Source organism: Kribbella sp. VKM Ac-2566, from assembly GCF_004366005.1.
GTDB classification, from domain to species: Bacteria; Actinomycetota; Actinomycetes; order Propionibacteriales; family Kribbellaceae; genus Kribbella; species Kribbella pratensis.
In genome coordinates this window covers 361800-419470 of the sequence record NZ_SODT01000016.1, presented here as the reverse complement: position 1 = coordinate 419470, position 57671 = coordinate 361800, and the positions used below count along the sequence as shown (strand labels likewise).

General features: G+C 67.2%; 46 protein-coding genes (2 of these 46 cut by a window edge). 28 read left to right on the top strand and 18 right to left on the bottom strand.

Features of this window, described 5'->3' with window-relative positions:
* The 4 genes from EV647_RS41760 to EV647_RS41745 all read right to left on the bottom strand — a co-directional run.
* Positions 1-924 carry the 5' portion of a DUF3502 domain-containing protein gene (locus tag EV647_RS41760; protein WP_134013240.1) on the bottom strand. The gene continues 636 nt to the left of window position 1, outside the view, so 924 of the gene's 1560 nt are visible here — the first part of the coding sequence; its start codon is at positions 922-924; its stop codon lies beyond the left edge, outside the window.
* A gap of 30 nt (positions 925-954) precedes the next feature.
* Positions 955-1866 carry a carbohydrate ABC transporter permease gene (locus EV647_RS41755; RefSeq protein WP_238177658.1) on the bottom strand — a complete coding sequence of 304 codons (912 nt, stop codon included), beginning with the start codon at positions 1864-1866 and terminating at the stop codon, positions 955-957.
* A 5-nt stretch (positions 1867-1871) separates the two neighbouring features.
* Complete coding sequence (locus tag EV647_RS41750) at positions 1872-2792, bottom strand: sugar ABC transporter permease (protein WP_134013236.1); 921 nt, start codon at positions 2790-2792, stop codon at positions 1872-1874.
* 104 nt (positions 2793-2896) lie between these two features.
* Positions 2897-3898, bottom strand: coding sequence for a hydroxyacid dehydrogenase (locus EV647_RS41745; RefSeq protein ID WP_202876505.1), 1002 nt, complete (start codon positions 3896-3898; stop codon positions 2897-2899).
* A 138-nt stretch (positions 3899-4036) separates the two neighbouring features.
* On the opposite strand from EV647_RS41745, the gene EV647_RS41740 reads away from it, so the two are divergent.
* The 7 genes from EV647_RS41740 (at position 4037) to EV647_RS41710 (ending at position 13927) form a co-directional block, all read left to right on the top strand.
* A complete protein-coding gene (locus EV647_RS41740) occupies positions 4037-6793 on the top strand; it encodes an Ig domain-containing protein (RefSeq protein WP_134013234.1) in 2757 nt (918 codons plus the stop codon).
* 72 nt (positions 6794-6865) lie between these two features.
* A complete protein-coding gene (locus tag EV647_RS41735) occupies positions 6866-7900 on the top strand; it encodes a LacI family DNA-binding transcriptional regulator (RefSeq protein ID WP_134013232.1) in 1035 nt (344 codons plus the stop codon).
* Entirely contained in the window at positions 7897-8835 is a 939-nt protein-coding gene (locus tag EV647_RS41730; protein ID WP_134013230.1) for a 2-hydroxyacid dehydrogenase, read from the top strand. Before EV647_RS41735 ends, EV647_RS41730 begins: the two co-directional genes overlap by 4 nt.
* Positions 8836-8845: 10 nt before the next feature.
* The gene (gene manD / locus EV647_RS41725; protein ID WP_134013228.1) at positions 8846-10063 is read left to right on the top strand and encodes a D-mannonate dehydratase ManD; all 1218 of its coding nucleotides are present in this window, start codon (positions 8846-8848) and stop codon (positions 10061-10063) included.
* Positions 10064-10068: 5 nt separating this feature from the next.
* Positions 10069-11541: a mannitol dehydrogenase family protein gene (locus EV647_RS41720; protein WP_134013226.1), complete on the top strand. Its 1473-nt coding sequence runs from the start codon at positions 10069-10071 to the stop codon at positions 11539-11541.
* A gap of 19 nt (positions 11542-11560) precedes the next feature.
* Positions 11561-12907, top strand: coding sequence for an MFS transporter (locus EV647_RS41715; protein WP_134013224.1), 1347 nt, complete (start codon positions 11561-11563; stop codon positions 12905-12907).
* Positions 12908-12916: 9 nt separating this feature from the next.
* Positions 12917-13927 (top strand): L-idonate 5-dehydrogenase, encoded by a 1011-nt coding sequence (locus EV647_RS41710; RefSeq protein WP_134013222.1) that lies wholly within the window; start codon positions 12917-12919, stop codon positions 13925-13927.
* On the opposite strand, the gene EV647_RS41705 is transcribed toward EV647_RS41710, so the two are convergent.
* Positions 13911-15188: an MFS transporter gene (locus EV647_RS41705; protein ID WP_134013221.1), complete on the bottom strand. Its 1278-nt coding sequence runs from the start codon at positions 15186-15188 to the stop codon at positions 13911-13913. The genes EV647_RS41710 and EV647_RS41705 overlap by 17 nt on opposite strands.
* Before the next feature lie 56 nt (positions 15189-15244).
* Here EV647_RS41705 and EV647_RS41700 point away from each other — a divergent pair, with 56 nt between their 5' ends.
* Positions 15245-16204 (top strand): DUF5937 family protein, encoded by a 960-nt coding sequence (locus tag EV647_RS41700; RefSeq protein ID WP_134013219.1) that lies wholly within the window; start codon positions 15245-15247, stop codon positions 16202-16204.
* A 1-nt stretch (position 16205) separates the two neighbouring features.
* Here the strand turns inward: EV647_RS41700 and EV647_RS41695 are convergent, their stop codons facing one another.
* On the bottom strand, positions 16206-17228 hold the full coding sequence (locus EV647_RS41695; RefSeq protein ID WP_134013217.1) for a LacI family DNA-binding transcriptional regulator: 1023 nt from the start codon (positions 17226-17228) through the stop codon (positions 16206-16208).
* A gap of 115 nt (positions 17229-17343) precedes the next feature.
* On the opposite strand from EV647_RS41695, the gene EV647_RS41690 reads away from it, so the two are divergent.
* The 6 genes from EV647_RS41690 to EV647_RS41665 all read left to right on the top strand — a co-directional run bounded on the left by EV647_RS41690 (position 17344) and on the right by EV647_RS41665 (position 25102).
* Positions 17344-18702 (top strand): ABC transporter substrate-binding protein, encoded by a 1359-nt coding sequence (locus EV647_RS41690; RefSeq protein WP_166680567.1) that lies wholly within the window; start codon positions 17344-17346, stop codon positions 18700-18702.
* Positions 18703-19614: a carbohydrate ABC transporter permease gene (locus tag EV647_RS41685; protein WP_134013215.1), complete on the top strand. Its 912-nt coding sequence runs from the start codon at positions 18703-18705 to the stop codon at positions 19612-19614.
* Positions 19611-20447 (top strand): carbohydrate ABC transporter permease, encoded by an 837-nt coding sequence (locus EV647_RS41680; protein ID WP_134013214.1) that lies wholly within the window; start codon positions 19611-19613, stop codon positions 20445-20447. The genes EV647_RS41685 and EV647_RS41680 overlap by 4 nt, the downstream gene beginning before the upstream one ends.
* A 17-nt stretch (positions 20448-20464) precedes the next feature.
* Positions 20465-22378, top strand: coding sequence for a glycoside hydrolase family 2 protein (locus EV647_RS41675; protein WP_134013212.1), 1914 nt, complete (start codon positions 20465-20467; stop codon positions 22376-22378).
* A gap of 39 nt (positions 22379-22417) precedes the next feature.
* Positions 22418-24442 carry a ricin-type beta-trefoil lectin domain protein gene (locus EV647_RS41670; protein WP_134013210.1) on the top strand — a complete coding sequence of 675 codons (2025 nt, stop codon included), beginning with the start codon at positions 22418-22420 and terminating at the stop codon, positions 24440-24442.
* Between the two features lie 150 nt (positions 24443-24592).
* Complete coding sequence (locus tag EV647_RS41665) at positions 24593-25102, top strand: hypothetical protein (RefSeq protein WP_134013208.1); 510 nt, start codon at positions 24593-24595, stop codon at positions 25100-25102.
* 543 nt (positions 25103-25645) lie between these two features.
* Here the strand turns inward: EV647_RS41665 and EV647_RS41660 are convergent.
* Both EV647_RS41660 and EV647_RS41655 read right to left on the bottom strand, forming a co-directional pair.
* Entirely contained in the window at positions 25646-26023 is a 378-nt protein-coding gene (locus EV647_RS41660; RefSeq protein ID WP_134013206.1) for a hypothetical protein, read from the bottom strand.
* Positions 26020-34704 (bottom strand): DNRLRE domain-containing protein, encoded by an 8685-nt coding sequence (locus EV647_RS41655; protein ID WP_134013204.1) that lies wholly within the window; start codon positions 34702-34704, stop codon positions 26020-26022. Before EV647_RS41655 ends, EV647_RS41660 begins: the two co-directional genes overlap by 4 nt.
* Before the next feature lie 357 nt (positions 34705-35061).
* Between EV647_RS41655 and EV647_RS42415 the strand changes: the two genes are divergently transcribed.
* Positions 35062-37329: a N,N-dimethylformamidase beta subunit family domain-containing protein gene (locus tag EV647_RS42415; protein WP_166680566.1), complete on the top strand. Its 2268-nt coding sequence runs from the start codon at positions 35062-35064 to the stop codon at positions 37327-37329.
* A 53-nt stretch (positions 37330-37382) separates the two neighbouring features.
* Here EV647_RS42415 and EV647_RS41645 read toward each other — a convergent pair whose 3' ends face one another.
* Positions 37383-38108 carry an endonuclease/exonuclease/phosphatase family protein gene (locus EV647_RS41645; RefSeq protein ID WP_238177657.1) on the bottom strand — a complete coding sequence of 242 codons (726 nt, stop codon included), beginning with the start codon at positions 38106-38108 and terminating at the stop codon, positions 37383-37385.
* Positions 38109-38222: 114 nt separating this feature from the next.
* On the opposite strand from EV647_RS41645, the gene EV647_RS41640 reads away from it, so the two are divergent.
* Positions 38223-38576: a hypothetical protein gene (locus EV647_RS41640; protein ID WP_134013200.1), complete on the top strand. Its 354-nt coding sequence runs from the start codon at positions 38223-38225 to the stop codon at positions 38574-38576.
* A gap of 9 nt (positions 38577-38585) precedes the next feature.
* Here EV647_RS41640 and EV647_RS41635 read toward each other — a convergent pair whose 3' ends face one another.
* From EV647_RS41635 to EV647_RS41625, 3 genes are all read right to left on the bottom strand, one after another.
* Positions 38586-39008 (bottom strand): PRC-barrel domain-containing protein, encoded by a 423-nt coding sequence (locus EV647_RS41635; protein ID WP_134013199.1) that lies wholly within the window; start codon positions 39006-39008, stop codon positions 38586-38588.
* 127 nt (positions 39009-39135) lie between these two features.
* On the bottom strand, positions 39136-40107 hold the full coding sequence (locus EV647_RS41630; RefSeq protein ID WP_238175763.1) for a DNA topoisomerase IB: 972 nt from the start codon (positions 40105-40107) through the stop codon (positions 39136-39138).
* Between the two features lie 28 nt (positions 40108-40135).
* On the bottom strand, positions 40136-41728 hold the full coding sequence (locus EV647_RS41625) for an alpha-amylase family protein (protein ID WP_134013195.1): 1593 nt from the start codon (positions 41726-41728) through the stop codon (positions 40136-40138).
* A gap of 87 nt (positions 41729-41815) precedes the next feature.
* Between EV647_RS41625 and EV647_RS41620 the strand changes: the two genes are divergently transcribed.
* Positions 41816-43126 (top strand): cytochrome P450, encoded by a 1311-nt coding sequence (locus tag EV647_RS41620; RefSeq protein WP_134013193.1) that lies wholly within the window; start codon positions 41816-41818, stop codon positions 43124-43126.
* A gap of 15 nt (positions 43127-43141) precedes the next feature.
* Here EV647_RS41620 and EV647_RS41615 read toward each other — a convergent pair whose 3' ends face one another.
* On the bottom strand, positions 43142-44929 hold the full coding sequence (locus tag EV647_RS41615) for a thiamine pyrophosphate-requiring protein (RefSeq protein WP_134013191.1): 1788 nt from the start codon (positions 44927-44929) through the stop codon (positions 43142-43144).
* A 137-nt stretch (positions 44930-45066) separates the two neighbouring features.
* Between EV647_RS41615 and EV647_RS41610 the strand changes: the two genes are divergently transcribed.
* The 3 genes from EV647_RS41610 (at position 45067) to EV647_RS41600 (ending at position 47537) form a co-directional block, all read left to right on the top strand.
* Positions 45067-46056 (top strand): SDR family oxidoreductase, encoded by a 990-nt coding sequence (locus EV647_RS41610; RefSeq protein ID WP_202871278.1) that lies wholly within the window; start codon positions 45067-45069, stop codon positions 46054-46056.
* Positions 46057-46122: 66 nt separating this feature from the next.
* Entirely contained in the window at positions 46123-47094 is a 972-nt protein-coding gene (locus tag EV647_RS41605; RefSeq protein WP_134013187.1) for a TIGR03557 family F420-dependent LLM class oxidoreductase, read from the top strand.
* Positions 47091-47537 carry an SRPBCC family protein gene (locus EV647_RS41600; protein WP_133788613.1) on the top strand — a complete coding sequence of 149 codons (447 nt, stop codon included), beginning with the start codon at positions 47091-47093 and terminating at the stop codon, positions 47535-47537. Before EV647_RS41605 ends, EV647_RS41600 begins: the two co-directional genes overlap by 4 nt.
* A 9-nt stretch (positions 47538-47546) precedes the next feature.
* Here EV647_RS41600 and EV647_RS41595 read toward each other — a convergent pair whose 3' ends face one another.
* Positions 47547-47984, bottom strand: a complete 438-nt coding sequence (locus tag EV647_RS41595) for an SRPBCC family protein (protein ID WP_202870566.1) — start codon at positions 47982-47984, stop codon at positions 47547-47549.
* Between the two features lie 166 nt (positions 47985-48150).
* On the opposite strand from EV647_RS41595, the gene EV647_RS41590 reads away from it, so the two are divergent.
* The 3 genes from EV647_RS41590 (at position 48151) to EV647_RS41580 (ending at position 50322) form a co-directional block, all read left to right on the top strand.
* On the top strand, positions 48151-49092 hold the full coding sequence (locus EV647_RS41590; RefSeq protein ID WP_134013183.1) for a fatty acid desaturase: 942 nt from the start codon (positions 48151-48153) through the stop codon (positions 49090-49092).
* Between the two features lie 147 nt (positions 49093-49239).
* Positions 49240-49557 carry a MerR family transcriptional regulator gene (locus EV647_RS41585; RefSeq protein ID WP_134013181.1) on the top strand — a complete coding sequence of 106 codons (318 nt, stop codon included), beginning with the start codon at positions 49240-49242 and terminating at the stop codon, positions 49555-49557.
* A 72-nt stretch (positions 49558-49629) separates the two neighbouring features.
* Positions 49630-50322: a GAF and ANTAR domain-containing protein gene (locus EV647_RS41580; protein WP_134013179.1), complete on the top strand. Its 693-nt coding sequence runs from the start codon at positions 49630-49632 to the stop codon at positions 50320-50322.
* A gap of 9 nt (positions 50323-50331) precedes the next feature.
* Here EV647_RS41580 and EV647_RS41575 read toward each other — a convergent pair whose 3' ends face one another.
* Positions 50332-50556 (bottom strand): DUF2188 domain-containing protein, encoded by a 225-nt coding sequence (locus EV647_RS41575; protein WP_134013177.1) that lies wholly within the window; start codon positions 50554-50556, stop codon positions 50332-50334.
* A 169-nt stretch (positions 50557-50725) separates the two neighbouring features.
* Between EV647_RS41575 and EV647_RS41570 the strand changes: the two genes are divergently transcribed.
* Positions 50726-50962, top strand: coding sequence for a hypothetical protein (locus tag EV647_RS41570; RefSeq protein ID WP_134013175.1), 237 nt, complete (start codon positions 50726-50728; stop codon positions 50960-50962).
* Here the strand turns inward: EV647_RS41570 and EV647_RS41565 are convergent.
* Together EV647_RS41565 and EV647_RS41560 are read right to left on the bottom strand one after the other, a co-directional pair.
* Positions 50905-51582 carry a lysoplasmalogenase gene (locus tag EV647_RS41565; RefSeq protein WP_134013173.1) on the bottom strand — a complete coding sequence of 226 codons (678 nt, stop codon included), beginning with the start codon at positions 51580-51582 and terminating at the stop codon, positions 50905-50907. The genes EV647_RS41570 and EV647_RS41565 overlap by 58 nt on opposite strands.
* 33 nt (positions 51583-51615) lie before the next feature.
* Positions 51616-52596, bottom strand: a complete 981-nt coding sequence (locus EV647_RS41560) for an iron-containing redox enzyme family protein (RefSeq protein ID WP_134013171.1) — start codon at positions 52594-52596, stop codon at positions 51616-51618.
* A gap of 59 nt (positions 52597-52655) precedes the next feature.
* Between EV647_RS41560 and EV647_RS41555 the strand changes: the two genes are divergently transcribed.
* Both EV647_RS41555 and EV647_RS43560 read left to right on the top strand, forming a co-directional pair.
* Positions 52656-52859, top strand: a complete 204-nt coding sequence (locus EV647_RS41555; RefSeq protein ID WP_134013169.1) for a CDGSH iron-sulfur domain-containing protein — start codon at positions 52656-52658, stop codon at positions 52857-52859.
* Positions 52860-52924: 65 nt separating this feature from the next.
* Positions 52925-54382, top strand: a complete 1458-nt coding sequence (locus tag EV647_RS43560) for an aminotransferase class I/II-fold pyridoxal phosphate-dependent enzyme (RefSeq protein WP_134013167.1) — start codon at positions 52925-52927, stop codon at positions 54380-54382.
* A 225-nt stretch (positions 54383-54607) separates the two neighbouring features.
* Here EV647_RS43560 and EV647_RS41545 read toward each other — a convergent pair whose 3' ends face one another.
* The gene (locus tag EV647_RS41545) at positions 54608-54835 is read right to left on the bottom strand and encodes a hypothetical protein (protein ID WP_134013165.1); all 228 of its coding nucleotides are present in this window, start codon (positions 54833-54835) and stop codon (positions 54608-54610) included.
* 111 nt (positions 54836-54946) lie between these two features.
* On the opposite strand from EV647_RS41545, the gene EV647_RS41540 reads away from it, so the two are divergent.
* Together EV647_RS41540 and EV647_RS41535 are read left to right on the top strand one after the other, a co-directional pair.
* Positions 54947-56002 (top strand): lysylphosphatidylglycerol synthase domain-containing protein, encoded by a 1056-nt coding sequence (locus EV647_RS41540; protein ID WP_166680565.1) that lies wholly within the window; start codon positions 54947-54949, stop codon positions 56000-56002.
* Positions 56003-56008: 6 nt separating this feature from the next.
* Positions 56009-57671: the 5' portion of a hypothetical protein gene (locus tag EV647_RS41535; protein WP_134013161.1), read on the top strand. 281 nt of this gene lie beyond the right edge of the window; 1663 of the gene's 1944 nt are visible here — the first part of the coding sequence; its start codon is at positions 56009-56011; its stop codon lies off the right edge, out of view.

Genomic DNA, 57671 nt, shown 5'->3' with positions numbered 1-57671 from the left:
GGTCGCGATGCGGCCCGACTCGAACTGGGACTTGATCGTGCTCGAGTCCACGTTCAGCGCGTCCTTGTTGATGATGCCGTCGAGGTAGTACTTGCGGATCTTGCGCAGCGCATCGACGACGCCCGGAACCTCCCAGAACGGGATCGGCTTCGCGGACCCGGTGCTCTTCCCGTCCTGCGCCAGGTAGAACGGGAGCGAGCCGCCGCTGAAGAACTGCACGCTGACGTGTGGATTCTCCCAGTCGTGCTGATTCAGCCAGCCGACCGGCGCGAAGGCCGCCAGGAGCTTCGGCATGTTGGACGAGATACCGATCGGAGTGAGCTTCTCCTTCTGCTTGACGTCGTACCAGAACTTCTCCAACTGGTCGAACGTCGAGATCTCCCCCACACCGAGCTTGTCGGCCAGGTCCTGGCGGACAGTGAAGTGGTGGAACCGTGCGGCGGAGTTCACCTGCGGGATCCCGTACAGCTTGCCGGACCACTTGTTCTGCTCGAGCAACTGCGGGTCAAGGGTCTTGCTCAGGTTCGGGTACTTGCTGATCAGTCCGTCGACGGGAACCAGGGACTTGCTCGCGACGAGCTGGATCATGTTCAGCCAGCGGGCCTGCAGCGCGGTGTCGAAGTTCTCGCCGGCGGTGAACTTGAGCAGTGACTGCTGCTGGTAGTTGGACCAGGCGACGAACTGGGGAGCGATGGTGAAGCCCAGGTCCTTCTTGAGCTTCTCGTTGACCTTGGCAAGGATCGCGTCCCAGCCGGTCGGTGTGTCACCGGGCAGCAGCAGGGCGAGGGTGTCTGCGGCCTTGCCGGAGCTCGGTGACGACGAGTCTCCACAGCCGCTCAGTCCGAGCATGGCTGCGAGTGACAGGCCGCCGCCGGCGGCCAGGAAGCCGCGCCTGCTGAGGCCGGCGGGAGATGTGGCGGGCACAATGCCTCCAGAAGTTGTGGTGGGAGACCGTCAGCCTTTGGTGGCTCCCAAGGTGATGCCTTTGACGAAGTAGCGCTGCGCGAACGGGTACGCGAGCAGGATCGGGCCGATGGTGACGACCGTGAGGGCGAGCCGGAGCTGGTAGACCGGCGTCGACTGGGCTGCTGCGGTCGGCAGCATCTGCGAGAACGAGACGTTCGAGATCAGGTTCTGCAACAGCAGCGGTAGCGGGTACTTGTGGATGTCCGACATGAACAGCAGCGCGGTGAACCACTCGTTCCAGTAGTGGACCGCGTAGAACAGGCCGACGACGGCCAGGATCGGCTTGGACAACGGCAGTCCGATCCGGAAGAAGATCTGCAGCTCCCCCGCGCCGTCGACCCGGGCCGAGTCGAGGATCTCCTCCGGCAGCTGGCGGAACGCCGAGACCTGGATGAAGACCAGGAAAGGCGCCACCAGCAACGGCAGGATCACCGCGAAGTAGCTGTTCTGCAGCTTGAGGTACTGCGTGACCAGCAGGTACAGCGGGACGAGACCGCCGCTGAACAGCATCGGGATGTAGGCGAAGATCGCCAACGGCCGGCTGACGTAGGGCAGTCGCCGCGCGATCACCCAGCTCAGGCCGGACGTGATGCTGAGCGCCAGCACCGTACCGGCAACGGTGATGACGATGCTGGCGACGTATGCGCTGACCAGCGTCGGCCCGGTGAAGATCAGCTTGTACGCCGCGGTCGAGAACGGTTGCGGGATGAGGCTGTATCCCTTGCCTGCCAGGGTCTGCTCGTCGGTGAACGAGCCGGACACGATCACCCAGAACGGAATCAGGCAGACCAGCATGAACAGCGCGACGCCGATGACGCTGACGACGGTGAACGGTTCCCAGCCACCGGAGCGCCGTTTGGCCGCGGTCCGGCCGGCGGCCTTGGCCAGGCTCGAGGTCATGGTGGTCACAGCAGACTCGTCTCCTTCGAGTACCGGCGCTGGATCAGCACCGCGGTCGACACCAGAACGAAACCGACCACCGACTGGAACAGGCCGATCGCCGCGGTGGTGCCGAAGTCACCGATCTGGCGCAGGGAGCGGAACACGTAGGTGTCGATCACATCGGTCGTCGGGAAGAGCGTGCCGTTGTCGCCGACGATCGCGTAAATCGTGCCGAAGTCTCCGTAGAAGATCCGGCCGACACCGAGCACCAGCAGGACGGCGGCCGTCGGCTTCAGCAGCGGCAGGGTGATCCGGAGCGCCATCTGCGCCCGGCTCGCACCGTCGATCTGGCCCGCCTCGTAGACGTCCTCGGGGATCGAGGTGATCGCGGCCAGGAAGATGACGCTCATGTAGCCGCCCAGCTGCCAGATCTTGACGAAGGTCAGGATCCACGGCCACGGACCCGGCTCCGTGTACCAGCTGACCGTCGGCAGCCCGAAGCCGGCCAGCGCGTCGTTGACGACGCCACCGTCTCCGGCCGGCCCGGACAGCAGGACCTGCAGCATGATCGCGACGACGACCGGCGAGACGAAGTACGGAAAGAAGATCGTCGACTGCGCCGCCCGTTTGAAGAAGCGGCCGCGGAGCTCGTTCAGCATGATCGCCAGCGTCACGCCGGCGGCGAGTGTCGCGGCGAGGAACAGCACGTTCAGCACGATGGTGTTCACCAGGATCCGCTGCGCGTCACCGGAGGCGAAGAAGTAGCGGAAGTTGTCCAGGCCGTTCCACGGGCTGCCGAACAAGCCCTTGCTGATGTCGAACCCCTTGAACGCCACCACCAGGCCGGCCATCGGCGCGTAGCTGAACACCAGGAAGAACGCGACCGCGGGGACTGCCAGCAGTCCCAGCCACAGGCTGGAGCGCACGGAGGTTCGGGTACTCATGGGAGCGGCTCCTTCACCAGGATCTAGAAAGCGCTTTCCATCTGCCGAGAAGGTAGCGCTGGCTTTCAGACGTGTCAAGGCGTGGCAATCGTTGCCTTTTGCGATCAGGCCGCGCGATCCAGGTCGGCGGCACCGATCCCGAAGCGGAGCGGCTCACCGGCGACGAGGCGCCCCAATTCGTCCGCGACGCACAGGCCGAGACGTGCGAGTTCGTTGCCGTGCGAGCCGGCGATGTGGGGTGTCAGGAACGCGTTCGGAAGCTGGAACAGGGGCGACCCGGAGGGCAGCGGTTCGGGCTCCGTGACGTCGAGCACCGCCGCGATCCGCCCGCAGACCAGCTCGGCGGTCAACGCGCCGGTGTCGATCAGTTGCCCGCGCGCCGTGTTGATCAGCGTCGCACCGTCCCGCAGCAAGGCGAGCTCCGATCGCCCCAGCAAGTGGTGGGTTTCCGCGGTCAACGGGGCGTGCACACTGACGATGTCGCTCGTACTCAGCAGCGTCCCGAGATCGACGGTCGGTACGCCGAGATTCCCGGCGTACGGGTCATACACCTGGACCCGGAATCCGAACGGGCGCAGCAGTTCCAGCACCTGCCGGCCGATCCGCGAGGCGCCGATCAGCCCGACGGTACGCCCGTTGTTCCCGATGTCCGGGTGGATGTAGCCGAGCTCGAAGGTCCGCTCGCGGCGATAGCGTTCCCGCAGGTCGAAGGCACCTTTGCCGGCCAGCAGGATCGCCCCGAGCGTGAATTCCGCGACCGGTACGCCGTTCGCTGCTGCCGCCGACGAGACGACGACGCCGCGCTCCCAGACCTCGCGGCTCAGGTGACCCTTCACGCTCCCCGCCGCATGCAGCACCGCGCGCAGCTTCGGGGCCGCGTCCAGGATCTGGCGGTCGACGACGGGGCATCCCCACCCGGTGATCAGAACTTCCACCTCGGCCAGGCGATCCATGACGCGCGGATCGTCGAACCGGTCGACGGGATCCGCCGGATCGACGAGGGCGAACTGCTCCAGTCGCCGGCGGACGTCCGCCGGGAACAGCTGCGGCCAGAACTCGGGGGACATGACGACGAGCGCCGGCAGTTTTTCGGATGCGGGAGACATGCGGTCAGGCTGGCATAGAAAACGTTAACTATCAGGAGATCAAAATTTTCGGAGCCTTCCGGACGCTGGCGGCCGCCGGGGTGCGATGCGAGGCTCCGACCGCTCCCTTCCGGGCCGTCACAACGCTGGAGAGTCCCGATGGCTGTTTTGAAACTGTCCGCACTGGCCACTGGTCTGGCTGCGCTCCTCGCAGTCGTCGGAGTCGTACCGGTCGCCGCTACGCCCGCCTCGACCACTGCGGACCCGTTGCCACAGCTCACCCCAGTCACGTCGAGCGCCGGCTTCGTCCATCCAGGGCTGGCCGTGAGCGCCTCATCCCTGGAGCTCGCTCGCAAGCAGGTCCGCACCGGTGTCGAGCCGTGGGCGTCGTACTACGCCGCAATGAGCGCCACGACGTACGCCTCCCGGACCTTCAGCTCCAAGAACCAGGGCACCGTCGTCGACCGGCCGGCGAGCAGCGCCTTCAACTCTCAGGGCATCCAGGCGAGGTTCATCGACGACGCGTTCCGGGCCTACACCCAGTCGATCCTGTACTTCGTCACCGGTGACCCGGTCCACCGCGAGAACAGCCTCAAGCTGATCCGGATCTGGGCCCACATGGATCCCGCCGGCTATGTCTACTACCCCGACGCACACATCCACAGCGGTGCGCCGCTGATGCGGATGCTCGCTGCCGCCGAGATCGTGCGCTACTCGACGGTCACGGCACCGGCCGAGGACGGCTACGACCTCGGCTGGAACGACAGCGACACCGCCGATCTCACCAGCAACCTGATCGTGCCGCTCACGCAGACGTTCCTGTACCGCAACCGCAACTTCATGAATCAGCACAGCTACTCGCTCATCGGCGCGATTGCGGGCTACATCTTCACCGACAACCTCCCGCGCTACCGCGAGGCGGTCGAGTGGTTCTCGGTGAACTCGACCAACCCTGACGACGACACCAACGGCGCGCTCAGCAAGGTGATGCCGGTGATCGCGAAGAACGATCCGCGGAACCCGTACGGCAAGACGTTCGTCCAGTTGCAGGAGATGGGTCGCGACCAGGCCCATGCCTGGGACGACGTCACGATGCTGACCCAGCTCGCCCGCGTCATCGACATCCAGGGAACCAAGCTGGACCCGGTCCGCGGCACCGTGTCGACGCGGCGGGACGCGGTCTCGGTCTACGCCTTCGGCGGCGACCGGCTGCTGCGCGGCTCCGAACAGTTCTTCGCGTTCATGACGGGCAAGACGATCCCGTGGATCGACACCACCCAGCGCGGCGGCGTACTGTCCCAGGCGTACCGCGGCCGGATCTTCGACCCGACCAACGAGCTCTACACCGTCTACAAGCAGAGGCTCGGGGCCGCCATCGCCACGATCGCACCGAGCATCACCGAACTGGCCACGACGCAGGACGCCGGCGCCCGGTTCTACTGGGGAGCGTCGCCGTACAACTTCTGGAACAGCAACCCGGACTTCAATCCGGATTCCTGGCTGTCCTTCCCCGCCTCCGTCGCCGGATCGGCACCTCCGGTCCAGCGTGACGCCCGGGTGCAGGCGGAGACGAGAACCACTCCCCTCACTCCCGGTACGTCGGTCGGCGGTGGGTTCGTCCGAATGCGAGCTCGGTCTGCCGGTACGACGATCGCCGTACGGACGTTGCTGTACGACAACCGGAACGGCTACAGCCCGGTCGGCGTGCTGATCCGCACGAACGGAACGGCGACTCTGCAGATCAGAAAGGAACAAGGACTCGCCCCGTACCACACGCTGACGCTTCCGAACACGCGTGGTGTCTGGCGATACGTCACCTACGACATGGACACGAGCAAGCTCCGCGGCAGCACCGGCGGCGAGTCGCTCGCCTACTACACGGTCGTCGGATCGCCCGGGGTCAGCGTCGACATCGACGCGATCAACCTCCAGGCGAAGACCCAGCTCACGCCTCCACGGTTCGCACAAGGTTCGGACGTGAGAGTGCTGGCGATCGCCGGCGAACCCTTGTCCGCCACACTGTCGGCGGTCGACTCGGACCAGCTCTCCTATACGTCGGGAACCAACCTTCCCGCGGGCGCATCGCTCGACCAGGCAACGGGCGTGCTGACCTGGCAGCCGACCGCTGGCCAGGTCGGCGACCACAACACCTTCGTCGTCGCATCCGATTCGGCCACAGACGCCGTACTCCGGGTGCGCTTGAGCGTCAGCGCGACCCGTCAGGACGCCGTGACCGCGGCGCTCGCGGGCTACGACGCCGGTACGACGTACGTTCGAGCCACCCGCTCCGCTGTCGACGCGGCGAAAGCGGCTGCGGAGGCGGACATCGCAACCGCCGATCCGGCGACCTTCGCCGCGGATCTCGCCGCGTTACAGGCCGCGGTGGCCCGGCTCGAGAAGCTGACACCGACGATGCCTGACGACGGCTCGTTCGACTACTGGGGTCACGCAACCTCGGCATCCTTGTCGCAGGTTGCCCTAGGCAACATGCTCGACGGGGACTTCAACACTTTCTCCGGCGATCTGAAGGCTCCGGCGGTCATCGACGTCGGCGCCGGCTTCCGGGTCACCGCCGACGCCTTCGGGCTGCAGGCGCGGTACAACTTCGGCAACCGCACCCAGGGCGCGAACGTGTACGGGTCGAACGACGGCGGGGCGTGGACCCTGCTCACCTCGCGCGAGACCACGGACACCTCCGATCAAGGCTTCGCGCTCGAGCGGATCCCGGTCCGCGACGACGTTCTCGGCGAGAGCTTCCGGTTCCTCAAGATCCAGGTCGACCATCCCGGCGTACCCACGGATCCGGCGTACCCGGGCCTGTCGAGCTTCAGCGAGTTCCGCATCTACGGACACCGGCTGGAGATGAGTACGGCGATCAACTCGGTGTCGATCGCCTCCAACGGCAGCACCAGTTGAACCAGCTCTTGACAGAGTTGCGCAACTTGCCGCAATCTTGGCGAAACCTTGCCGCATCCTCTGGAGCGAGCTGTGAATCCCACCCTGACCGACGTCGCGCAGCGCGCGGGTGTGTCGTTGTCGACTGCGTCCCGGGCGTTCAGCGACCCGGACCGGATCGGCCGCGACACCCTGCGCCGGATCATCGACGCCGCGGAGGAGATCGGGTACGTCGCCTCGGCCGGCCGCCGTTCCCGGTCGGGGCTGCCGACCCGCTCGGCCACGGTCGCGATGATCGTCCCGGACATCGGCAACCCGGTGTGGGCGAGCTTCGTGAAGGCTGCCCAGGCGCACGGCTGGAACCGCCGCCAGACCGTCGTCCTGACCGACACCGACGGCAGCCCCGACCGCGAGCGGGAGATCATCGGCGAACTGCACGATCGGGTCGACGGGTTCGTCGTCTGCTCGCCCCGGCTGCCCGCGCACGACATCGTCGAGCTGTGCGGTGACACCCCGCTCGTCCTGGTCAACCGGACGAGCGACGAGACGAGCAGCGTCGTACCGGACGCCGCCGACGGTCTGCGGCAAGCGCTGGAGTACCTGCGCGTCCTCGGTCACGAGCATGTCGCCTACGCCCAAGGTTCTCCGCTGTCCTGGTCGAACCAGACCAGGGTGGAAGCGATCCGGCAGCTCGCCGACCAGGCCGACATCGAGCTGGAAGTGCTCGGCTGGCAGGCGGAGACGGTGGCCGGCGGCCAGGCCGCGGCGGCCAGCGTCGTCGCCTCCGGGGCCACCGCGGTGATCGCCCACAACGACCTGATGGCACTGGGCATCATCGCCGGCGCGGCCGCGCTCGGTGTCGAGGTGCCGGCCGAGCTGAGCGTCATCGGCATCGACGACACCCCACTCGCGGAGGTCGGGCGCCCGACGCTGACCAGCATCCAGGTTCCGATGTCGCGAGCCGGCGTGATGAGCATCGACATGCTCCACCGACAACTGACCGCGGAGCCCGGCCAGGCGCCGGCCGAGCCGCGCGCCGTCACACTGCCGACCCAGCTGGTCGTCCGCCAGAGCACCGGTCCGGTGGCCGGCTGGACCCCCGCGCGCCGCGACCGGAGCGACGCATGAGAGTCGTCATCACCGACCCCAACCTGCTGCCCTTGCGCGACGAGCTCGAGGCCCTGGTGCCTCACGACGAGCTGGTCTGGCTTCCGGACGACCTCCTCGACGCGCTGAAGACCGCCGACGTTCTAGTAGGTCCGTCGTTCACCCAGGAAATGGCGGACGCCGCGCCGGGCCTGCGGCTCGTGCAGGTTGCCGGCGCCGGCACCGACCGCGTCCAGGCAACCGGCGTACCGGTCGCGAACACTTATCACCACGAGGACTCGATCGCCGAGTACATCGTCTGGGCCCTGATCGCCCTGCGCCGCGAGCTCCCCCAGGCCGACGCCGCCCTCCGGCAGAACCGCTGGCGCTCGCCCGTGTACGACGCGGCCCTCCCCCAACCCCAGACGCTGTCGAGCGCGAAGGTCGGCTTCCTCGGCTTCGGCCACATCGGCCGAGCCACCTGGCGAGTGCTGCAGTCGTTCGGTGCCCAAGCCCAAGCTGTGACCGCCAGCGGAAAAGCCGATGGCCTGAGCTGGGCCGGTGACACCTCCCAACTCCCACGCCTGCTCGAAGAGTCGAACGTCCTCGTCGTCTCCGCGCCGCTGACCGAGGCCACCCGCGGCATCATCGGCGCCGCCGAGCTGAGCAAACTCGGCGCAGACGGCGTACTCGTCAACGTTGCCCGCGGCCCGCTCGTCCAGGAACAGGCGTTGTACGACGCTCTGCGCAACCACTCGATCCGCGGCGCCGCCCTCGACGTCTGGTACTCGTACCCGACCGACGGCGACCAGGCGCAACCAGCCGAAGCCCCGTTCGGGGACCTGGACAACGTCCTGCTCACACCGCACCTGTCCGGGATCACCCGGCAGACGTTTCGCGGCCGCATCCACGACATCGCCGCCAACCTGACCGCCCTTGCCGAGGGCAACGAACTGCGCAACCTCGTCCGACTCTGAAGGCACCGATATGACCGATCGCATCATCGCCGCCGAGGTCATCCTCACCAGCCCCGGCCGCAACTACGTCACCCTCAAACTGCAGACCGCCGACGGCCTCGTCGGGTACGGCGACGCCACCGTCAACGGCCGTGAGCTCGCCGTCGCGAGCTACCTGCGCGACCACGTCGTACCGTTGCTCGCCGGAATCGACCCGGCGCGGATCGAGGACACCTGGCAGTACCTGTACCGCGGGGCGTACTGGCGTCGTGGGCCGATCACGATGGCCGCGGTCAGTGCGGTCGACCTCGCCCTCTGGGACATCAAGGGCAAGGCTGCCGGGATGCCGGTCTACCAGCTGCTCGGCGGCGCCGTCCGCGACCGCGTCCTCGCCTACACGCACGCATCGGCCTGGGATCTGCCCGCACTGCTCGACGAGGTCGATGCGCGCCGCGAGGACGGATTCCGGGCGGTCCGCGCACAGTCCGGCGTACCGGGTCTGGAGACCGTGTACGGCGTTCATCGCGAGGCCACCGGCTACGAGCCGGCGAAGCGCGGTGCGGCGCCCGTGGTCGAGTCATGGGACACGGATGCCTATCTGCGTCACGTTCCCACCGTTCTGGCCAAGGTGCGGGAGCACGTCGGCCCGGAGCTGGCGTTGCTGCACGACGCCCATCACCGGCTCACGCCGCAGCAGGCCGCACGGCTCGGCAAGGCGCTCGAACCCGCGGACCTGTTCTGGCTCGAGGACGTCACCCCGGCCGAGAACCAGGAGGCCCTGCGTCTCGTGCGGCAGCACACGACGACTCCGCTCGCGATCGGCGAGGTCTTCAACTCGATCTACGACTGCAAGGACCTGATCACCGGGCAGCTGATCGACTACATCCGGGTCGCGGTCGCACATGCCGGCGGGATCAGCCACCTGCGCTCGATCTTCGCGCTCGCCGCCGTGTACCAGGTGAAGGCAGCGCCGCACGGGCCGTCCGACGTCTCGCCGGTCTCGTTCGGCGCGAGCGTCCACCTCGGCCTGTCGACGCACAACTTCGGCATCCAGGAGTACATGGGGTACGACGCTTTGGCACACGAGGTGTTCCCGCACTCCTGGTCCTTCAGCGACGGCTACCTGCACCCGGGCGAAGCACCCGGCCTCGGCGTCGAGGTCGACGAGGCGCTGGCCGCGAAGTTCCCGTACGAACCCGCCTATCTGCCCGTTGCGCGCCGCCTCGACGGCTCAGTGACCGACTGGTGAACGCTATGAACCGCGCCTCGATTTCCAGGCACCTGCTGACCGCCCGGCCGACCGGCACCGGCATCGTGCATCTCGGCCTCGGCAACTTCCATCGAGCGCATCAAGCCGTCTACACCGCGCACGCGGGCGACGGCTGGGGCATCCTCGGCGTCGCGAGCCGCTCGGCTGCTGTCGCCGACGCCATGAACCGCCAGGACGGTCTGTACTCGGTGCTCGAACTGTCGCCCGGAGGTTCGTCGATCAGCGTGCCTGGTGTTCACACCGGCGCAATCGTTGCCGCCAGCAACCCCGCCGCGGTGGTCGACGCCATCGCGGCCGAGGGCACCCGGATCGTCTCGATGACGGTGACCGAGCACGGCTACTGCATGGACCCGAGCACGCACCGGCTCGCACTGGATCACCCCGGCATCGTGGCGGACCTCGCCGGTGCGACGCCAAGCACCGTCATCGGGCAGATCGCGCGCGCCCTGGAGCGACGCGCCGAGACGCACGGCGCTCCGATCACCGTCCTGAACTGCGACAACATGCAGTCGAACGGGACACAGACCCGTCGTCTGGTGCTCGAGTTCCTGCAAGCCACCAAACAGCGCAGCAAGGCCGAGAGCTGGGTCGCGGAGAACGTCACCTTCCCGAACTCGATGGTCGATCGCATCGTTCCGGCGACGACGGACGCCTACCGCGCGGCGGCGTACGAACTGCTGGGCGTGCACGACCTCAGCCCGGTGCCGGCCGAGCCGTTCACGATGTGGGTGATGGAGGATCGCTTCGCCGCCGGGCGACCGGCCTGGGAACGGGGCGGCGCGGTCTTCTCCGACGAGGTCGAGGCCTACGAACTGCTGAAACTCCGGCTGCTCAACGGCACGCACTCGCTGATCGCGTACCTGGGTGCGCTCGACGGGCACGCGACCATCCCCGAGGCGCGTGCCACCGGCTTCATCGAGTCCGCCGCCCGGGCCGTCCTCGAGGACGAGTACCTGCCGACGGTCGCGCTGCCGCGTGACTTCGACATCGACGCGTACATCGCCTCGTTGTTCGAGCGGTGGTCCAACGACGCGCTCGGTCACCGGACCCAGCAGGTCGGCAGCGACGGATCCGTCAAGCTACCGCAGCGCATCCCTTCGCCGGCCCTTGAACTCCTGCGTCAGGGCGTGATGCCCGAGCATCTCGCGTTGACATGCGCCGCGTGGCTGTGTTGCGTCGTACCTCTGTCCGGGTTCGACCCCGGTCCGCACGCGCGGGCCATGGTCGACCCCGCCCGCGAGCGGCTCGGGACGCTCGCGGCGCACTCCCGCAGTACCGAGGACCTGGTCAGGTCGGCGATCGCCCAGGTGTTCGCCACGGAACTTGCCGAGAGCAACGACTTTGCCCGGCGCGTCAGTGACTACGTCGCCGTCATCACCCGTGACGGCGTCCGCGCCGCGGCCCGTGAGGCCGCGCGCTCCCGAACGTCCCGGCCGCACGCCTCCCCCGCGGCCTGAGACCCCGAAGGACTCCGCCATGGAACCGAAACCTCAAGACACCCGCCGGGCCGCGCTCGCGGGCCTGATCGGCACCGCCCTCGAGCAGTACGACTTCGTCATCTACGGGACCGCGTCGGCGCTGGTCTTCAGCCATCTGTTCTTCCCCAACATCTCCGCGACAGCCGGCCTGCTCGCCAGCTTCAGCGCCTACGCGGTCGGCTTCTGCGCCCGTCCGCTCGGCGGGTTCTTCTTCTCGCGGTACGGCGATCGCCTCGGGCGCAAGTGGATCCTGGTGGCCACGTTGACCCTGATGGGCGTCGCGACGATGGCGATCGGCGTGCTGCCGACGTACGAGTCGGTGGGCGTCTGGGCCCCGATCCTGCTCGTGCTGAGCCGATTCCTGCAGGGCTTCGGCGCCGGTGCGGAGCAGTCGGGTGGCGCGACATTGCTCACCGAGACGGCTGTGCGCGGCAAGCGCGGAAGGTTGGCGGCCTTGATCATGACCGGGGCCGCGGCCGGTACGGCGCTCGGTGCCGGGGCGTGGGCGTTGGTGCAACTGCTCCCGGACGACCAGTTGATGTCGTGGGGCTGGCGGCTGGTGTTCCTGAGCAGTGCGTTCGTCACGATCGCGGCGTACATCCTGCGGCGCAAGCTCAAGGAGACGCCGGTGTTCGCGGAGATCAAGGCCGAGCGCACGGCGGCTGCCGCGCCGGTTCGCGAGGTGTTCCGGAACGGCAAGAAGGCCGTTGCCCTGGTCACCTTGATGACCGTCGGACTGAGCGTGCAGTCGTACACTTATCAGGTGTTCATGGCGTCCTATCTCAAGGGAACCGTGAAGATCGATGCGCAGACCGTGCCGGAGATCCTGCTGGTGGGAGCGATCTTCGGAGGACTCGGAGCGATCGTGCTCGGCTACCTGTCCGACCTGTTCGGGCGGCGGTCCGTGTTCCTCGGTATCGCCGGGCTGCTGCTGCTTCTGCCGTTCCCGACTTTCGTTGCCCTGAGCACCGGAAACCTCACGGTCATCTACCTGGCCATGATCGTCGGCTTCGTGTTCGCCTGCCAGGGTGGCGTTGCGGTGACGATGAGCTACTTCCCGGAGCTGTTCGGCAGCCGCTACCGGTACGCCGGTGTCACGCTCGGCCGCGAGTTCGCCGCCGTACTCGGTGGTGGCTTCGCGCCCCTCATCGCGGTCGCGCTGATGAACACGTTCGGCTCCTGGGTGCCGGTCGCGATCTACATGACCGTCGCGATGGCGATCACCTTCGGCGCCGCACTGTTCGCGCCCGAGACCCGGGACCGCGACCTGCTCGCCCCGGAGAACGCCACCGACCGCGCACAGGATGTGCAGCCCGCGGTCTCGCCCGCTACCGCCACGGCCTGAAGGAGAACCATGAAGGCGATCGTCATCCGGAGCAAGCTCGACCTCGTCGAGACCGAGCTGCCGACCCCGCAGCCGCAGGCCGGCCAGGTCCGCCTCCGGATGGCGTACGGCGGGATCTGCGGATCCGACCTGCACTACTACCACGAGGGCGCGAACGGCTCGTACGTCGTCCGCGAGCCGCTGGTGCCCGGGCACGAACTCTCGGGCATCGTCGACCTCGACCCGACCGGCGAACTGGCACCCGGAACGCCGGTCACCATTCATCCGGCCACCTTCGGGACCTCCGAGCCGGGGATCGAGGACCGCCCGCACCTCTGGCCGAACGGCGCCTACCTCGGCAGCGCCTCCACCTGGCCGCACACCCAGGGCGGCATGAGCGAATTCGTTGTTGTGGGCAAGCACATGGTGCGGACCCTACCTGCGTCGCTGCCCCTTCGCCGTGCCGCCCTGGCCGAACCACTGGCCGTCGCTCTCCATGCCATCGCCATCGCAGACGGCGTCAAGGACAAGCGGGTGCTTGTCTCCGGCTCGGGCGCGATCGGCCTGCTCACGGCGTCGGCCGCGCTGTCCGCAGGCGCGGCCGAGGTGGTGACGACCGACGTGCTCCCGGGCCCCTTGCAGCGGGCCCGAGACCTCGGAGTACACGGCACGCTCCAGGTCGGCACGGACGAGATCCCAGCGGGGTACTTCGACGTCGTCCTCGAGTGCACCGCCGTACCGGCCGCGATCAGCACCGCCCTCACCGCGACCCGCCGGGCGGGAACCGTCGTACTTGTTGGCATCCCCGCCGACGAGCCGCGCGGCGTGAACCTCGCTCCCCTGGTCTCCCGCGAACTGCAGCTCCGCGGCACCTTGCGCTTCAACGACGAGATCGACGAGGCAATCCAACTGCTCGCCACAAACCCAGCCCTCGACCGAGTCATCACCCACGAGTACCCGGCAGACCAAGCAGTCGACGCCTTCACCACCGCCGCCAACTCCAACCTGTCAGGCAAAGTCCTCCTCAGCCTCTGGCCCTGACCGTGCCGTTCGTCCCATCTGCACGTGCCGCAGCTTGCGCTTCTGCACCGCTTGACCGAGCGGCTCGGTTTGCGACGAGGGCGGTTGCGGTGCCGGTGGCTGCGAAGAGGGCTCCGAGTGCGATCCAGCCGAGGGTGCCATGGTCGATGGCGGTTGTGGTGACGACTGCGGGGCCGAGCATCAGGGCCAGTGCGAGGCCGGTCTGGCTGAGGCCCTGATAGGCGCCGGCGCGAGCGGGGTCGGCGAGTTCGAACGCCATACCCCAACTCCCCGCTTCGCCGCGTGTCTCGCCCGCAGAGGAGGCGAGCGCACCGAGCAGCAGGACTCCGGTCGCTGCAGCGGCGCCGAGGTGACCTGCGAGAGCGAAGAGCAAGCAGGCCGCGAGAAGCAGCAGGCCGGCTCGGCGTACCGATCGTCCGGCCGTGCGCAGGTCCTGCGTGCCACGGGACGCGCGGACCTGGAACAGCGCGACGTACGCCGTGTTGACCACGAGGAGCGCCGATACGACGACGGTCGGCGCCTCGGTGTGATCCGCCACCCACAGCGGGATACCGACCGACGTCAGCGCGAAGTGGATCGCCAGCAGAGCGTTGAGAACCGTCGATGTGACGTACGTGCGATCTTTCAGAGGCGAAGGTCCCCGTGGCGCCTCGGTGCTTGCGGAGGCATCCATTCGCTCCGCCAGCCCGGACACTCTTCGGCGCAGACCCGCCAGTGGGATCGTGCCGAGAATCGTGATGGCGCCGACGAGCACCACAGTCAGGCGGTACGCCGTTGCCGTGTCCACCACGAGAGCCAAACCCGCAAGCAGAGTGCCGATCCCGATCCCGACGTTCATCACCACGCGCAACCGGGCCCGGACGGCAACCCGCTCCGGGCCGACGTACCACCGGGCGAGCAGTGTCATCTGGGCGGTGCTCTGCAGGCCGCGGGAGGCGGAGACACAGGCCGCGACCAGGACGAAGGTGGCGACGTCGCGGGCCAGGGCGTATCCCAGCAGCGCGACGCCGTTCGCGGCGAGGGCCCACTGCTGAAGCCGATCGGCGCCGCAGCGGTCACTCAGCCAACCACCGGCGTACGACGCAAGCACTCCGACCGCTCCGGCGATGGTGAGGCCGATGCCGACAGCGGCCGGGGACAGGCCTACGCCGCGGGTGAAGTACAGCGCGCTGACCGCGAAGAACATCCCACGGGACAGGGACAGTGCGGCGACAGCGGAGGCGAGCGCGCGCTCGACAGGATCGCGGAGGAGTTCGGGCACCCGTCAGTTGTCGCATCCGGGTGTTCGGCGCCACCATCGATGTAGCGTATTGCTTCATGATCGAGTACGAGCTGGTCGGCAACGATCTCGGTGAGGTGCGCTTCGCGATCTCGCCGCTGAACGAACTGGTCCTGTCGCTGCGAACGCTGCGCGATCCGGGCCGGTTCCCGCTGCAGCTGCCCTGGCTGCGCGCCACCGAGGCGGCGCGCGCCGGGCTCCCGCTGGACCTGCTCCGCGCCTTGACGAACGAATTGCTGTGGACGCCGGACTTCCTCACCCCGCGGCCGTACACCCCGCTCGGCAGGATCGACGACGAGCTCGCGGCCTTGACGGACACACCGAACAGCGTGGTACGCGCGGACCTCGCGGAGATCCACCCCACCTCCTTGCCGCCGGCACTTCGGGGCCGACCGGATCGGGTCCTCACCCGTCTCCTGGCGGCACTGCGGGAGTACTGGGAGGCCTGTTTCGAGCCGTACTGGCAACGCATGCGGACCGTGCTCGAGGCCGACGTCGTGTACCGCGGCCGGGTCACAGCACGATCCGGGCTCGCGGTGATGTTCGCCGACCTCGACCAGCATGTTCGCCTCGAGAACAGCGTGGTGTGCGTACGCCTGCGCAGCGATCTCTCGTACCGCACCTCGACCGCAGGCCGCGGATTGACGCTCGCCCCGTCGCTCTTCAGCCGGCGAGCGACAGCGCCGATCTCCCCAGACGAACCACCGCACATCATGTACCCGGCGCGCGGCCTCGGAACGCTCTGGGAAACCGAGACGACCACGCCGGCCCTTGCACTGGTGGGTCTCATCGGCCGTGTCCGCGCCCGGCTGATGGGACTCCTCGAGACACCGACCTCGTCGACCGAGCTCGCCGTGCGCCTCGATGTCACACCGACCGCCGTCAACCAGCACCTGCGCGCACTACGCGCAGCCGGCCTCCTCATCTCGGCCCGCCACGGACGCTCCGTCCTCTACCGCCGCTCAGACCTCGGCGACCGCCTGATCCGCGGCGCCTAGCTCAACGACTCGCGTCCTGGCCTGTGGTGCTCTCGCGGATCTGGAGGGTGTAGTCGGCCGGTAGTTCGGCAGGGGCGGAGCTGTCGCCGTCGAGACGGTTCAGCAGGAGTTGTACGGCGTTCTTGGCGATCTGGGTCTTGTCGGGGCTGATCGTGGTGAGGCTCGGGGTGCTGTAGCGGCCGTCCTCGATGTCGTCGAAGCCGACCAGGGCGATGTCGTCGGGGACGCGGAGGCCGCGACTGAGGATGGTGCGCAGTGCACCGAGGGCGAGCAGGTCGTTGTAGCAGAACACCGCATCGGGCAGTTCGGGGAGCGCGAGCAGGTCGGCCATCGCGGCCGCGCCGTCGGCCCGGTGGAAGAACTCCGTCGGACGAACGAGCTCGGGGATCACCTGTCGACCAGCCGCGCGGAGGGCGGCCCGGTAGCCCTGCGTCCGGAGCTGACCGGTCTGGCGGGTCTCGTCGAACTGGTCGCCGATCGCAGCGATCCGTTGCCGGCCGAGCTCGATGAGATGCCGCGTCGCGAGCTCGGCGGCGCCGACGTTGTCGATCATGATGTGGTCGAGCCCGCCCTGGACGACGCGCTCACCGAGCAGCACCACCGGCGTCGACGACGCCCGGTTGCGCAGGTCGGCGCCGCCGAGCGCCAGCGGGTTGAAGATCAGTCCGTCGAACATCGCGGCCCGGCTACCGCGCATCACCAGTTCGCGCTCGCGGACCGGATCGCCGTCGGTCTGGTCGACCACGACCGTGTAGCCGGCCACCGCCGCCTGCTCGATCACCGCCCGGGTCAGCTCGGCGAAGTACGGTACGTCGAGCTCGGGCAGCACCAGCGCGATCAGTCCGGAGCGGCCGTTGCGCAGCGTCCGGGCGACCGCGTTCGGCTGGTATCCGAGCTCGTCGAGCGCACGTTGCACCCGGGCCCGGGTCTCCGTGGCGACCTGCGGGAAGTCGTTGACGACGTTCGACACCGTCCGGACCGAGACACCGGCCCGCTCGGCGACTTCGCGCAGTGTGGCGGCCACTGTGCACCTCGTTTCGTGAGCAACTGAAGTCTTGACACTTGCAACGTTGCAACCTTAGCGTCTCCAGCATTACTTGCAACGTTGCAAGCCCAGCAAAGTCATGAAGGACCGCGACATGACCACTCCCTCTGCAACCTCACTTTCCCGCCGCACCTTGTTCCGCGGCGCCGGCGCCGCACTGGTGGCCGGCGGCCTCGGCGCCTGCGCTCCCGGCAGCACCACCGGCAGCAGCCCGCTGCCGAGCGCGAGCGCGACGAAGCCGCCGTCCGGCGAGATCACCATCTGGGACCGCACCGGCGACCTGTACAAGGTGTTCGACAAGGCGATCGCGTCGTTCACCGCGAAGTACCCGCAGGTGAAGGTCAACCATGTGGCCGTCGACATCAACGCCAAACTGCCGGCCACGCTGATCAGCGGCGCGGGCGTGCCCGACGGTGCGTTCTACGACGACGCACTGCTCACCGGTGTCGCGCCGCACCTGCACGATCTCAGCCAGCTGATCGAGCAGTACAAACCGGACATCGCGCCGTACAAGCTCGGTGTGGTGACCGTCGACGGCAAGGTCGTCGCGGTGCCGTGGGACCTCGATCCCGGGCTCCTGTTCTACCGCGAGGACATCGTCACGCGGGCGGGTGTCGACCCGGCGAGCCTGACGACGTACGACGCTCTGCTGGACGCCGCGCGGACGGTTCGGGAGAAGTCTCCGAACGCGAAGCCGATCCATCTCGAGAACGACCAGTTCCTCGCTCAGCTGTGGATCGACATGTTCGCCAACCAGCAGGGCGCCGGGATGGTAGGTGCTGACGGCAAGCTCACGATCGACTCCGATCCGTACCGCAACGTGCTGACCTGGTTGGACAAGGTCCGGTCCGAAGGGCTGGGGACGCTGGCGAAGTACACCCAGCCGACCGACCTGCAGACGCAGGACAACGGCACCCAGGTGTTCGTGCCCTGGGCGCAGTGGTTCGTGTTCGCGCCACAACAGTTGCTGAAGGCAAGCAAGGGCAAGTGGCGGGCCACCGCACTGCCCGCCTGGCAGGCCGGCGGTGCGCGGGCGGGCGTGATGGGCGGTTCGTCGTTCGTCATCCCGGCCAAGGCCAAGAACCCCGAGCTGGCCTGGCGACTGTACGAGCACCTCGTGTTCAGCAAGGAGGGCTACACCACGGTGTACGGACAGAACGAGGTGTACCCGGGCGGGCTCAACACGTCGATCCCGTCGTACCTCCCGGCGCTCGACCCGAGCACCCCGCTGTTCAAGCCGATCGAGGCGCTCGGCGGCCAGGACCTGTGGAAGGTCGCGGTCGATGCCGGCAAGCAGGTACCGAGCGGCTACACGATTCCCACCTGGTGGGGGAAGGCTGTCGACTACTTCGGCGTCAACGTGCAGAAGCTGCTGGCCGGGCAGATGACGCCCGATCAGGTCCTCACGACGTCGGCGACCCAGATCCAGAAGAACCTGATGGGGCCCAGCTGAATGGCGACCCTCACCGAGGCGACGGCGACCCGGCGATCGGCGCACCGAGTACGGCGGCGCCGGGTCAAGGCCGCGCCGTACCTGTTCGTCGCGCCGTTCGTCCTGGTCTTCGCCGCGTTCAGCGCCTATCCGATCTTCTTCGCCCTGCAGTTGAGTTTCACCGACTGGCACGGCGCGGGTGCGTTGAAGATCACCGGGCTCGCGAACTACCGGTACCTGCTGACCAGCCCGGACTTCTGGCAGTCGATGGCGACGTCCGGGGCGCTTTGGCTGCTCGTCGTGCCGGCGCAGGTACTGCTGGCACTGACCATCGCGGTCGCGTTGCGCAAGGCACGGTTCCGCGGCCTGTTCAGTGCCGCGCTGATCGCGCCGTTCGTGACGCCACTGGTGGCGATGGCGCAGGTGTGGATCATTCTCTTCGACCAGGACTTCGGCGCCGTCAACCACGGCTTGTCCTCAATCGGATTGCCGACAATCGGCTGGCTGACAACCTCCGCCTGGGCGAAGGTGACGGTCGCGCTCCTCGTCCTGTGGCGCACGACCGGGTACGCCGTCATCCTGTTGATGGCAGGATTGTCGACAATCCCAGCGGACGTGTACGAGGCGGCCCGGATCGACGGGGCCGGCGCCTGGCAGCAGTTCTGGTCGATCACCGTCCCCTTGGTGACCCGGACGCTCAGCTTCGTCGTCGTGATCGGCACCCTCACGGTCTTCCAGTTGTTCGCCGAGCCGTACGTCGTGACCGGCGGCGGACCGTTCAACGCGACCAGGACCGCCGGGCTCTATCTGTACAAGCACATCACCAACTCCGACCTCGGCCTCGGGGCGGCGAACTCGATGCTGCTCGTCGTCATGGTGCTGGCGTTGTCGCTCGCGTCGATCCGGCTGCTGCGGTCCAGGGAGGATTCATGAAGTCTGTCGGACGGTACGGCCTGCTGACGGCTGCCGGTGTCATCAGTCTCGCCCCGCTGCTGTGGATGATGGCCTCGTCGCTCAAGACCGGCGGCGACATCATCGCCCGCCCGTTCAGCTTCGACCCCGGGCAGCTGACGCTGACGAACTTCCGGTCGATGCTGGACACGATCCCGATCGGCACCGGTTTCCGGAACACCGCGATCGTGGTCGTGGTCAAAGGTGCGCTGACGATGGTCTTCTGCCCGATGGCCGGGTTCGCGTTCGCGAAGTACGCTTTTCCAGGCAAGCGGGTGCTGTTCGCGACCGTGCTGACCACGTTGATGCTGCCGACGCTGGTGCTGCTGATCCCGTTGCTGCTGGAGATGAGCCAGCTCGGCTGGGTGAGCACGTTCCAGGCGCTGATCCTGCCCGGCGCGATCGACGCGTTCGGCGTGTTCTGGATGCGGCAGGTGATCCTGGCGATCCCCGACGAGCTGCTCGACGCGGCCCGGGTCGACGGCGCGGGCGAGCTGCGGATCTTCGCGAGCATCGTGCTCCCGGTGATCCGGCCCGGGCTGGCGGCACTCGGCGTACTGACCTTCATCAACATCTACAACGACTTCGTCTGGCCGGTGGTCGCGGTGAACGACGAGCAGCACCAGACCCTCCAGGTGATGCTCTCGGCACTCGCACAGAACATCCGCTCGGGCCAGCTCGGCGCGGACTGGACCAGCGTCTGGGGTCAGTTGCTCGCGGCAAGCACCGTGGCCGCGATCCCCGTCCTTGTCGTTTTCGTCTTCCTGCAACGTCACCTGATCAAAGGCGTCATGGCCGCCAGCCTCAAAGGCTGAGACCTGGAGAAGCAACTGTGAACACACCACGTCCTGAATACCCGCGTCCACACTTCAACCGATCCGACCGCTGGCTCAACCTCAACGGCGAATGGGACTTCGCGCGCGAGGCTGACCGCTTCACAGAGACCATCGTGGTGCCGTTCCCGTGGGAACATCCCGACTCCGGCGTCGTCGCCCATTGGCTGCCGACCGCCTGGTACCGGCGGCACATCGAGCGCCCGGCCGACTGGGCCGCGGAGCGGACCATCCTGCACTTCGGCGCCGTCCACCACCACGCGACCGTGTGGGTCAACGGTGAGCTCGCCGTCGAACACCTCGGCGGTTACCTTCCGTTCGAGGCCGACATCACCGATCTGCTCGACTCGTCGGGTCGCGCGGAGCTCGTCGTCCAGGTGGAGGCGCCGACCGACAAGCGGTTCATCCCGCACGGGAAACAGCGCAGTATGCCCGCCGACGACTACGACGGCTGCGCGTTCACCCCATCCAGCGGGATCTGGCAGACCGTGTGGCTCGAGCCGCGACCGGCGGCGTACATCTCCCAGCTCGATCTCCGCCCGACGGAGGCGCTCGACGGCATCGAGGTCACGCTCTCCGGTCCGTCGCCGGTCCGGATCGAGATTCCTGGAGTCGTGGTCCGCGAGTACGACGAATGGCCCGGGACGGCAACGCTGCCGATCCCCCAGCCCCGCTTGTGGAGCCCGGACGATCCACATCTGTACGACGTGATCGTGACCGCCGGCGCGGACACGGTGCGCGGATACACCGGGTTGCGGAAGGTGGAGTGGCACGGCGGCAATCTCATGGTGAACGGCGTACCGACGTACGTGCGAGGCGTGCTCGACCAGGGGTTCTGGCCGACGGGCGGGCACGCGGCGCCGAGTGACGAGGCACTCCGGCAGGACCTCGAGCTGGCGCGTGCGGCCGGGTTCAACCTGGTTCGCAAGCACATCAAGCTGGAGGATCCGCGGTGGCTGTACTGGGCCGACCGGCTCGGGATGCTGGTGTGGGCCGAGCCGCCGTCGACCGGGCGCTTCACACCCGAGGCAGTCGCGGCCTTCGAGGAGGTGACGGCAAGGATGGTCGCGCGGGACGGCAACCATCCGAGCATCGTGATCTGGGGCGGGTACAACGAGGAGTGGGGGCTGGACTGGGACGTGCCCGGCGACCCGGCGAAGCAGGACGCCGTACGGCGTGTGTACCGGATCATCCGGGACGCGGACCCGACCCGCCCGATCGTCGACAACTCGGGCTGGGCGCATGTCGAGACCGATCTGGTCGACTGGCACTACTACGACGAGAACGTCGCGTCGTGGGCGGCAACCGTGGATCGGCTGGTCAACACGGCCGACGGAGCCTTTCCGGTCCGACTCGGGCCTGATCTGCTGGTGCACAAGGCGATCGCGGCACCCGGCTTCGACGGAGGCGACAAGATCCAGCTCAATGGTGAGTACGGCGGTGGTTCGACCAGTGTGGAGCGTGGGTGGCACCTCCGCTGGCAGACCCAGGAGCTTCGCCGCCACCCGCGCAACGCGGGCTACATCTACACCGAGTTGTACGACATCGAGCACGAGACGGTCGGTGTCTACACCTACGACCGCCGTTCCAAGGACCTCGGCGGCGTCGTCCCGTCCGACGTCCACGCGCAAACCGTGCTGATCGTCGACCTGACACCTGAGGCACCAGGCAGTGACCTTGTGCTCTCAGGGGACACTGCAACCGTCCCGATCCGCATCTCCCACCACGGGCCTGAACCGTTGCAGGGCACTTTGCACTGGGCAACTGATACGGCATCGGTCGACGCCAAGCCCTTCACAGTCACCGATCCCATCGACATCACGGTGTCCGAGCCCGGACGCGTTCGCCTGTGGCTCACGGACACTGCCGGCACCGTCGTAGCCCGCGCCTTCATCGACGTCGCCACCGACTGACCTTTCCTCGGCCCACCGCCCTTTGTCAGAGGAGGATCCATGCCCATCCGTAGGCTGCTGGTTGCCCTTGGCCTCGTTGCCGCGGCGCTCGTCGCATTGCCGGCGAGTGCCGCACCACCGGGCAACGTGTTGTACAGCCCGAACCTGTCCACCTTCCCGAACGCCGACGCCAGCTATCCGCGGGTGATTCGGCTCGACCACGACGGCAACGCCGGCCGGACCGTCCTCGCGACCTTCGCCCGCCGCAACGAATCCGGACCGAGCAGCTTCCCGGTGTTCCGCAGTACCGACGGCGGCGCGACGTTCGGCGGCAACCCGATCAGCACGATCACCTCGAACACAGCCGGGTGGGATCTCGGTGCGCCCGTGATCTACGAAGTACCGCGCACCGCCAACGGGCTCAACGCCGGCGACCTGCTCGCGGCCGGTACCGCCTGGGACGAGGGCAACTTCACCGCGCAGAAGATCGAGGTGTTCAAGAGCACCGATCACGGCGCCAGCTGGCAGTACCTGTCGAACTGCACCCAGACCAGCGGCCAGCCGAACACCATCGGTCAGGGCATCTGGGAGCCGTGGTTCCTGCTCGCGCCGAACAACACCCTCGCCTGCTTCATCTCCGACGAACGCCCAGCCGGTTCGCCGACCAACAACCAGATCATCGGCCATTACACCTCGACCAACGGCGGCGCGAGCTGGAGCGGGAGCATCACCCCGGACGTCGCCTTCCCCGCGGACAACCTGGCACGCCCGGGCATGTCGATCATCACGCCGCTGCCGAACGGCCAGTTCCTGATGTCGTACGAGCTCTGCCGCGACGCCACCAACGCGGACCACGCCTGCGCGGTGTACCTGAAGACCAGTCCGGACGGCCTGAACTGGGCACCGACCGACAATCCCGGAACGCTCGCCCAGACAAGCGACGGCCGGCATCTGCTGCACACGCCGTACGTCGCCTGGGTCCCCGGCGGCGGACCGAACGGCACCCTGCTGCTCTCCGGCCAACGCGTCGTCACGGGACCGACCGGCAACAAGGCTGTGATGGCCGAGTCGGGATCGGTGCTGCTGGCGAACACGTCGCTCGGCTCCGGTAGCTGGACCGAGCTGGAGGCTCCGGTCAACGTCAACCCGACCGGCGGTTACGCCTCCGGGGTTCCCAGCTGCCCGGGCTACAGTTCGCCGGTCGTCGGTTCGGCCAACGGTACGTCGTTCCTCTACCTGGCCGCGACGTGGCTCGGGACCGGGAACCAGTGCCAGGTGCGCTTCGGCACCGGAACCGTCGGCGGACCGACCGGTGCGATCACCGGACCGGCGGCGGCCGGCAGGTGCCTGGACGTCGATCACAACACTGCGGTCAACGGAAACGCCGTACAGCTGTGGACGTGCGGCGGCGTACCAGGTCAGCAGTGGACGATGATGGCCGACGGCACCATCCGCTCGTTCGGCAAGTGCTTGGACATCGTCGGCAACGGTACGGCGAACTTCACCAAGGTCCAGCTCTGGGACTGCGGTCCGGCCGGCGGGCAACAGTGGCGTCCACAAGCGAACGGCTCGTTGCTCAACCCGCAATCAGGTCGTTGCCTGGACAGCCCTGGCGGCGCGACCGCGGACGGCACCGACCTGCAGATCTACGACTGCAACGGCCTCGATCCGCAGAAGTGGAACGTGCCCGGCTTCCCGACCGGTCCGATCACCGGACCGGCGGCCGCCGGCAAATGCGTCGACGTCGACACGAACACCCCGACCAGCGGAAACGCCGTACAACTCTGGACGTGCAACGGCGTACCCGGGCAGCAGTGGACGATGTCGACCGACGGCAGGATCCGAGCCTTCGGCAAATGCCTCGACATCGTCGGCAACGGCACGGCCAACCTCACCAAGGTCCAACTCTGGGACTGCGGCCCGGCGGGCGGCCAAATCTGGCAACCCCAGCCCAACGGCTCCCTCCTGAACCCCCAATCCGGCCGCTGCCTGGACACCCCCAACGGCACCACCACAGACGGCACCAAGCTCCAAATCTACGACTGCACCGGCCAAAACCCCCAGAAATGGAAGGTCCCCGTATAACAGAGAGCCCGCCCACCGACGGGTTGCTTCACCACCTGCGTGAAACAACCCGTCAGCGAGTCTCAAGAGGGGAAGCAGTGTGAGGCCCTTCAGCACCAAGAAGAAGAAGTTGGTTGCCGCGACTATCGCGGCGGTCAGCATCTCGGAGCGGTGGCGGTAGCCGCGAACGCCGCCGGCGATACTGGATGCAAGTACCTGACCTACCCGCTGTGCGCGCGCTCCGTCGCGTCGCTCCAGGTCGTGGACAACTCGCTGGGCGAGAGTGACCTGACCCCGGCCGTGCGGGAGAAGCTCAACAAGGTCGGCACGGGCGAGGCCGGCCCCGCGGGTCCCGCCGGCGCCGAAGGCCCAGCAGGTGCGGCCGGTAAGGACGGAGTCTCCGGGCTCGCAGTGGACGGCCAGCCGACCGCCGTGCCGAAGGGATACAGCACCCTGAAGCTCGAGTGCGCCGCAGGCAAGAAGGCGATCAGCGGTGGCGTCAAGTGGGACTCCGGCAGCGGCACCCCCGCCGACCTGGTCCTGAACGGCTCCTACCCGACCGACGTCGCCGAGGCAGACGGAGCAGCGACCGCAACATCCTGGACCGTAGCCCTGACCAACAACGACCCCAAGGGCGAAATCAAGGTCCACCCCTTCGTAACCTGCGCAACCGCAAACTAACACCAGCGTCCACGACGAACCCCCAGCCAAACATGGCCGGGAGTTCGCCGCCCTTGGACGGTGATGAGCTTGAGCTTACGATCACACAGCTTGACCGCAAGGTCTGCCTGGTCGTTGTTGTCGGTCTCCTATAGGTGCGTCAGCGACCGGGCACGAGGCGTAAACGTCGAACGAACCCACAACATCGGGCAGCACCCGCCAGTTGAACGTGTCACCAGCCTCCGGCCTACCGGCCGCCGCGGCAGCGTGGGTTTGATAGTTCGCGCCTTTGGGTGTTGGTGCCACCGGCAACCGGCGTCTACGTGCCCGTCGAACTGGTTGCCAGTTGTCGGCGTTGTCGACGATGTCGACCGGCTGCCGGGCAGCGATGTGGTTGTCCGGCAGGGCCTTGGTCAACAACTTCCGTCCGCAATAGCAGTGCCCGGCGGTGGAGATCACGCAAGACAGGGAAGTCTAATAGCTATCGAACCCTGGTAAGTCAGCGGCAACTCCTCCAGCCTGACGGCCGGCCCGGGTCCCGCAGCAATGAGGGTCTGGGGGCACTCACAGCACAAGCCCCGATGCGTCCAGCGAGTCGGCTGACCACAGCACACCATCCCCGTCGAGCACCCAGGTCGGGTCGGGTCGCCTCGAAGCGATCGCACGAACCCAACGGACAAACAGTGCCTCGGAGCGACACTCGACCCAGCACGCCGTCGCAGTACTCTGGTCCAAGCCGCTCACGTCACCGCGCACATCGGTCGGAGCGGCTCGCAGATCGTGCTCAGGTCCAATAACGCCGAAGACGGTGAACAGGAATCCTGATTTGTCTTCGACCTGGACTGTCTGATCCGCCGCCGTCCGTCCGCCGGCCGGAACCAAGACAGCCTCGATCTGCCGATACAACCCAGGATTATTCGCGAGAACAAACGCGCCCTTCATCCTAGCTCCCCGATGATCGCCAGCAATTCATCTTGCGATCGCGCGATCGGAATCCCCTGGCGCGCCGCAGCCTCCCATGCCCCGTTCGGAATGTCGGGAGCATAACCGATTGCTGTTCTCCCTGTCGTCGCGCTCGTGCGGGCAAGTTGGCCTGGCAAGCCCCTCGCGTTGCCGCTCTTAACCTGGACAACCAGATTGCCGAGATCGATGTCGATCTCTCGCTTGAGGCCGTTGGACATCGCGATCTGCGAGTTGACTCCGACGACACGGCCCGGCATCGCGGCCTCGATCGCATTTGCCACATTGGCCACGTGGGGATCAGCAGACGTGAACACCCTTGCGGCAAAGAGGCGTGCAGTCGCTGCCTCGGCCCTGGCGGCTGCGAGGCCCTCTGCGGTACGGACACCGATTCCGAGGATCTTGCCGCCGCCTGTGAAGCTGAGTCCTGTTAGTGCGATCCCCGTCTGGCACGCTTGCCAGTTGGTCTGGTAGTTCTGCATTTGAACGGCGGCCTTGCAGGCCTCGTAGGTTTCCTGGACAGGTTTGACGACGAGGTCGTCGGTCACGTTCTTGCCGAACTGGCCGGGAGCGAACCAGCGCGCGACCTTCCCGACGGTCGACGGCTCAGTCGGCTTGGTCTCGGGAACCTGGGGTCCGATGGGCGGCGGTATTGAGCCGGGTGTTATCGTGCCGCCGCCACTGGCGCCATCCTCGATCGAGTTCATGTGGCCATCGAGCTCAACCCTGCTGATGGGGTTGCCGCCCCCGAACATGTACCTGTTCGCGTTCCACGGATCCGTGCCCAGCGAGAGGTCCTGGAGAGCGCCGTTGAACATGTCGCGGGTGAGGAACCGGTTGAGGCCCGGGTTGTACTCGCGGAATCCCATGTCGTAGGTGCCCGTGGCGCCGTTGAAGCGGCTGGAGTTGAAGCGGTAGGGATTGACGATGTCGGCGTTCTTGGCCGGGTCGTTGTCGAAGATCGCGTCGTCGCCTGTCGTGCCGACCTTGTCGGCTTGGCCGTAGGCGGTGTAGCGGTACGTCGACGTTGTGGTGCCTGTGGAGGCGTCGGTGAGGGTTTCTACGTCGCCGTGCGGGTTGGTGCCGTAGAACGACTTCTTCGACGTGGTGCCGTTGACCGGGGAGTCGACCAAGGAGAGGTTCTCGCCCTTGGCGCCGTAGGCGTAGGACTTGGAGACCTTCCAGGCGCCGGCGGTGTCTTTCTCCTCCTCGGTCGCGACCTGGTTCGCGAGACCCACGAACGTGTACCTGGTGGAAATCGACTGTGCGGTACCGACCTTTTCGGACTGGTTGGTGACACGGTCGAACGCGTCGTAGGTCTGGTTGCGGGTGAACGTCGGGGTCCCAGCGGTGTCGAACTTCTGCTGGCGGACCAGGCGGTCATAGCCGTCGTAGGCGTTCTGCTCCACCACCTGCGCACCGACATCGGACGTTGTGGAGCGGCCGAACGGGTCGTAGCGCTGATTCAGGGTCGTGCCGCCGGTAACCGTTTTGGTCAGGCGGTTGCGGTCGTAGGTCATCGTCGACGTCGTCGCGCCGATCGTCTGCTTGATCGTATTGCCGGCCGCGTCGTACTCGTACGACTCGTTGTCGCCCTTCTCGACACCGGTCTTCACCACGGCCTCGAGCTGCCGCGCCGGGGTATAGGAGTAGGTCGACGCCTGGTCCAGATACTCCGACGAGTTGGCCTTCAGAAGCTTCTCGACATCTTGGGAGCGGTCGCCATCGGAGTTGAAGCGCAGCGAATGCGACGACACCAACTTCCCGCCGCTGGTCTTCTCAGACTGAATCCGCGGCAGCCCGTCCTCGTGATAGGTGAACGTCGCCAGGTTGCCGTTCGGCTTCGTGATCGTCGACCGCAGGCCGCGGCCGTCGTAGGTGTAGCTCCAGGTATCCGTGCTCGTCGATGTCGAGCCGGCCTTGACCGTGTCGACCAGGTTGCGGACGTCCCAGGTGTAGCCGGTGTACCGCGTCACGCGAGGACTGCCGGTACTGGTGTCCGCCTCACGCTGGGCGTTCGTGGACAAGACGTTGGAGTCGAGGTCGTAGGTGTAGTCGGTCGTCGCCTTGTTCGTGCCGGTCTTCAGCTCCTGGACCTGCGTGGTGCGGCCAAGACCGTCCGAGGTGATCTTGAACGTGTCGGTGGCGGCGTTCGGGTTGTTGTCCTTGACCTCGGTCTGCTGACCGTTCAGGTCATAGGTGTAGGTGAACGACCGCGACTCCACCGGGCTGGTCGAGACCAGCTTGATCGCATCCGCGGACACCACACCCGTCGCAGACGGCGCCAAGGTGATGGTCTTCGCCACACCGTTCGGGAACGAATAGTTACCCAGGTTCACCCACGGCGTCGCCGCAGTACAGGCCTTCTGGTCGACGGTCTTCGTGGCCGCGCCGGTGGAATGGTTGATCGTGTACGTCGCGGCAGTCGTCGCATCGGTACGGACCGGGCAAGAGGCGTAGACGTCGAACGAACCCGCGACATCCGGAAGCACCCGCCAACTGAAGGTGTCGGTCGACCCTGTCGCCGCGGTGTGGGTTTGGTAGTTCGCACCCTGGGTGTTGGTGCCGCCGGTGACCGTCGTCCAGGTGCCGGTCGAGGTGGTCTGCCAGGCGTCGGCATTGTCGATAATGTCGACCGGCTGCTGCGCGGCCGTGTCGGAACGCGACTGCAACGCACCGTCGGGGTAGTAGCCCCAGGCCTGGGTCCGCTTCGCGTCGTCACCCGGCACCGTCAAGGTGCGGTCGGTCTGCTGACCCAACTGGTTGTAGCCGTACGTCGCGGTGATCTGCCACGGATCCGTCGACGTCTTGATGTCACCAGACCCGTAGTAGGTGAAGTTCGTCCACTGCGACGCCGGCGGCGCCGTCGCCGCGAAGGTCGGCTCGGACTGGGCCTTGATCTCGCCCGTCGGGTAGTACTGGATGAACGTGCTCGACGGGGTCTTGTACAAGGTCGTCGCCGTGTCGAACGCCGACTTGTTCTGCACCGGCCGGTTGTTCTTGTCGTACACCGTCTCGGAGTACCGGCCACTGGGCCGGGTCTGACGAGTCACGTTGCCGGCCTCGTCGTAGTTCAGCTTGGTGACCCGGTCTTCTTGGTGCGCGCCGATCGGTGTGTGCGGGACGTGGATCTCGATTGGCTGGCCGGCTTCGTCGTACTTCGTCGTCTTCGTGTTCCCGACCTGGTTGATCTCGGCCGTGACCAGACCATCGGCGTCGTAGACCGTCTTGCTGGTGTAACCCGCCGCGTCGGTGACGGCGGTAGGCCGGTGGTTCAGGTCGTAGACCGTCTTCGACGTGTAGTCCGTTGCGGGCGACGCGTTCCGCAGCGGATCCATCACGGTCACCTGGTTACCGACCACGTCGTACTCGTACGTCGTCGTCGGCGTCTTCGTCGACCCGCCGTCAACAAACGGTGTCTCGACCTTCAGCACCTGACCGATCCGGTCATAGCTGTACTTCGTGACGAAGTCGTTCGGGTCCGTCGTGGTCGCAACACCCTTCGGCGCGGTCTCGGTGATTTTGCGGCCGAGCACGTCGTAGGTGTAGGCGAGCTGCCGGCCGGTCGTGTTGTTGTCCGGCAGCGTCTTGGTCAACAAGTTGTCCGCGGCATCGAACGTCGACACCGACTGCGCACCGTTCGGCGCCGTCTCCTTCGTGACGTTGTCGTTGAGGTCGTAGTCGGTCGCAGTGGTCCGCACCACCGCCCCGTCATAGGGCTTGGTGATCTTGGTGGGCCGACCGAACGCGTCGTACTCCGCGGTCGTCAACCGCAGCAGCGCGTCCTTGACCTGGAGCACATTGCCGCGGTCGTCGTAGGTGAAGTCGGTCTTGGCCAGCTCGGGATCGGTGATCGACAACGGATAGCCACTCGCGTGATAGTTCGAGTCCGCGCCGTACTGCGTCGCGTTACCCCGCGCATCAGTGACCGTCGCCAGCGTCCCGTTCGAGTTATAGGTGTACGTGGGACCGAAGCCACGGCCGTTCTTGACGGTCTTGATATTGCCGTTCGCGTCATAGGTGAACGTATCCGTCCGGCCGGCAGCGCTCTTCTTCGACAACAGCACCGTCGGCTTCGCGCCAGTGGTCAACGTCTGGTAGGTCAGCACGACACCGGGCAGACCGTTCTTGACCGCCATCGCATCCTTCACGACGAGCGGATAGCCGGTCTTCGGGTCGTATTCCCAGGTCGACACGGCGTCATTGGGTTCCTGCAACCGGATGACGTTGTGGTCGCGGTCCCACGCCAGCAGCGTCGCCCTGTCACCACCGATGGCGTTCTGGTTGGCGTCCACGATGCTCGTGGTGCGGCCGAACGCATCCATCCTGTACGTCGTGACCGACGGCGTACTGCCGTTGACATCGGTGACCGTGGCCAGCCTGTCCTGCGCGGACGGGTCCGGCTGAGCGTACGAGAACGTCGTGTTGTTGTTGCGACGGTCCGTATAGCTCTTCGGCCACAACGCGTACGTCGAGTTCTCGTTCGATGTGTAGTACTGGACCTTGGTCTCTGCGTTACGCGGATCCTTGACCGAGATCAGCTTCGTGTTGCCGTTGTTCGAGGTGTCGGTGTAGGCGAACTGGAACGACTTCACCGTCGCGCCCGGATCGAACGTCGCCGTGCCGGCATTGAACGGGCCGCCGTCCTCAAGCTTGACCAGCTGCGAGGAGGTGTTGTAGTTGAACTTCAGCGCCCGCCCCGAGAGGTCGCGGATCCACACCAGCTTCCTGGCTCCGCCGGACTCGTACCCCAGCGTCAGGACCTGCCGGTTCCGGGCATCGGTAACCGTGGTCAGCCGGCCGCCGGTGTCATAGCCGAACGACATCGTGTTGCCGTTGCGGTCCACGACCGACGTCTGCCGAAGCGTGGTGGAGTCGAAATAGAACCGGGTGCCGTCCGGCCGGGTGAACACCCATCGATGCGCGTCGTCAGCGGCCAGGTCCTTCTTCAGTTCGAGCGCGACACCTGCTGGGCGCGTGTACGGGACCTCGTTCGGTTTCTGCGGGTCCGGCGTGTCGGCCTTGTAGATCTGCGTCGTACCGTCGCCATCCACAAAGGACACCACGTTGGGGGCAACCGAGAGGCCGTCGCCGAGCCTGGTCAGCGTCGCCGGCTGCACAGAGAACCCGTAACCCGGCGCCGACGCCGGCGTGTCGTCCTGGCTGTTGTACGCCAGTCTGACAAACGCGGATGGGCCGATCGACGGGTTCGACAACGCGTCGTACGACCACACGACGTTGCCGTCGTACAGGTTCGTCAGCAACTGGGAACCGCCACCGGTCTCCTCACCGGTGTACGACATGAACTTCTCCAGCCCCAACGGGCCCGACGTCAGGTCCTCCACGTAACGGTCGACGCACAACAAGCCGGCCGTCTCCATCGCACAGCCTTGAGCCGGTCTGACCGGCGGAGACGTTGCGTTGTCGCCGTCGAACCAGGTCTTCTTGTCCGGCTTCAGCAGATCAAGGTGTAGGTCGTACGACTGCCGCTTCGTCCCCGTGTCGGAATTGATCGGCGCCTTGATCGACAGCTTCACGGTTTTCGACTCACCTGGCGCCAGCGCCCGCTCAAGCGGGACGCTGAGGCGCTCGCCTTCGGTGGTCAGATCGACGGTGCTGCGCGGCTCCGTCCACCGGTACGACACCAGCAAATCGCCTTGCCAGTTGTCCCTCGAGGTGTTGGTCACGGTAACAGGCGTAGTCACAGTGGTGTTCGGCTTGAACCGCTCAGGAATCTCGTCGGCCTCGTAGGTCTCGGCCTCGTTCTTGGCCAGGTGTTCGATCCACAGGCGTGGGCGGAACAGGCTGTCCGGGGACTCGCTGTTCGTGATGCTCACCAACTGCTGGCTCACGGTCTCGTCACGCGTCCTCAGCAACAGGCCGTGGTTGTCGCCCGGGTTGTCAACCCACGACTGCACCTTCGGGATCAGCTTCAGCGGCGTCTCGGGCGTTTCGGGCACATCGACGAACGTCAACCGCTGCGCGTTCCCGTCGGGACGGACCGATGCCAGCATCGTCGAGTCGTAGTCACCACCCGGCGCAGCCCAGTTGATCGTGGACTGCGCCTGCTTCCACGTCGCCTGGTCCTCCGTGAAGTCCTTCGTCAACCCGTACAGGTCGAAGTCCGCGCGGCCGGTGCCGGAGCCGTAGTTCGAGAACAGCTCGACCCGTGCGGCTGTGACCTTCGTGCCCTGCTTGATCGCCGCGGTGTCGAACTTGAAAACCCCGCGCTCGACGCCGTACGTCGGGTGGTTGTTGCCGACCTGCACCCAATACCGCGTGTTCCCCGTGCCGCCATCGGGACGCGACAGGTTCACGCTCTGATACGCGGTAGCCGCGGCCAGCGTGGTGTCGGAGATGTCGCCGCCGAACGACTGCAAGATGCGGCCCTCGCGCGGCATCGTCACCGTTTGCACATTCGACGCGGCCTTGCCGTTGAGCGTGCCGTCCTTGACGGTCCGCGCCACAACCCAATAGCTGTATGTCGCGGGCTTGGTTGCACTCGAGGCCTGCGCGGTCGAGTCGGTGAACGACGTCACCTCGGGCGGGACGGTCCCAACCAACGTGAGCGCCGTCGGCGACGTGGTCGAGAAGTAGTCACCCACCGGTGTCGCGCACGGGTCGACCGGCAGTGCGCGGCAACCACGGAAAATCTGGTATTCGACCAGGTCGTCGTCATCGGCCGGCGTCGGGTCGATGTACTTGTTCCAGGTCAGCTCCGCGCCGGAGGCGTTGATCGTCGACGGCGGGTTCAGCATTACGCCGGGCTCGTCGTACGTGATGACCAAGTTCGGCCGCGCAGCGGTCTCGCCGCCGTACGTGTCCTCGCTCGCGCTGTAGTACAGGCCGCCGGCCGGCGCCGTCGCCGGGTTCTCGTCGACGGCCTTCAGCATCACGCCGTAGTTCGGCGACTCGCCCTTCAGCCACGACTGGACATAGCTGCCCAGCCCGTACGAGTGCCAGCCGTCGCGGTCACCGGCCTGCTTCGTCGCCGTCGAGTACTTCGTCCACGACATCGCGTCCGCTACCGGGATGGTGGCCACCCCGGACTGGTCGCGAGTGACCTTGACCTGCGTCGTGTTGCCTGGACGCGAATGGATGGTGCCCAGGGTGTACCACTGCGCACCCCCCGCGACACCGGCCGTCTGATCCCAGGTCGCGGGCTGCGTCGTCACCTGGCCATCGGGTGTCGCTCCAACAAGTGTTGTCGGCAACTTTCCGCGAACCGACGACTGGAAGTAGAAACCCCGGACCTGATAATCACCCTCGCTCGGCACCCGGGCATTCCACGTGAACGTGTCCGGCGCAGTTCCTGTCGGCGCGTACGAGAACGAACCGTTCATCGCGCTCGGGTTGCTCTGGTACTTCCACGGCCCTTCGTAGGTCGCCGACAACGTGTCCTGGTCGTCCACCGTCACCGTGTTGGTCGCGTACGTCCCGTTCCACGCCGCGTTCATCGACGTCCAGGTCGCCGTCGCCTCGGACCAGTCCGACGTGACCTTCACCGCCGCGAACGGCAGCTTCACATCCGCACCGAAGCCCGCCCCGTAGTGCATGTTCAGATCGGCCGAGCGGATCGTCGTCGTCGACGGGATCATCGACAGGTCGAACTTCAGCAGGCCGCGCCAGGTGTTGTGGCTCGCGTCGTCACCCACCAGCACCGTCGGGTTCGTGCCGTAGTTCGTGCCCGCGTTCGCCTCGGAGATCGACGTGTCCTGCGCGGCGGCCGGGTCCGGTACGACGACGATCGTCGGGTCGATGACGATCGGGAACACCCGCTCCTTCGCCGCCAGCCACGCCTGATTAGGCTTCAAGGTGAGCAGCGTCTTGCCGCCCTGCTGGCTGATCGTCTGGGTGATCTTGTCCGAGTAACCCGGCTGACCCAGCCGGTTCGTCGCCGACGAGTCGTACATGTTCGGCGCCGGGATCACATACTTCGGCCGCTCGTCGCCGTTCTTCTTGAAGAACCCGATCGACCCGTCCGGCTGCGCCTTCGCGGTCAACCCGCTGGTGTGCAGCTCGAACGCGTACTCACCCGCCACGTCAGCAGCAGCCGTCATTACGACGGTCTCCTTCACGCCGGTGCGCGACACGTAATACCGCACGTCCGCCGTACCGAACACGTCCGGGAACGCCACCGAGGAGTCCTTCACCACCGGCGTCAACGCCCGCTTGTCTCCCGCCGCACCAAGGCTGATCGACTCCCCGTCCGCCTCGAACGTCAGCAAACGATCGCTTGACTTGCCGAACCGCGTCCGGAAGGAGTTCTTCGCGTTCTCGAACGAGTCCTCGCCGGTACCGGCGGTCACCTTGGTGTCGACGTTCTGCCACTTGCCCTTGGAGTCCTTGTAGTGCACCGGCTCCGTCGACAGCTCGACCTGCGTCGTGCCGTCCGACATCCGGTAGCTCGTCGACGACGCCGTACGCCGATCCTCGAGCTCCCGCACCCGTGTCGGCTTTCCGGTCGCAGCCGCGGCCGTCGACGCGTTCTTTACCCGCGCGGGCAACGGCGGCGCCAACGGACCAGCAGCCGCACGAGCCACCTGCGGTACGGCGACCTGCGCGACCTCCTGCGGATGGGCAAGCGCGGTGGCGGGCACTCCGAGAGACGCCGGGAGGGACAGAACGAGGGCATACGTCAGCAACCTGCGGGTGCGGCGCATCGACACTCCATGATCGGGGCGGATCCGGCGCACCCCGAGTGGCACCGGCGAAGTCAGGGAGAGTTTTATCCTTCCAACGGGCGCCGGCGCAACCCGGTTGCAGCTTGTTGCAAAGTTAGGAAGTCCTTAGCAACAAGGGGAAACGGCGACTTGTTGGCGGGTCCTACATGACCGGTCGGTAGCGTGTATGGTCCCGGCGTGTGAAGCCGTCCCGCGATCCGCGCACAGCAACCAACCGATCACCCAGAGTTGTGATCTAGGCCAATTCGATCACTGATCGGCAACATTTTCACTGTGCGGGCGGTTGATCTCGTAGTCTCCCTTCGGGGATTTCATTTAACGACCTGGGGGGAACCCATGCTTCGGAGGCTTCTGGCCTCAGCTGCCGCATTGGTTGTCGCAGCCGCGGCGATCGTGTTCATCGACCGGGCGGCCGACGCGGCCGCGGCCGCTGTCAGCATCACCGCGACGCAGGCATCGAACGGCACCACGACGTTGACCTATCGCGCGACCGTGCTCAAAGCGGGCGCGATCCGCGAGGTCACGATGGCGATCCCGGCCGGGACCACAGGCCGGGTCACGTCGATCAACGGCACGGTCAGCTCGGTCACGAGCACCGTGCTGCGCTGGCGACCCGCCCGCGTCACGAACGTTGCCGTCGGCGCACGGCTCGCGATCCCGCTGTACGGACTGAAGCTGCCCGCCGGCGGCCCGTGGACGCTGGGATTCAAGTCGATCGGCACTGCGGGTCAGGTCATCACGTCCGGCGCCGGCGTACTGCAGCCGTTGAAGACCTACACGGCCGCTGTCGCGGTCAAGGCGACGAACCCCATTCCCGCCCAGACGACGAATCTGACGTACCAGGCCACGATCACCAAAGCGGGCACCCTGGGCGCCGTCCGCATGCAGTTGCCGACCGGCGCCACCGGCACGTACAGCACCATCAACGGCACGCTCTCCGTCGACGGCGGCTACGCCACCTGGAAACCGAAGTCACCGCTCAACGTCGCACTCGGCGCACGCCTGGCGATCCCGGTGAACGGCGTCCAGCTCTCCCGGTACGGCGGAACGATGAGCCTCACCGTCTCCGCGACCACGCCGACCGCCACCGTGCTGAGCTCCGGCGCCGGAAGCATCACGTTCATCGCACCGCCCGCCGAGATGCCGGCCGTCGCCGCCGCGGGCTTCGTCGCGCCGCCCGCCGGATGCCCGGACACCTGGCCGACGACGACCGTCGAGAACGCCAAGGCGGGCACCGGCGACTGGGTCATCCCGACCAGCATGAACGGCACTCTCGCCGCCTACCTGACGCAGGTCTCGGCCAGCTGCGGTGACTCCGTCGACCTCAAGGTCACCTCCGGCAAACCGGTCAGCGTCGTCGCCTACCGGATGGGGTACTACGCCGGGCTCGGCGGGCGCGAGATCTGGCGGCAGGACGACGTACCGACTGTGGTCCAGGAAGCACCGACGACCGGCGGAGCGTCGGCCGACGGCAAGCCGCTGCGGATGACATCGGCGGCGAGCTGGTCCAAGACGCTCAGCATCCCTGTGGACAAGGACTGGGTGCCGGGAACGTACCTGATCAAGGTCAGTGACGGCACCTCCGCGACCTACGCACCGCTGACGGTCCGCGACGACACCGGCACCAAGCACGACCTGATGATCCAGCAAGCGACCGCGACCTGGCAGGCATACAACAGCTACGGCGGATCGGGCTTCTACACCGGCGGAGTCGACGGCGGCTCCGGTCGGCTGACGTTCGACCGGCCGTACAACGAAGGTCAGGGCTCCGGGCAGTACCTCACACTCGAACAGGGACTGGTGTTCTGGGCCGAGTCGAAGGGACTCGACGTCACCTACTGGACCGACAACGACCTCGACCAGTACGGCGGTCAACTGCCGACACGAGCCCGGACACTCTTCCTGCCCGGACACGACGAGTACTACTCGCTGCGGATGCGGGCCGCGCTCAGCCAGGCGATCGCCCGCGGCGTCAACGTCGCCAACCTCGGCGCGAACACGGCGTACCGCGTGATCACCTTCACCGACGAGACGCGGCGGGCCTGGGACATCGATCGGTACACCGACGGCTACAACTCCACGACGTGGCGCTACCAGGGTGACGCGTACGCGTCGCAGCCGCTGCTCGGCGCGGACTACATCTGCCCGGTGCTGGGCAACACCCTGACGACCGGCAGCGGATGGATCTTCGATGGCGTGCCCAGCGGCACGACGCTGCCCGGCTTCATCGCCGGCGAGGTCGACTATGTCTGGGCCGATCTCTACAAGCAGCCAGGCCAGACAACGCTCGCCAGCGGCACCGGAGCGTGCCGCTCGAACGGCCGCGCCGCGCCCATGCACGTCACGGCGTACACCGCCCCGTCGGGCGCCCGCGTCCTGAACGGCTCCACCTTCGCCTACGGCTGCTTCCTCGTCGGCCGCTGCCCGTCGAACTGGACAGTCCCCTCCCCCGATGCGGCCTCGCAGAAGGCAGTCGCCACGATCGTCGCCAACATCGCTGAGTGGGTCTCCCGCGGCACCATCGCCGTACCGTCCGAAACCACAGCCGCCAAGATCCGCGTCGCCGTACCGAAACACCCGCTGCAAACCAACACCCAACCCTGAGCGAACCGGGTCGCTCACCCAACCGGCCGAGACCCGTCAGCTGACCGTCGAGATCAGCTGACGGGTACGTCGGCGACGACGGCGTAGTGGTCCGAGGGTGGGTGGCCGTGGTCTTCGTCGAATCCGACGAGGCGGGAGTCGGTCGGGACCAGGCCGTCGTTGGCCAGGATGTAGTCGATCCGTTGGTCCTCGAGCCACTCGCCGTGCCCGAGGTAGGGATTGTGGGAGCTGTAGGTGACGCCGTCGTACACCTGTTGCCAGCAGTCGTCGAGCACGGCGAGCAGCGGGTCGAGCTCGGGGCAGTCGGGTGGCGCATTCAAGTCACCGGCCACGACGACGTCGTCACCGCGGTCCTTGAGTTCGGACACGAGCGACGCCAGCGAACTCGCCTGCGCGAAGCGTTCCCGCTGATGGTCCTCTTCCCAGTCCAGGCAGCTGGTGATGAAGTGCAGACTGTCCTCCCCCAGCCGGATCTCCGCCCGGAGCGCGACCGTGCCGGTCGACAACGTGTGCTGCTCGACCGCCCGCAACGGGAAGCGGCTCAGAATGCCCAGCCCGAGACGTACGTCGGGATCCGGGTCACGCGGCATCCGCGACGGCGCGAAGACCGACGACATCCCCAACTCGAACCCGAGCTGGTCGGTCTGGGACTGTCCGTCACTTCGCCAGGTTTCCTGCAGGGCAAGGAAATCGGGTCGTTGCGCCCGCACCGTTTCGGCGATCGCCCGCTGGCGCCGGAGCCAGTGGTCACCGAACCGCCCCCACACGTTCCACGTCATGAACCTCACTGCGACTTCACCTTCCTCGTACGGCGCCGTACCGGTACCCGCAACGACCGAGGACACGCCGATGAGTCATGGGTTACCCGACGCCCAGCGGGGAACCGGGCGGGTATGACTGTGAAGCTGAACAAGAAGGCGTTCGAGCACGCGAAAAGCCTTGTGGAAAAGGGACAGACGACCAAGGACGAGCGGGACGACTGGAGCGAGCACGCCCCCACCGCGGCCGAGCAGAACGCGTATTTGGACAAGCACGGCTGGAGCGACTACGGCCTGTGGTTCCTAGGTGTCGACACCGACATGGACGAGGAGACCAAGGGACACTACGAGTTCCCGTACGGCGACTTCCAGCGGGTGCACCGCTGCGGTGTCATCAGCGCTGAGTCCCGCGCGGCGCAGTACAACCACCGCGATATCCAGGACGCACTGGAGAAGATCCACGAACTCCTGGACGGCGAACACAGTTGAGATTCCCGGTCACCGCGGGAAGGGACCCCAGTAGGGCGGGTATTGGTAATAGCCGTAGACATCCTCGTAGTGGCGGCGCTCGAGGACGACCTCCGGGTCGTACACCGGGCCGCCGGCTACGTGGTCGCGGTTCTGCGAGATGTGAACGGCGTCCGCGTCGACGCTCGTCACCGCCTCCACCGGGACCATGACCTTCCGTTGCCCCAGGCCGAGGAAGCCGCCCGAGCCGACCTCGAGGAAGCGGACTCGCCGCTCCTGCTCGTCGACGATCAGACCGTCGACCGTGCCGATCTCGTCATCGTTGCGATCCAGAACTTTCAGTCCGCGCAGGTCATCGGCGGGGTCGGCCAGCTCCAGCCCCACATCCGTCAACCGGACCAGCGCGTGGGCAGTATCGGCAGTATCGGCAGAATCACCGGTAGCGTCAGTCATCGCGCACTCCCTTCAAGCCGTCCCGGCCACCGGCCGACGGCACCGTGCGAGAAACCACCGGTCGGTGACACCACCCCGGTACCCCGGCGCCACGGCCTTCAAGCCGGACATCCGCCGGGGCCGCGCGCTACTCGCGGGCGCCCTGGTCGAGGACCTTGTTCACGGAGCGTTCCAGCCGCGCTCTCGTTTCCTCGTCGGCGAGGTCGTCGCCGACACGGTCGACGGCGTCCGCGATCGTGTGCCCGTGCTCGTACTGCTCCACGACACGCGGATCGACGTACGACGCCCTGGCCACCGCCGGCGTGTTACCGAGGTGCTCGGACACCTCCTCGAGCATCTCCCTCACCGCCGCGTTCAGGGCCTGCTTCGTGGTCGGCGGCTCCGCCTCGGCCAGATCCACCGCGGCGTGCACGGTCGCGGTCCAGGTCCGCAGGTCCTTCACGGTGAAGTCGTCACCGACCAGCTCGCGGAACCGGTCGTTGATCATCCCGGCATCGATCTCGTGATACTCGTCGCCGTCGCGATACACCAGCAGCTGCTTCTTCTTGTGCCGGCTTCGCTTCAGCGAACGCACGGCTGCCACCAGGTTGGCGTCGTCCAGCTCGAACGTCCGCCGCTGCCCGCCCTTCGCCCGAAAGTCGAACACGAGCTTCCCGCGGCTGATCCGTACGTCGTCACGCAGCAAGGTGGCCGCACCCCGGCTGCCGTACTCCTCGGCGTACTGCGTGTTGCCGGTCCGGAAGACGCCGTAGTCCAGCATCCGCAGCGCGACCGCGAGCACCCGCCGCCGCTGCAGGCCCCGCGCACACAGATCCTCGTCCACCGCCTCCCGGAACGCGGGTAGTTTGCGCGCCAACTGCCGCACGCGATCATGCTTGTCCGCATCCTGCGCCGACCGCCAGTCATCGTGGTACAGGTACTGACGGCGACCGGCCTGATCGGTCCCGACGGCCTGGATGTGCCCGTTCGGGAACGGACAGATCCACACGTCCTGCCAGGCCGGCGGAATCGCCAGGGTCCGGATTCGCTCGACCGTGTCCGTGTCGTCGATGACCTTGCCATCGGCATCGAGATAGCTGAACCCACGCCCTCGCCGCACGCGGGTGAACCCCGCCTGCTCCGGGTGACTACGCCGCAGGCGCATGACAGTGCAGCCAGCGATAGCCGTAGCCGGCGAGTCGGACCGAGTTCTTCGACGCCGGTTCGTACTCACCGTCGGCGAGCAGGTCGGTCCGCACGTCGTACGGAAGGTCGACCTCGAGCTCGTCGGCGGACAGATTGGCCAGCATCAGTACGGCGCCGCTGCCGCGGTGGTGCAGGACGGCGAAGACCGAGCGCTGCCGAAGAGCCAACGCCTCGCAGCGGTGCGGCGGGAGCTCGCCGAGCTCTCGCCGGCTGCGGACCAGCTGCGCCACCCTGCTGAACAGGGACCCGGGACGAAACTCCTGGTCCGCGACGTTGACCTGCGAGAACCCGTAGCGGCCGTCCTGGAGGACGGCCGGAGCAACCACCCCAGCCGGTGCCTTGCTGAACCCGCCGTTCGGTTCGGACGACCACTGCATCGGCGTCCGCACCGACATCCGGTCCGGCAGCGCCAGGTCCTCACCCATCCCGATCTCCTCGCCGTACCGGACAACCGGTGCCCCTGGCAACGACTCGGCGATCGCATGCGCCAGCGCGGTACGTCGTACGTCACCGAGCATCGGCGCCAGCCGACGGCGGATCCCGCGGCCGAACGCGCGCATGTTCGCGGCCGGCGCGAACGCCGCCATCACCTCGTCGCGCTCCGGCGCCGACAACCGGTCCAGGTCCAGCTCGTCGTGGTTGCGCAGCCAGTTGACGTAGGTGCATCCGTCCGGCGGATCGGGCTGCGCACGCAGCGCCCGGACCAGCGGCTCGGCGTCCCCGCGTGCCAGCGCGAGGAACAGCAGGTTGTTCGTCCAGAAGTCCAGCACCGCGTGCAGGCGGCCGCCGTTGCCGAAGTACAGGTCGTACTGGTCCGGTGGCACGTCCACCTCGCCCATCAACGGCGCGCCGTCGGCCATCTCCGCAAGCTCGGAGAGGAACCAGAAGCCGTCGTCGCGGTCATCGCTCAGGGCCGCCTGCCGGACCATGTACGGCACCGCGTCGACCCGGAACCCGTCGACTCCCCGGTCGAGCCAATGCCGGACGATGCGCTCGATCTCCGCACGAACCGCCGGATGGCCGACGTCCAGATCGGCCTCGTGCCGGTAGAACGCGTGCCGGTAGTACATCCCGGCATGCTCGTCGTACGCCCAGATCGAGTCCTCGACGCCCGGAAAGACCGGACCTCGCACGGCGGGATCGTCGCGCGGCTCCACGGCCCACACGTAGTAGTCGCGGTACGGCGAACCAGGGTCGTCCCGTGCCGCCCGGAACCATGGATGATGGATCGACGTGTGCTGGACGACGAGTTCGACGATCACCCGCAGATCCAGCTCATGGCAGCGCTCCACGAGCTCCTCGAAGTCGGCCATCGTGCCGAACCGGGAGGAGACACCGCAGTGGTCCACGACGTCGTACCCGGCATCCAGGTACGGCGACACGTAGAACGGTTGCAACCAGATGGTGTCCGCCCCGACCGCCCGCACGTGGTCCAGCTTCCGGAGAACGCCTGCCAGATCACCGACACCGTCGTCGTCGGAGTCGAAGAACACCGCCGGGTCCAGCTGATAGATCACCCGCCCGTCAAGTCGCATGGCCTGCCGGTACCCCGCCCTCGGGCCGTGCACGCCTCGTGGCAGACCCGACCGTTTCGGCAGCGGAGCGGCGGACACCGGACGGTCATGTCGACACTGCTGCCAACCGCTTCCGCGCCGGACAGCGCGCGGATCCTGCGAGACGTCCTCGGACCGGTCGTTGCCCAGGGACCGATCCTTCGCAGACCCAGGCTGGGCACGCTCGCCGAGAAGCTGCGCGTGGACGACCGCGCGCTCCGTCGCGTCCGGCGACTCCGTGGCCGGTACGGCGAGGGGCCCGTCCTGCTGCGGATCGCCGGGCGCACGATCGCACTCGTTCTCGCTGCCGACGACGTCCATCGACTGCTGAAGGAAACGCCCGAACCGTTCGCCGCCGCAACCGGTCTGAAGATCGGGGCGCTGACGCACTTCCAGCCGCACGCGGTCCTGACGACCAACTCGTCGCTGCGGGCCGGACGTCGTGAGCTGAACGAGGATGCCCTCGACAGTCACCTCCCTGTCCATCGTCACGGCCACCGGTTCGTCGACGTGGTCCACGAGGAGCTGGACGGCCTGGACGCCCGCACTCTCGGCTGGGACGACTTCCGCAGCGTCTGGTCCCGCGTCGTACGCCGGATCGTGCTCGGGGACGCCGCCCGCAGCGACGTGGAACTCACCGAGCAGCTCGACCAGCTCCGCGCCGACGCGAACTGGGCACAGCTGGGCCCGGGGCACGACGATACGCGCGCCCGTTTCCTCGCGACGGTTTCCCAGTACGTCGACAAGGCCGAAACCGGAAGCCTCGTCGAAGCCCTCGACCGACGGTCCGAGACACTCGACCCGGCCGGTCAGGTGCCGCACTGGCTGTTCGCCTTCGACGCCGCCGGCATCGCGCTCTGGCGACTCCTCGCCGTCCTCGGCACCGACCGGTCGCGCCTCGAGCCCATCGTCGCCGAGGCGCGTCACCCGGAGGCTTCCCCCTTGCTGGCCCACGCCGGCGCCGCGATGCAGGAGTCCGTCCGGTTGTGGCCCACCACTCTGGTCATCCTGCGTCAGTCGCACGAGGACACCGAGTGGCGTGGCAGGATCGCGCCGGCCGGAACCGAGTTCGTGATCGTGAGCTCGGTGTTCCATCGCGACGACGACGCACTCGACTTCGCGAACCGATTCGAACCGGCTGTCTGGCTGGACGGCCGCGCCGACGGTTCCTGGCCGATCGTCCCGTTCAGCGAAGGTCCCGCAGGGTGCCCCGGACGGAACGTCGTACTGCTCACCACCAGCGCCGCGGTCAGCCACCTCGCCGACCGCTACGACCTCGATGTCGATCCAACGACCCGCGCGAAGCTGGCCGGGCCGATGCCCGGCACGTTCAACCACGCCGACGTACGCATCGGCTTCTGGAGACGTCGCGACAGCTGAGAAACCCTGAGAACGTCAGGACCGGCCGGGCAGGAACTCCTGGACCTTGGACTTGAACCCCTGCTTGATCATCGAGGAACGGTCGCTGTCACCGCGCACGATCGACTCCGCCGCCTTCTCGATCTGGTCCCAGGTCGCATGCGGCGGAATCGGCGGCACCGCGGGATCGGTGCGGAACTCGACCACGCACGGGCGATCCGCCCGCAGCGCCTCCTCCCAGGCCGGCACGACCTCCTCGGGCTTCTCGGCCGTCACTCCGTGCAGCCCGAGCAGCCTCGCGTACCCGGCGTACGGGAACTCCGGCAGCTCCTGCGAAGGCAGGAACTGGGGCGAGCCTCCCATCGCCCGCAGTTCCCACGTCACCTGGTTCAGATCGTTGTTGTGCAGTACGGCGACCACCAGGCGCGGATCCGCCCACTCCTGCCAGTACTTCGCGATCGTGATCAGCTCGTTGATCCCGTTCATCTGCATCGCGCCGTCACCCACCAGCGCGTAGCCGGGCCGGTCCGGGAGCCCGAACTTCGCGCCGATCACGTACGGCACACCAGGACCCATCGTGGCCAGCGTCCCGGACAGCGATCCCCGCATGTCTGCGCGCATCCGGATGTGCCGCGCGTACCAGTTCGCCGCCGATCCGGAGTCCGCCGCGAGGATCGCGTCGCGCGGCAGCCGCTGCGACAACTCGTGGAACACCAGCTCCGGGTTGATCGGATCCGCCGAGGTGTGCGCGCGACGTTCCATGACCTCCCACCAGCGCCTGACGTTGCTCTCGACGCCCGACCGCCACGACCGGTCATCCTTGCGCTGCACGAGCGGAATGAGCGCGCGCAGGGTCCGTGACGCGTCCCCGACCAGGTTCACCTCGAACGGGTACCGCATCCCGACCATCGTGGGATCGAGATCGACCTGGATCGCCCGCGCCTTGCCGAACTCGGGCAGGAACTGCGAATAGGGGAAGTTCGATCCCACGACCAGCAAGGTGTCGCAATCCGTCATCAGCTCGTACGACGGCCGCGTCCCGAGCAGCCCGATCGAGCCTGTCACCCACGGCAGCTCGTCGGACAGAACGTCCTTGCCCAGCAGGGCTTTCGCGACACCGGCTCCGGTGAGCTCCGCGAGCTCCGTGACCTCGCTCGCCGCCCCACGGGCACCTTGACCGACCAGGAACGCGACCCGCGAACCCGCGTTCAGGATCTCCGCGGCCCGCTCGAGCTGCTCGGCCGCCGGGACCGGCGCCGACCAGGTCAGGTCCAGGCTCGACGGCACCATCTTGAACGCGTGCGACGGCGCCGTGTACTCCAACTCTTGGACGTCCGAGGGGATGATCAGCGCGGTCACGGTACGCCGGGCCGCCGCGATCCGGATCGCCCGGTCGAGGACGTTCGGCAGCTGCTCCGCGACCATCACCGTCTCGCAGTAGTCGGACGCGACGTCCTTGAAGAGCGTGTGCAGGTCGACCTCCTGCTGATAGCTGCCGCCCATCGCGCTCCGCGCCGTCTGCCCCACGATCGCCACCACAGGAACGTGATCGAGCTTCGCGTCGTACAACCCGTTCAGCAGGTGGATCGCGCCCGGCCCGCTGGTCGCCGTACAGACACCGACGCGGCCGGTGAACTTGGCGTACCCGACCGCTTCGAAGGCCGCCATCTCCTCGTGCCGGGCCTGGACGAACCGCGGCTGGTTGTCCGCCTTCTGCCACGCGGAGAGCAGTCCGTTGATGCCGTCCCCGGCGTACCCGAAGACGTGCTCGACACCCCAGTCACGCAGCCGCTGGAGTACGTAGTCGCCAACTGTCGTGCTCATGTCCATCCTCCCGACGAGACCCGGCCGGTCCTGGCCGGTACCCGGGGTGTTCGGCAGCAAACGGGTTTCGAGCGGCCCGTCGTGGTCACCGGAGAGGCGTCCGCTCGATGGTCGGACCAGCTCCTGAGGAGGATCGCGTGGGACAGGTTGTGGTAGTGACCGGCGCCAGCGGCGGCATCGGCCGGGCGAGCGCGGTCGCCTTCGCCCGGCGCGGCGACAAGGTCGCGTTGCTTGCCCGCGGCGAGGCGGGACTCGAAGGCGCCGTCCGTGACGTCACCGCCGCCGGCGGAACCGCGCTTCCGATCGAGGTCGACGTCGCCGACTACGAAAAGGTCGAGGCCGCCGCGGATCAGGTGGAGAAGGAACTCGGGCCGATCGACGTCTGGGTGAACGTCGCCTTCTCGTCGGTGTTCGCGCCGTTCCTGGAGATCGAGCCCAGCGAGTTCAAGCGAACCACCGAGGTGACCTATCTCGGGTACGTCCACGGAACCCGGGCCGCGCTCCGCCGGATGAAGCCGCGCGACCACGGCGCGATCGTGCAGGTGGGGTCGGCGCTCGCGTACCGCGGGATCCCGCTGCAGTCGGCGTACTGCGGGGCGAAGCACGCGATCCAGGGTTTCCATGACTCGTTGCGGTGCGAACTGCTGCACGACAAGTCCGACGTGCACGTGACCATGGTCCAGATGCCGGCCGTCAACACACCGCAGTTCTCGTGGGTGTTGTCCCGGCTGCCGAAGCACCCGCAGCCCGTGCCGCCGATCTTTCAGCCGGAAGTCGCCGCGGACGCCGTTGTCTACGCGGCCGATCACCCGCGCCGGCGCGAGTACTGGGTCGGGGCTCCGACCGTGGGCACGCTGATCGCGAACAAGTTCGCCGCCGGACTCCTGGACCGCTACCTGGCGCGCACCGGCTACAAGGGACAACAGAGCGACCAGCCCCCCGAGAAGGCCGCGAATCTGTGGGAACCGGCCGACGAGGAGCGCGACTACGGCGCTCACGGGGCGTTCGACGAACGGTCGACGCCGCGCAGTCTCCAGACCTGGGCCTCCAGGCATCGCGGACTGGTCGGAGCATTCGCCGCAGGCGCTACTGCGGCAGCGGTCTCCTGGGGCCGCAACCGCCGGTAACAGGCCCGGCGATTGGAGAACACGACATCGGGCACCCGATGGGTGACGAGCAACGCGGAGGTGCGCGTGAAGATCGGATACTTCTTGTCCAGCGAGGAATACTCGCCCGCTGAACTGATCGAGCAGGCCCGGATGGCCGAAGAGGCCGGGTTCGACGGCTTGTGGATCAGCGATCACTTCCATCCCTGGAACGACGAGCAGGGCGAGAGCGCGTTCGTCTGGTCGACGATCGGCGCGATCTCCCAGGTGTGCGAGCTGCCGGTGACGACCGCGGTCACCTGTCCGACGGTACGGATCCATCCGGCCGTGATCGCGCAGGCGGCCGCGACCAGCGCCGTACTGCTGAACGGACGGTTCACGCTCGGGGTCGGGACCGGTGAGGCGTTGAACGAGCACATCCTCGGCACGGTCTGGCCCACGCTCGACGTACGGCTGGAAATGCTCGAGGAAGCGGTCGAGATCATGCGCCGGCTGTGGACCGAGGACGGATTCGTCAACCATCACGGCAAGCACTACACGGTCGACACCGCGCGGATCTACACCCGGCCGCAGGAGCCGTTGCCGATCTACATGTCCGGATTCGGGCCTGAGGCAACCGATGTCGCGGCGCGGATCGCCGACGGCTACATCACCACCGCACCCGACCGCGACCTGCTGCAGCGTTTCCGCGACAACGGCGGCGGGTCGAAGCCGGCGCAGGCCGGGTTCAAGGTCAGCTACGCGCCGACCGAAGACGAAGGCATCGAACAGGCCCACCGGATCTGGGCCAACGCCGGCGTCCCCGGCGAGCTCGCCCAGGTGCTCCCGTCACCGCGGCACTTCGAGCAGGCCAGCCAGCTGGTGACCAAGGAGTCCACGGCGCAGTCCGTTGCCTGCGGCCCGAAGGCGGACGTCCACGTCGACGCGTTCACGCCGTACGTCGAGGCCGGGTTCGACGAGGTGTACGTCGCCAACATCGGCCCGCACACCGTCGACATGATGAACCTCTACCGCACCGAAATCCTCCCCGAGCTCCGCCTGCACAAGGAGCACTCATGACCAGCCACGAAGCCTGGACCACCGTCGACGTCGCGCCGAACATCCTGTTCGACCGACTGTCGGACCTCGACCATCTGCCTGAGTACCTGCCGCAGCTGACCGCACTGCACCGCACCAAGGCGACCCCCGTGGAAGCGCAGGGCCCCGAGGCCCGGCGGCCGCACCAAGCCGTGCACGAAGAGATCGACGTCACCGCCGCCGGCGGGCGCCGGGAGGGCTGGGTCGACGTCCTCGCCGAGGACCGCATCCTCCGGTGGAGCACCGAGGGCGCCCACGACTACCACGGCGAGCTCATCGTCGACTTCGTCGCCGACGGAACGTCGAAACTGACGGTCCGCCTGCACACCACCGACCCCACTCCGGTCGACGACGAACTCCAACAAACCCTGTCCGGCATCAAGACCGCCGTGGAGCAGCATCTCCCCACCGAGTCCGATTCCTGACAGCGCACGTCAGGAGCGCTTCTCCGCCAGGAGTTTGAGGCGGCGAAGCGCCTCGGCGTTGCGGGGGTGCAGCATCAGGTCGGCCAGTCGCTCCGGCAACAGCGCGATCGGGCCGCTGGTGGCCCGCTCGGTCATCACCAAGCGGCAGCACCCGTCCGAGGTCTTCGTCGCCCGGAACTCCACCTCGCCGTACCCCGCGGGCCAGACCCGGAGCTGCAGTCGCAGCCGCTGCAGCGGCTCGTATTCGAGGACCTTCGTGGTGTCGTCCAGCAGGAAAGGCCACGCACCCACCGAGTGATGGATCCGGCCACCGGGCTCCGGCCACGGCGGGTCGACGTCCCGGATCCTCGACGCGCCCACCACCCACGCGGCGTACGACCAGCCGTTCGTGAGAATCGCGAACACGTCCTCGACACTCGCCTCGATCAGGCACTCGTTTTCACTCACCCCGCACGCGGTACCCCATCCACCGCACGTCCACGCCCTGCTTTGCCGGGGTGCTCTGCGGTGCGCACAACGCATGGCAGCTGACGGATGCGGGCACCTGTACTGGTATGCGTAGTGAGCCGAGGCTGCTGTGGTCGTCCGCCATGCGCGGGTGCAGGAGTGGGCCATGAGTACATCAGCAAGTGCGGACGCCTCGGCTCCGATCGAGTTCCAAGCCGTCGGCGGACCCCTCGAGCGGGCGCTCATCTGGGTGTTCATCGTCGTACCCACCATCGCGCTGCTGCCGGCGATCGTCTTCGCCTGGGGCGGCTGGATCGGGTGGCACGACGTCGTCGTCCTGATCGTGTTCTACGTGATCACGACCACCGGCATCGGTGCCGGGTATCACCGATGCTTCACCCACGGCTCGTTCAAGAGCAGGCGCGGCCTGAAGATCGCACTCGCGATCGCCGGGAGCATGGCGCTCGAAGGGCCGGTGATCCGCTGGGTGGCCGACCACCGCAAACACCACAAGTTCTCCGATCGCGAGGGAGATCCGCACTCCCCCTGGCGCTACGGCACCAGCGCGTGGGCGGTGACCAAGGGATTCGTCTTCGCCCATGCCGGATGGGTGCTGTGGGGCCAAGATCGGGCCGACCCCAAGCACTACGCGCCGGACCTCCTGCATGACCGCGACCTGGCAGCGATCTCGCGGCACTTCCGCTGGCTGGCGGCGATCTCGCTGCTGGCGCCCGCGCTCATCGGCGGGCTGTGGGACAGGTCGTGGCACGGTGCCGCTACCGGCTTCTTCTGGGGCACTCTGGTCCGTGTCGCCCTCATGCACCATGTCACCTTCTCGATCAACTCGATCTGTCACGTCTCCGGCAAGAAACCCTTCACGGCCCGAGACAGGTCGGGCAACGTCTGGTGGCTGGCCATCCTCAGCCAGGGCGAGTCATGGCACAACCTCCATCACGCCGACCCCACGTGCGCACGCCACGGCGTACTCAAGGGACAGATCGACATCAACGCCTGGCTCATCAAACAGTTCGAACGGTTCGGGTGGGCGTACGACGTGAGATGGCCGGATCCCGCACGCCTCGAGAAGAAGCGCGCCGTAGTCAGCTGACCCGCCGAAGCTGTCATGGACTCGTCGCAATATCTATCGTGGCGAGCATAGACATTCGGAATCGGTCGATGTAATCTTCCTGGTGTTGACAGAAAAGAACGCGCCGGGGCGTGGAGGCTCGATGACCCCAGACACACGGAGACTCCGATGAGCTCAGAACCGGCCGACGGGCCGGCCAGCTTCGACGATGACGACTATCCGGCCTTCACCATGGGCCGGGCCGCCGAGATGCTCGGAACCACGCCGGGTTTCCTCCGGAGCCTGGGCGAGGCAAAACTGATCGACCCGCAGCGCTCCGACGGTGGTCATCGCCGCTACTCGCGTTACCAGCTGCGCCTCGCGGCCAGGGCGCGCGAACTCGTCGACCAGGGCACCACGCTCGAGGCGGCCTGTCGAATCATCATCTTGGAAGATCAGCTCGCAGACGCCCTGCGGATCAATGAACAAATGCGAGACCAGGGTTAGGCACCACGGCATCGGCTGGGCTCGGCGACCGGGGTGCACCACCACAACCGCGCATCCCGCTTGGAGACCGAGATGTCCCTGACAGAGCCCGCCGAAGTGTTCGACGCGGGCAGGTTCGCGCAGTTCGCGCTGGAGTTGCACGACGCTGCGGGGGTGGACGAGACCCTGGAGGCCGTGGTGCAGTTCGCGTTACATGCCGCCGACTGCACTCATGCGGGTGTCGCGCTCATCGCCCGCGGTGGCCGCGCGGAGGTCGGGGCTGTCACCGACCCGGTCGTCGAGACGTTGTACCGGTTCCAGATCGACGCCGGCGAGGGTCCACTGCTGACCGCGTTGTCCGGCCGGACGGTCACTGTTCACGATGTCGCGACCGACGACCGCTGGCCGTGCTGGCAACCCGCCGCCGTGAACGCCGGAATCGGAAGCGCACTCCACGTCCCGATGAAGGTCAACGGCCAGACCACCGGCGTCCTGTCGCTGTACCACGCAGAGCCGAACGCATTCACCGTCGACGACGAGGCAATCGCCCACATCCTGGCCCGGCACGCCTCTGTCGCGGTGGCCACCGCCCGCCATGAAGTAGACCTGGCCCAGGCCGTGGATGCCCGCAAGCTGGTCGGACAGGCGATGGGCATCCTGATGGAACGCTTCGACCTGGACGGCGATCAGGCCTTCGCTGTCCTGCGGCGCTACTCCCAGGACACCAACACCAAACTGCGCGACGTCGCCCAGCAGCTGATCGAGACCCGCAAACTCCCCCGCTGAGTCGATGCGTCAGCTCGCGAGGTCCTGTCTGCGGTAGTGGTACGAGTTGTGTTCGGCGATGGTGCCGTCGGGGTTCGTGACGATGTGGTCGACGCCGTACCACTGGGCCACCGTCGCGCCTCGGCTGACCTGTCGTTGTTTTCCACCGCCGGTGGAAAACGGCTTTGTGCTGCCGCACCACCGGGTCTTCCAGATGCCGTTCTCGCAGTAGGTTTCGACGTCGCCAACGGCCATCGCCCTCACATCTCTTTCGACGCGCAGCCGTCGCCTCAACACGCTCTTTCTGAGATATCATGTCATCGATTCGATGACATGACTGTTCGTCATCGAATCGCTGACAACGCCGAGGGTTGAGCGGGCTTCGGCCGGGATACCGGGTCGGCATCCGACCCAGGAGGCGACGATGAGTTTCGACCGGCCCAATCCTGATGACAAGCACAAGACCGTCAGCGACACCGAGCTCAACGAGGCGTTGGAGAACGACGAGCTCGAGAAAGGCGGCCTGGATTTCGACAAGGTCGAGCACGACGAAGGGCAACGGTCCCCCGGCCCGGAGCCGACCGATGACGGACGCCGTGCTCCTCAGGACGAGGACGTAACAACCGGCACAGAGGGCCGCCCCGTCGAGCCCCCGGACTGATCCCCAACGCTTCCCGCGCTCAGGACGCCCAGTGCGATCTGGTACTGGCCGGCGCCGTACGCAGTCTTGAGAAGCAGGTTGCGGAGCGGGAAGTCATGACCCGCGAGTCCAGCGCCGATCATCGCGTCCGAGGCCAGGAACAAAGCTCCGCCCAGGCCCGCCCGCCCGCCGTACCACCACGACGTCACCGCGGTCGCCGTGAGCATGATCGCGTAGGCCGTCACCGGTCCGCGGTAAACGCCGAGCCCGGGCCACAACGCAACCATCGACGCCAGATACACGACTCCGTAGGCCGCGAGCACCTGCCATGATCTCCGCCGCGCTCCTTGGCTGAACAGCGCCACGTAGCAGGCATGGGCGGCCGCGTACATCGCCATCCCGGGCAGCACGAAGTTGAGCTCCATCAGGAGATCACCGGCTGCGGACGCGAACAGCGCGGCAACGAGCAGCGGTGGACCCTCGCATGAGCGCACCCACCATGCGAGCGCCGGCATCAGAGTTGCCTTTGACAACAGTCGCAGTACGGCGGAATCGAAGGCCACGGCCGCAAGATGAATCACCGCGCTGGCCCAGTACCCGTTCGTCCAGCACCGGCCCCGATCGAGATAGGCGATGCTCACACCGGCCCGGTACCCGGTGAGAAACGATGGTTGTCAGCCGCAGCGGCGTGCTGAAGGTGTGGTCGCGTTCCACTTGGTCAGCAGGTGGTCGGCCGAGAGATCGTCCAGTGTCAGAGCGCAACGGGCGCCGAACAGTACGTCGCCGATCGCGTCGGGATGTTCCTGCACGTAGCTGCCGCACAGGTCGTGCGCGGCGATCTGCTCGTGGACGGCGTCGGCCTCGACGTGCTCGGTGAAGTAGCGGGCCTGGTCCTCCGAGGCACCGAGCCGCACGGCTCCGGTCGCGTACTGCCGGTTGGGAAGTGTGGAGGTCATCTCGAGCGCCGCCAAGTGACCGAGGAGTGCGGCCGTCCACCGAGAGTGCAGTGCGAACAGCGACATCACGTTCGACACCGCCAGCGTGACGGCGGGTACGTCGGGAACGTAGCGACCGTACGCGTCGTCGAGGCCCAGCCAGCGCATCGTCGTACGAAACAGCTCCGAATGCATCCGCTCGCGCCGGCCACCGCCGTACTCGTCGGCCTCGATCTCGACCAGCGCGGCCTTGGCGGCACCGTCCAGGCGCGGGATACCGAAGCTGTGCGGGTCGGCCTCCTTGAGTTGGTACACGGACCGGTTCAGCACGAACTCCCGGAACTGCTCGCGTGTCGCATGCCGACGCAGGTACGGCGCCAGTCGCGGACCGTCGGCGGCGTCGATCAGCGTCCGTAGCTGCGTCGCGACAGGTTGCTTGCTCGCAGTGACGCGGCAGTTGGCTTCCAGCCACTCACTCCATGGCCGCTCCAGGCTGGATCGGAAGGCAACGATGTGCGGATCCCATTGGCGTTCGGGCTCTACGTCGTCGAAGCCGCGGTAATACAACTCGTAGGCGATCCAGAGCGCGACCTGGAGGTCGTCATCGGCGTACGGACACGTGGTCGCGCCGACCTCGACGGATCGGGGCGGCGCATCGGATTGTCTGAGACTCGTCGTCAGCCAGGTGCTGAGCGGCCCCCGTGGTGGTGGTAGCTGCATGCTGGTTCGGTACCCGCGGGTTCTTCGTAGAACCGCTCATCGGTGGGTACCGCGACCACATGACCGAGATCCGTGCGTACCCCGACGGTCCGCTGCTCGTCCGCGGCGAGTTCGACCTCCTGGACGAGAACGGCGATCCGATACCAGCCGGCCGCCGTACGATCGCGCTGTGCCGCTGCGGGCGCAGCGGCATCCCCCCGTTCTGCGACGGCACCCACACCCTGCCGACCACCCGCCCGCCGAAGCAACCGCCGCCCACGTGACCGGTCGCGCACTGTCCGTTCGCGGTCCCGGAATATCTCCGAAACGGTCCGGGCACCTGGCAGGTATGGATCACGACGAGAGCCCCGTTCTGGACGCGCTCGCGGAGTACCACGACCGCGGATACGTCGACTTCGCTCCGCCTGGACACAAACAGGGCCTCGGCGCGGACGACGCCGTACGCCAGGTGCTCGGACCGGAGGTTTTCCACTCCGACGTGCTCGCCACTGGCGCTCTCGACGATCGCCGATCGAGCAACAGGGTCCTGGAGCGCGCGCAGGAACTCATGGCCGACGCAGTCGGTGCACAGCAGGCGTTCTTCTCGACCTGTGGCAGCTCTCTTTCGGTGAAGAGCGCCATGATGGCCGTCGCCGCGCCCGGCGAAACCATGCTTGTCGGCCGCGACGCCCACAAGTCCGTGATCGCCGGCCTGACGCTGACAGGCATCCAGCCGGTATGGGTCCGGCCGCGATGGGATCGGGAGCTGCACCTGGCGCATCCGCCCAGTCCGGAGGCGTACGACGAGGCATTCGCCGAGCACCCGGAGGCGGTCGGCGCACTGGTCACCAGCCCGTCGCCGTACGGGACCTGCAGCGACCTGAAGTCCATCGCGCGGGTCTGCCATGACCATGGCAAACCTCTGATCGTGGACGAAGCCTGGGGCGCCCACCTGCCGTTCCACGACGACCTGCCGACGTGGGCGATGGATGCCGACGCCGATGTCTGCGTCGTGTCCGTGCACAAGATGGGCGCCGGGTTCGAGCAAGGCTCGGTCTTCCATCTGCAAGGTGACCTGATCGACCCGGTCCGGCTGAAGCAGAGCGCGGACCTGCTGTCCACGACGAGCCCGAACGTCCTGCTGTACGCCGCGATGGACGGATGGCGCCGGCAGATGGTCCGCGACGGTCGGGAACTGCTCGGCTCCGCGCTCCGCCTGGCTCACGCCGTACGTGCGTCGATCGACGAGCTGCCTGGGCTACGCGTCATCGAGAAACAACTCGTGGCCAAGGAAGCGTCACACGACCTCGACCGGCTGCAGATCATGATCGACACCCTCGACGCCGGTATCTCCGGCTACCAGGCCGCCGACTGGCTCCGCGAAGAACGGGCCGTGAACGTCGGCCTCTCCGACCATCGCCGCATCCTCGCCCAGCTCACGTTCGCCGACACCCCGGAACGGACCGACCGGTTGGTGTCTGCCCTCGGTGACCTGACCCGGACCTCGCTGCCCGCGCCGAGCAGCGTCGTACTCCCGGAGCCGCGGGACCTCGAGCTCGAACAGGTGATGCTCCCGCGGGAAGCCTTCTTCGCCGCCCAGGAGACCGTGCCGGTCGAGGAGGCTGCCGACCGGATCGCCGCCGAGCAGGTCACGCCGTACCCGCCGGGCATCCCCGTGATCCTCCCCGGCGAACGCATCTCGGCCGGCGTCATCGACTACCTCCGCTCCGGGAAGACAGCCACCATGGTCATCCCTGACGCAGCTGACCCGTCCCTGAAGAGCATTCGCGTGGTCGCCGATACATGATCGGGGGCTTGCGGGGCACCGGATGAACAGGTACTGAAACACCCGCGGGTTTATCAGCTGCCGAGGTCGCGCGCGTTGAAGGTAGCAGCGCGCGCGACCGCTCCAATTATCTCCAATCATCTCCGACCCAACCCACCACCAGCAAAGGGACAGCAGCGGTACCAGGGACTCAGGGCGATCGCCGTCGCCTGCGGCAGGACCGCGCCGACGACGGGCCACACCGGGCTACTCGACCCTGCCGTCCGGCCGACGGGCCGGTGGGACCTGCATGACCTCGATGATGTCGACGCCGAGCATGTCCAAGTGGTTGAGGATGCCGGCCAGCGCCGCCTGGTCGGCCAGGTAGCCGTGCAGAACTGTCTGCGCCGGCTCCGCATCCGCAGCCAGTGAAGGGAACGCGTCGGTCAGTTCGCGCGACAGGTTGCCATTGACCCGGATGACGTAGTGGCCCATGGGAACGCCCCTTTCACGGCCCGGCGCCACGACTCTGCTGCGCCTGGCGCGTCGCCGACTCCCCCGGATCGGGGGATGGTCGCCGTGGTTCCGGACCGCAGGCTGGGTGACGTGGCCGAGTCCCCTCAACCGGTGCTGCCGACCGTCCCCCCGGCACCGCGAAGGATCCCGAAGCCGCTGGTACGCCTTGGCCGGGTGGTTCTCGTCGCGGTCGTGGCCTGGTTGCTGCTCCGGCTGCTCCGCGGCGTCGACTGGCATGAGGTCGGGCATGCCCTCACCCACCTGAGCCTCTGGCAGATCGCCGTACTCCTGGTCGCGATGCTGATCCGTCGCTCGGTACTTGCCGCTCCGATCGCGCTCTTCGTCGCCGGTCTGAGCTACCTGCGGGCGATGGTCAGCGATGTCGCCGCGGCGGCCGTCGCCACGATCGCCCCCTCTCCCGGCGACGTCGTGATCCGGCTCGCCATGTTGCGATCGTGGGGCATCGACAGTACGGACGCCGCGTCCGGACTGACCCTCGGGACCATCCTGTTCTACGTCGCCCGGCTGGGCGCACCCGTGATGGGTTTTGCCGTCTTCTGGGCGGGCCGCGAGTTCTATGCGCCCTTCGCCTGGTCCGCCTTGGTGTTCGGCGCAGGCGCCGCCGTACTCCTCGCCGGCACGCTCTATGCCTTGCGTGCCGAGCGGACCGCCGCGATGCTCGGACGCCTGCTGGGCCGGTTGATCCGCCGAGTACGCCCAGCGCGTCCAGGACCCGAGGTGTGGGAGCAGCGGCTGGTCTCGTTCCAGTCGCACAGTGCGCATCGGATGCAGCAGCGTGGCTGGCTCGCCGTACTCAGTCAACTGATCCTGATCGTCGTCGAGGCAGGCGTTCTCGTACTCTGTCTGGCTTTCGTCGGCGTCCAGGTCGACGGCCCGGTCCTCCTGATCCTGTTCTGCAGCTTCCTGGTCATCTATCCGCTGACCGGTCTGCCACTGATGGGCGCGGGAATTCTGGATGCGACGTACGCCGCCTTCGTCTCGAACCACAGTGCGGTCGAGGCGACGGATCTCGTGGCGGGGCTGCTCGTCTGGCGAGTCGCCGTCCAGTTCGTGCCGGTCGCCGTGGGCCTGCTCGCGATCCTCTTGTGGCGACGCTCCAGCAGCGGCATCACCCGGATCGGGTGAGACGCGGTGATCTACCGGAGGCGAGCTCTGGCACTGGCGCTGTCCGCCCTGATCACCGTGGCGATCCTCTGGCACCCTGATCACGCCGTCGCCGCGGAGGAACCGCAAGACACCGCCGCACGGATGTTGGCCGAACGGTACTCGCCCGTGGTCAGGCTCCAGGAGGACTCGGCCGACTGCGCGAACGGCGAGCAGTTCCAGCCCACCGATGTCGAAGCTGTCCTGGGCGACCAGCAGGTCGCACTTCGCGGCCCGTGGCGACCGCCGGACCTGGTGAAGGCCCAGCCGAAGGCCAGCGACCTCGGCCTCGTGTTCCCGGGGCACTTCCTGGACTTTCCCGGCGATCCTCTTCGGCCGGGCTGCGACTATGCCGAGTGGTCCGCGCGTATCAACGCCGCGCATCCGGCGACCGTCTACGCACATGTCGCCGCAGATCCCGGGTTCCCCGGGCAGCTCTCGCTCGAATACTGGTTCTTCTACGTCTTCAACGACTACAACAACACCCACGAAGGCGACTGGGAGTCGATCCGGCTCGTGTTCGATGCGGCGACGCCTTCCGCCGCACTGACGACACACCCGACGGCGGTGGGCTTCAGCCAGCACGGCGGAGCGGAACGTGCCCGGTGGGGCGACGCGAAGCTCGAGCTCGTCGACGGGACGCATCCGGTCGTCTATCCCGCGGCAGGCTCACACGCCAACAAGTACGGCCGGCGCCTGTATCTCGGCCGCGGTTCGGAGGGCCTGGGGTGCGACGACACCACCAGGCCACAGGCCGCGATCCGGCCCCGCGTCGCCTACGTACCGATGGCCCGCAGTGACTATCTGAAGCAGTATCCCTGGCTGGCCTTCGAGGGACGCTGGGGCGAACGGCAGCGGTCGTTCTTCGACGGTCCGACCGGACCGAACATGAAGACCTCCTGGACCGAACCCATCCAGGACGCCGAGTCGACCTGGCGCGACGACAGCAACACGGTGCCGGCGGGCACCGTGCTGGGGCCGAGCGGTACCGACGCCTTCTGTACGGCGATCGGCACCGGATCGATCTTGCTCCGCCAGACACTCGACCGGACCTGGTTGCTCGGCCTCCTGCTCGCCGCACTGGTGGTGCTGATCTGGTTCGCGGCGAGCCGTACACGCTGGAGCGACGCCGATCCCCTTCCGGCACGGAAGCGGCGGGCCTGGGGCCAGGCGATCGTTGCCGCGCTCCGCTTGTTCCGGCGCCGACCAGGCCTGTTCGCCGGCTTCGCCACGGCCTTCGCAGTGCTCGGCCTGGTGACCGTGCTGTTGGCCAGACTGCAAACAGCCAGGCACGACGCGCCCGCCGATCTCGGCGCTCCGACCGACGATGCGACCAGTTTCTGGGCCTCGCTGGTCGCGTTGGGGGTCACGATCCTGACCATGGCGACGTACGTCGCTCTGCTCGCGGCCGTCACGGCAACGCTCGACCAACTGGATCGAGGTGTCCCGGCGACGACCGACGCCGCGCTGCGCCGGGTGGTTGCCGACCGGCGACCGCTGACCCGCGCCGCCGGGCAGTACGTCCTGGTGATCACCGTCCTCACGATCTTCGTCGCGACGATCCCTGTCGCCATCTACTACGCGGTGAGTCGGGCTTTTGCCATACCAGCCGTCCTGGCCGAGCAGTGCTCCGGCCGTACGGCGCTCAGAC

Excerpts from the sequence above, each read along its gene's own strand:
- EV647_RS41755 (WP_238177658.1), bottom strand. The coding sequence starts at position 1,866 with ATGACCTCGAGCCTGGCCAAGGCCGCCGGCCGGACCGCGGCCAAACGG.
- EV647_RS41750 (WP_134013236.1), bottom strand. The coding sequence starts at position 2,792 with ATGAGTACCCGAACCTCCGTGCGCTCCAGCCTGTGGCTGGGACTGCTG.
- EV647_RS41745 (WP_202876505.1), bottom strand. The coding sequence starts at position 3,898 with ATGTCTCCCGCATCCGAAAAACTGCCGGCGCTCGTCGTCATGTCCCCC.
- EV647_RS41740 (WP_134013234.1), top strand. The coding sequence starts at position 4,037 with ATGGCTGTTTTGAAACTGTCCGCACTGGCCACTGGTCTGGCTGCGCTC.
- EV647_RS41730 (WP_134013230.1), top strand. The coding sequence starts at position 7,897 with ATGAGAGTCGTCATCACCGACCCCAACCTGCTGCCCTTGCGCGACGAG.
- manD (WP_134013228.1), top strand. The coding sequence starts at position 8,846 with ATGACCGATCGCATCATCGCCGCCGAGGTCATCCTCACCAGCCCCGGC.
- EV647_RS41720 (WP_134013226.1), top strand. The coding sequence starts at position 10,069 with ATGAACCGCGCCTCGATTTCCAGGCACCTGCTGACCGCCCGGCCGACC.
- EV647_RS41715 (WP_134013224.1), top strand. The coding sequence starts at position 11,561 with ATGGAACCGAAACCTCAAGACACCCGCCGGGCCGCGCTCGCGGGCCTG.
- EV647_RS41710 (WP_134013222.1), top strand. The coding sequence starts at position 12,917 with ATGAAGGCGATCGTCATCCGGAGCAAGCTCGACCTCGTCGAGACCGAG.
- EV647_RS41700 (WP_134013219.1), top strand. The coding sequence starts at position 15,245 with ATGATCGAGTACGAGCTGGTCGGCAACGATCTCGGTGAGGTGCGCTTC.
- EV647_RS41690 (WP_166680567.1), top strand. The coding sequence starts at position 17,344 with ATGACCACTCCCTCTGCAACCTCACTTTCCCGCCGCACCTTGTTCCGC.
- EV647_RS41685 (WP_134013215.1), top strand. The coding sequence starts at position 18,703 with ATGGCGACCCTCACCGAGGCGACGGCGACCCGGCGATCGGCGCACCGA.
- EV647_RS41680 (WP_134013214.1), top strand. The coding sequence starts at position 19,611 with ATGAAGTCTGTCGGACGGTACGGCCTGCTGACGGCTGCCGGTGTCATC.
- EV647_RS41670 (WP_134013210.1), top strand. The coding sequence starts at position 22,418 with ATGCCCATCCGTAGGCTGCTGGTTGCCCTTGGCCTCGTTGCCGCGGCG.
- EV647_RS41660 (WP_134013206.1), bottom strand. The coding sequence starts at position 26,023 with ATGAAGGGCGCGTTTGTTCTCGCGAATAATCCTGGGTTGTATCGGCAG.
- EV647_RS41655 (WP_134013204.1), bottom strand. The coding sequence starts at position 34,704 with ATGCGCCGCACCCGCAGGTTGCTGACGTATGCCCTCGTTCTGTCCCTC.
- EV647_RS42415 (WP_166680566.1), top strand. The coding sequence starts at position 35,062 with ATGCTTCGGAGGCTTCTGGCCTCAGCTGCCGCATTGGTTGTCGCAGCC.
- EV647_RS41645 (WP_238177657.1), bottom strand. The coding sequence starts at position 38,108 with ATGACGTGGAACGTGTGGGGGCGGTTCGGTGACCACTGGCTCCGGCGC.
- EV647_RS41640 (WP_134013200.1), top strand. The coding sequence starts at position 38,223 with ATGACTGTGAAGCTGAACAAGAAGGCGTTCGAGCACGCGAAAAGCCTT.
- EV647_RS41635 (WP_134013199.1), bottom strand. The coding sequence starts at position 39,008 with ATGACTGACGCTACCGGTGATTCTGCCGATACTGCCGATACTGCCCAC.
- EV647_RS41625 (WP_134013195.1), bottom strand. The coding sequence starts at position 41,728 with ATGCGACTTGACGGGCGGGTGATCTATCAGCTGGACCCGGCGGTGTTC.
- EV647_RS41620 (WP_134013193.1), top strand. The coding sequence starts at position 41,816 with ATGTCGACACTGCTGCCAACCGCTTCCGCGCCGGACAGCGCGCGGATC.
- EV647_RS41615 (WP_134013191.1), bottom strand. The coding sequence starts at position 44,929 with ATGAGCACGACAGTTGGCGACTACGTACTCCAGCGGCTGCGTGACTGG.
- EV647_RS41600 (WP_133788613.1), top strand. The coding sequence starts at position 47,091 with ATGACCAGCCACGAAGCCTGGACCACCGTCGACGTCGCGCCGAACATC.
- EV647_RS41590 (WP_134013183.1), top strand. The coding sequence starts at position 48,151 with ATGAGTACATCAGCAAGTGCGGACGCCTCGGCTCCGATCGAGTTCCAA.
- EV647_RS41585 (WP_134013181.1), top strand. The coding sequence starts at position 49,240 with ATGAGCTCAGAACCGGCCGACGGGCCGGCCAGCTTCGACGATGACGAC.
- EV647_RS41580 (WP_134013179.1), top strand. The coding sequence starts at position 49,630 with ATGTCCCTGACAGAGCCCGCCGAAGTGTTCGACGCGGGCAGGTTCGCG.
- EV647_RS41575 (WP_134013177.1), bottom strand. The coding sequence starts at position 50,556 with ATGGCCGTTGGCGACGTCGAAACCTACTGCGAGAACGGCATCTGGAAG.
- EV647_RS41570 (WP_134013175.1), top strand. The coding sequence starts at position 50,726 with ATGAGTTTCGACCGGCCCAATCCTGATGACAAGCACAAGACCGTCAGC.
- EV647_RS41560 (WP_134013171.1), bottom strand. The coding sequence starts at position 52,596 with ATGCAGCTACCACCACCACGGGGGCCGCTCAGCACCTGGCTGACGACG.
- EV647_RS41555 (WP_134013169.1), top strand. The coding sequence starts at position 52,656 with ATGACCGAGATCCGTGCGTACCCCGACGGTCCGCTGCTCGTCCGCGGC.
- EV647_RS43560 (WP_134013167.1), top strand. The coding sequence starts at position 52,925 with ATGGATCACGACGAGAGCCCCGTTCTGGACGCGCTCGCGGAGTACCAC.
- EV647_RS41545 (WP_134013165.1), bottom strand. The coding sequence starts at position 54,835 with ATGGGCCACTACGTCATCCGGGTCAATGGCAACCTGTCGCGCGAACTG.